The organism is Cronobacter sp. JZ38 (assembly GCF_008932145.1).
Lineage (GTDB): Bacteria > Pseudomonadota > Gammaproteobacteria > Enterobacterales > Enterobacteriaceae > Cronobacter > Cronobacter muytjensii.
Genome location: NZ_CP017664.1, coordinates 57,672 through 115,342 on the forward strand (window position 1 = coordinate 57,672; position 57,671 = coordinate 115,342).

Below are 57,671 nucleotides of genomic sequence, written 5' to 3' on the forward strand. Positions count from 1 at the left end.
CCACCGACGGTCACCTGACTCATAAAGCGATTATTTTGCAACTCATCGGTATGCTGGAAACCACAGACGATGTGGTCATGGCTGATGTCATGCGCAAAACGCTGGAAATCGTCGTCGACCATACGCTCGACGATATCTGACGCCTGATTATTCCTTCAAAAGCCAGCCCGTCTCTCACCGGCTGGCTTTTTTATTGGTGTCGCGCCCTCCTCCCTCTTCTGCCATTCCTGAAGCAAGAAACCGCCAGGCCAGAGCGCAAACCATGATAGTCGCACAGCTTTCTGATATTCACGCCGCACCGGATAACGACCCTCTGTCGCGTTTTGACAACGCGCTGGCATGGCGCGCCCCGCTTGCCCCCGATGTGCTGGTGCCAAGCGGCGATCTGACCGATGACAACTGGCGTAGCCGCCCGCCCTTATGATCCATCGCTATGATAACGGCGCGCTGGCGAGCCATTTTATCAGCGTCTCGCCGGTTACAGCGGCGTAATGGCCTGCACCTCATGCTGGAACACGTACGGGTCGGAGAGCAGTTCAAACTGTTCATCGTCCGGATACGTCACCGCGACCTGATAATCCTCCCCGGCGAACGCTTTGATAGCGTTCAGATCGTCCCACCAGGTCGCAAGAAAGAAATGCGCCCAGTCGCCCTGCGTTTCATGGCGCACAAACGCGCCCCGGTTGCCCGGCGTGCGCTGCGCATGCTCAACGCCGGTTTTCTGCAAATGGAGCGCAAAGCCGTCGGCGTGTTCGCGCGGCACGCAGCCGTGCCAGGTTCTGACAATCATTTCTCTCTCCTGTGGTAAGTGGTTAACGTCACGCCGTTTCTGGCGCAGGCCAGCCGAGATAGCCAAAAACGGCGCGTTCAATGCGGCGCTTCAGCGCGCAGCCGTCGCGCTCATCCCGCCGGACAGCCATGGCGATCATCCCCTGCGCCAGCGCGATAACATCCCATGCGGTCGCCTCATCCCGCTGGATGACCGCCATCACACCGCGGTGAATCGCCGCCAGCGTCTCCTGCTGATGGCGCGCAAACGCCGGCGCCGCCTCTTCGCCATCCAGCGCGGCAGCAAGCGCAGGCCGCGCAAAGTCGTACTCCACGGCGGCGTGGATCATGCCCGTAAGCCGTTCCGCCGCCGTCTGGCGCGTGGCTGCCGCGCTGAATGCCGCGATAAGCTGCGCGTGTTCACGCGCCACCAGCGCCGCCGTTAAGGCGCGCCGGTTCGGGAAATACTGATACAGCGAACCAATGCTGACGCCCGCGATTTCCGCCACGGCATTCGTGGTGCAGGCCGTCGGGCCTGTGCGCTCGAAAATGCGAGCCGTCGCCTCGATAATCGCGTCTACCAGCGCCCGTGAGCGTGCCTGACGCGGTATTTTGCGCGGCGCAAGCGCCGGACCGTAAAGGTGCATAAAACGCGAGTCCCTGAATAAAACATGTCCCGATATCATAACGACCTCGCCGTAACCCCACATCTACAAGCATTAATAGTTTTCAGGGAGACCATAATGAACCGTGCCGCCACAGAATCTGTGACCCTTTTTATGCTGGTGAAAGCCAACCGCAGCTGGCTCAGCGCCAGCGCCGATGAGCGTCAGCGCAACATCGCCACGTTTCTTTCGCCATTACTGGCGCAGTACCGCGGCGCGCTGACGCTGCGCTATTTCGACACTGAATTTTACTCAGCGCGCATTTCCGATATCTGGATCTGGGAGGCGGCCAGCCACGCAGTCTGGCAGGCGTTTAGCGAAGCCCTGCGCGATACCCCGTTCTGGAACGACTTCTTCGAGATCAAAGAAATCCTTCAGGGCGTCGAGGCGCAGCATCTTTAGCGCGGCCTGTCACTTCAGCCGTTGCGTTTGCAGCGGCGCTCTTTAAAAGGGCGGCGAGTGCGGGCGCGCCGCGCGAAGGGTTTTCCACACGATCACGGCGCAAAGCAGCGTCAGTATGGCCAGCAGATCGCACAGCTGCAGATACGCATGATTCAGGCTCCGGTGCAGTTGCGCCTGCGACACCTCCGGCAGCAGCGCCTGCGCCTGCTGAAGATTGCCGGAGCCAAGCCAGGTGGCGGCGCTCGCGATCGTTCCGGGCGAATAACCCGGGAGAGTCACGGCCAGCGTATGCTGACAGGCTGTCGCGAGAAACGCCATTACACAGACCAGCGCCACGCCTTCGCCTGCCACGCGCACGGTGTTAAACAGTCCGGCCGCCATGCCCGCTTTCTGCACCGGCACGCCGAAGCGTGAGCCTGACCAGTGAAGGCGAGAAGCTGCTGGCGCGCTGCCGCCCGGCGCTTGAACAGTTGCGTGAGGCGGAAGCTGAACTGACCTCCTCCACGCAACGTCCCTCCGGCAAGCTGCGGGTGTCGCTGCCCACCATCGGTTATCACCTGCTGATGCCCTTTTTCCCGGCATTCGCGGCGCAATATCCCGATATCGACACAGAGCTGGATTTCAGCGACAGGCTGGTGAATCTGGTAGAGGAAGGGTTTGATGTGGCGATCCGCAGCGGCGAAATGGCGGATTCGCGCCTGACCGCCAGAACGCTTGGCCATTTCCGTTTCGTACTCTGCGCAAGCCCCGCCTACCTTGCCATCCATGGCGAACCCCGCTCGCCCGACGCGCTGAAACAGCACCGCTGTATCCTGTTTCGCTTTCCGTCCACCGGGCTCATCCAGCCGTGGGAGCTGGCCGGGTTTCAGCTCACAGGCGCGCATCAGGCCCGCGCGGCGCTGACGGTCAATAATATCGAAGCCATGATCCGCGCGGCCGCCGCAGGACTTGGGATCTGCTATGTGCCAGATTTTATCGTCACCACGATGCTCGCTCGCGGCGAGTTAGGCGAAGTGATGCCGGGGTACTGCGAGCGCACAGGCACGTTCTCCGCGCTCTGGCCCACCAGCTGCTATCTTTCTCCCCGCATCCGGTGTTTTGTCGATTTCCTGAAAACGCACTGGGACATGGCGCAGGCGCCAGCGTCGCCGCGCTGCCCGTGAAACGCCCTCCTGCGTGGCGTATCACTTTCAGCAACGCCCGCCTGTCATCTATGATAAAAACGCGACGGATAAACCGCGCTTTATAATGATGATGTTACTGATGCTGAAAGGATGCTGCTGCCATGCCTGTAAATTTCGACCTGAACGATCTCTATGCGTTTCGCGCGTTAATGGAATACGGCAGCTTTCGGCTCGCGGCGGAGTCTATCTGCCTGTCGCAGTCCGCCCTCAGCCGCCGTATTGAAAAACTGGAAACAGCGCTCGGCGCAAAGCTGTTTGACCGCACCACGCGCCGCGTAGCCCTGACGCTTTATGGGCAGAGCTTCGCCGAGCGTTCAGAGCAGTTGCTCGCGAATGTGGAGGCGGTGCTGGCGGATATTAATCAGGCGAGTAAAGCGCGCACCGGGCTGGTAACGGTCGCGACGGTGCCGTCGGCGGCCTATTACTTTATGCCGGAAATCATACGCAGCTTTCAGGCGCGCTACCCTCGTGTGCGAATCAAACTTATCGACAGTAGTCTTGGCAACGTTATCGAGGCCGTCGCCAGCGGGCAGGCCGATTTCGGGATCTGTTTTGACAGAAACCTGCCGCCGCATCTGGAGTTCGTACCGCTGGTGGAGGATGTCTACGTGGCCGCGTGCCGCCGCGATCACCCGCTCGCCCGCAAAGGGCAGCTCACGTGGCGGGAATATTTTCAGCAGGACTATATCGGTCTCGACAAAGTCTCCGGCAACCGCACGCTGCTTGACCAGGCGCTGGGGCACATTACGCCTGCGCGGCCCAGCATTTGTGAAACCCGACACGTCACCACGATGCTCGGGATGGTGGAAGCCGGGATCGGCATTGCCGCCGTTCCCGCGATGTCGATGCCTGCGTCCGGGCATTCGGTGCTGACGCCGCTGCGCCTGACCGATCCGGTGGTCAGACGCAGCGTAGGGCTGATTCGCCGCAGCGGCCGCATTCAGTCTTATGTCGCAGCGGAGCTTGAGAAGCTCGTTACTGAGCGGTATCAGCTGACGTAACCGGCGGTTTTACCTCTGCCGATCGCATCCCCGTGGCGTGAATGGTTTTCTGCGCGTCGGGCGATGACAGAAACGCGAGCAGTGCTTTTCCCTCTTCCGGATGCGCCGCGCGGGTGGTTACCGCCCCGGCAAAACGCGTGATGTACTGCACGTCATCGGGCAGCTCGCCGACAAAGGTCACGCCGGGCACCGGCAACAGCTCGCTGACCTGCTGGAACCCCACGGCATATTTCCCCTTCGCCACTTCAGACGCCACCGGGATGCGCTCCACCATCTGCGCTTTCGTCCCGACCTGCTTTTCAATACCGAGCTTTCTGAAGAGCTCATGACTGACGTAGCGGCCGCTGGCGCTGTCGGAATACGCGACAGATTTCGCCGCAAGCAGCATCTGGCGCAGATCGTCGTCCGTTTTAATCACCGGCACCGGCGCGCCCTTCGGCACCACAATGCCTGTCGGCGAATCCGCAAGCTCCGTGCGCGTGCCCGGCGCGATGCGGCCCGCGCGTTCAAGATGACCCAGCGCATCCCCCACCATGATCACGACATCAGCAGGTTCGCCGCGCGCCAGCCGGTTCGGGATAGCCTGTGGCGTTTTGCCCATTGAAGGGCCGGGGATCACGATAAGATGATTACCGCTTTGCTTTTCGTAAACGGGGCGCAACTGTTCAAGCGCGGCTTTAAATCCGCCGGAAATCATCACGGTCAGATCCTGCGCCAGCGCTCCGGCGCTTGCCGAACCACCCACCAGCGCCGCCATCAGCCAGAATGAGATTTTACGCATGTTGTCGTTCCTCCTTTAACGAGCGGGTTGCAGCGTCATCGTACTGCGGCGATACAGGTAGAGTGTCGCCAGCAACGCGCAAAGCGCCGCGAAACTCATCCAGTAGCCGGGCGAGGCTTTATCGCCGGTGTACTCAATCAGGGCCGTGGAAATCACCGGCGTAAAGCCGCCAAACACCGCGGTTGCGAGGCTGTAAGCCAGCGAGAAGCCTGCCACGCGCACTTCCGCCGGCATGATTTCGGTCAGCGCCGGGATCATCGCGCCGTTGTACAGACCGTACATAAAGGAGAGCCACAGCAGCACAGTCAGCATCATCGAAAAGCTCGGCGAGCCTGCCAGCAGCAGCAGAGCCGGATACGCCGTGGCCAGCGCCAGCAGCGTCATGGCGACAAGCACCGGCTTACGCCCGAAGCGGTCTGACAGCGCGCCGCCCACCGGCAGCCAGATAAAGTTAGAGATAGCCACCAGCAGCGTGACCAGCAGGCTGTCGGAGGCGCTGAGCAGCAGCACTTTTTTGCCGAAGGTGGGCGCATAGACGGTAATGAGATAAAACGCGGTTGTGGTCATCGCCACCATCAGCATGCCTGCAATTACCACCGGCCAGTGCTTCAGCAGCATCGTGAACACCTGGCGCATGTCGAGATGATGACGGCGCGCGCTGAACTCCTGCGTCTCCTCAAGCTTGCGGCGCAGAAGAAAAATAAAGGGCACGATAAGGCAGCCAAACAGGAACGGAATACGCCAGCCCCAGTCGCTAATCGCGCTCTGATCCAGCGTCGCGTTCAGGGCAAACCCCATGGCTGCGGCGACCATAATCGCGACCTGCTGGCTGCCGGACTGCCAGCTGGTATAAAAGCCTTTGCGCCCGGGCGTTGCGATTTCCGCCAGGTACACCGATACGCCGCCAAGCTCCGCGCCTGCCGAGAATCCCTGTAGCAGACGCCCAATCAGCACCAGCAGCGGCGCCCACAGCCCGATGGCCTCATAGGACGGGATCAGCACAATCAGAAACGTGCCCGTCGCCATAATAGAGAGCGTCACAATCAGCCCTTTACGGCGGCCAACCTTATCGATATACGCGCCCAGCACGATGGCGCCGATGGGGCGCATCAGAAAGCCCGCGCCGAACACTGCGAAGGTCATCATCAGCGAGGCAAACTCGCTGCTTGCCGGGAAAAAAGTATGGGCAATATACGTGGCATAAAATCCGAACAGGAAGAAATCAAACTGTTCGAGAAAATTGCCCGACGTGACGCGCAGTATCGCGCCGAGCCGGGAGCGGGTCGTTACAGGTGGGGTAGCGGAATGCATTGATGTCTCCAGTTGTCGTTGACGCTTTTGGTTGCGCCTCTATCTGAAGACTGGAACAGAAATAAGGGGTTAATAAGCGCAATAAACGCATGAACCGATGCATATGACGCATTAATCATGCCTCACACTTCCATAGCGCTTTTGTATACAAAGATTTAACAAAAATTACGCAAATCAACGCAGGCGTCGCGGGCAAAAATCGGGATTTCTGTTTTGTGACAAAGGCCTGAGTGTGAGTTAACCGATTTACATCGATTTCACATCTGTCAGACCTGCTTATGGATAGCAAAGCGCATTGTTACGCCAGCAAATTCCCGCGAATGAAATCGTCAATGTCGTCCTGCGCCTGGCGGAACGCCTCGTCGGACGGCAGCGTGTAGAGATGGTCGCTGTAGCCGAACAGCATCGCGTCCAGCTGGCGGGCGACCCGCGCGGCATTAACAGGGCGAAACACCCCCTCGTTTTCCCCCGCCACGATAATCGCCACCAGCGCTTCGTGCCAGCGTGTCAGAATGGATCCCGTCAGTTGTGCATAAACCGGGTTGTGCGCCGCCAGTTGCCACAGCGACCCGTAAAGCCGCGCGGTCGGGTCGGGCGTCGGTGAAATCACGCCGTCGATAAACGCCTGCAATCTGTCACTTGCCGGTAACGACGCGGTACGCGAGACAAACTCATGAAGTTCATTATCCAGAAACGTGGAAATCGACTCCACGCACAGCGCCTGCCAGTTTTTGAAATAGTGATAAATATGGCTGCGTGAAATCGCTAAATGCTCAGTTAAATCACGCGTTTTGACGTTTTCGATGCCTTTTTCAATAAACAGCGCGATCGCCGCGTTGACGATTTTCTCTTTCACGAAAAGCTCACCCTGCGTTTTCTTCGGTTGACTTTGAGCAGTTGCTCAAATAGCATCCCACCCCACTTGAGCAATTGCTCTAACACAGATTAACAGAAACCATGAAAACGCACAGCGAAAATCTTCCGGTGTCCGTCCCGGCCGCCAGCGCCGCCGGCACGCTGAAAACCCTCGCCAGACGCCATCGCCATAAGCTCTTTTTTACCTTTACGCTGGTGATAGCGGAGAACGTCACTTACCTGCTTTACCCGGTGCTGGCGGGCGTTTCCATTAACGCCATGATGGCAGGCGAGCTATTTAACGCGATGCTCTACGGGCTGATGGTGTTGTTTATCTGGACGCTGGGCGCGACGCGCCGCAGCGTTGACACGCGCACCTTCGCGCGCATTTACGCGGGCCTCGCCGTCTCGGTGGTGCTGGCGCAGCGCAAAAAACAGCTGGCCGCGTCGACCGTCGCCGCGCGCGTGGCGCTCTCACGGGAATTTGTCGATTTCTTCGAGCTGCACCTGCCGACGCTGATTACCTCGGTGGCGTCGATGGCAGGCGCTGCCGTCATGCTGCTGCTGATTGAGTTCTGGACGGGTATCGCCTGTCTCGCCATTCTGGGCGTGCTGGCCTGTTTTGTAACGCGGTTTACCCGCCGCAACGAGGCGCTGTATGGCAGGCTTAACAATCGTCTCGAAAAAGAGATAGACGTCGTGACCCACGCCGCGTCGCACACGCTGCAACGGCATTATCAGGTGCTGGCGCGGCTTCGCATCACGCTCTCGGATCGCGAGGCGATGGGTTATCTCACTATCGGCGTGCTGGCGGCGCTGCTGTTTAGCTTTACCATCGTGATGATGACGCGCTCGCCGGATCTCAACGCCGGGCATATTTACTCGGTGATGACCTACATGTGGATGTTTGTCACAAGCCTTGATGACGGCCCGCAGCTGCTGGAAAAGTATTCGCAACTGAAGGATATCGGCAGGCGTGTGGCAACAGAAGCGGAAAAATAACGCGGCGGCATCAACGCCTGAAATGAGACTGCTGAAGTTTGCCCGGCGTTTCGCCAAAGCGTTCGCGAAACGCCTGAATATAGGCGCTGACATTACTGAACCCGCTTTCCAGCGCCGCCTCACTTACCGGCACCCCCGCGAGAATGAGCGACAGGGAGGCAATGACTTTCGCCTGCTGACGCCACAGGCTGAAACGAAGCCCCGTCTGCTCGCGAAAAAGCCGGCTAAGCGTTCGGACGCTGAGACCGTACTTCACGGCAAGCTGCGTCTGATTGAGTCCGTTACCGGGATGCAATAACAGCGCATCGGCTATCTGCCTGGCGCGTCGGTCCTGCGGCATGGTCAGATGCAGGGGACACGGCGCCGCTGCCATTATCTCATCGCATAACACCGCCAGTAACCGGGCCTGGCGCACCTCGCTGACGTCGTGGAACAGCCGTTCAATCAGCGTCAGCATGAAGGTATCAGCACTGAAACCCCCTTCTTCGGGCGGTAGTGGCGGGTGATCGCCCGTGCTGAGGTAGATAGCACCGCCGTGCATCTGGCCTGGAAAATGGGCCTTATGACGAACGCCTGCCGGGATCCAGCCAATCACGCCTGGCGTAACCGCCCAGCGGGCACGTTCGGTTTCAATCATCATGACGCCCGCAATTGCCCGGTAAACCTGCCCACCGTCGTGTGTGTGCCAGCGCGTTTCATGCCGGGGTGGATGGGTAAAGTGTTCAGACGTAAGGAGCATGGCCGGTTAACCGTATTTTTTGACGTAATGCGGATAATAGCCTTTACGCACCCGGCTGTATCCTGCCTTCTCACTAAGAGGAGAACCTAATGGAAACAGCCAAAAAAAGGGTCACCGACGCCCTGGAGCAGGTGGTTTGCCATCCCGCGCATGACGAACGCGCCATTGCCCGTTTTTTCGCACCGGACTATCAACAGGTTGTGGACGGCGTGTCGCTGGATTATACGCAATTTGTCGAACACATGGCCGCGCTTAAAGCCATCACACGGCGCATTAACCTGCGCATCCTGGCGGCCATTGTTGAAGGCGAGCAGGTGTTTACGCATCATCTCGTTGAGGTGGAAAAACGTCACGGGGCTGACGCTCAGGTGGAGGTGTTTGCGCACTTTACGCTGGCGGCAGGAAACATCGTCCGTTGTGAAGAGCTCACGCGCCTGATTAACGGCGATGAGAGCGATAAAGCGCTCGGGCAAATACGCCGCACAGCGTCCCGTTAACAAGAGGGTGAAACGCCGCCCCGACGGGCGGCGTGGTTAACGGTGGCGCTCGCGCAGAAAAATCGTCATGACATCTTTAAATGCGCTGCCGCCGCACTCCGCGACGAGCCAGCCCACCGCGCCCCGATGATAGGTGCCGTGAAAAAGCATATGGGTGAACATATCAATGGCTTTCATTTCGCCGGGCCCGCCGTCGGTAAACTGAAAGCGGATCGTCTTTGCAAAATCTGCCTCAGACATCGCGCCGACCAGGGCAATATACCCGTCGGTGCTCTCGCGCAGGTTCGTCTCAAGCGCTTCCACCGTGGGGGTTTGCGGCGTGTTCAGCGCCGTGTAGCCGTGCGCCTGCCCTGTAAGATTGGCCTGGAAAATCCGGTCCACCACATAAATATGGTTCATCAGCCGCTGCATCAGGCGGCGCTTCTCCGGGTGCGCGGTTTCATCAACTGCCCTTACCGACGCCAGCGTGCCGGCATCTGCCCAGCGTTTATATTCGAGTAGCGTAACCAGCGTATCCCTGTCCATTTTCTTTTTCCGTTGAGGATGAGCGTAAGCCGCTAAATTAGCATATTGCTGGTCTTGCCGTGGCTGCCAATATTCAGGGTTAAGAAACACCTGCATCTGCGCCACGAGCTCTTTTCGGTATACTCTCTGACCGCAGACACCGGAAAGGATGACGATATGATTACCAGAGCCGAAACGCAGCACATTCTTGCGTTAACCAATTTATGGGAACGCGCCGTGCGCAAAACCCACACGTTTCTCAGCGAGGAAGAAATACAGCGCCTGCGGGCAAGCGTTCACGATACCTGGCTTGCTGCGTTGCCGGTATGGGTGTGGCAGGATGAGTCTGGCGTCTGCAAAGGGTTTATCGGCGTGCTGGATAAGAAAATCGAAATGCTGTTTGTCGATCCGGATGCCTCCGGCTGCGGCATCGGGAAGGCGCTGCTGACGTTCGCCTGCGAGCAGCACGGCGCCTGCCTCGTGGATGTTAATGAGCAAAACCCGGCCGCCGTCGCGTTCTACGAACATATGGGATTTACCCGTGAAGGCCGCTCGCCACGGGACGGGGACGGCAAGCCTTATCCGCTGCTGCATATGCGGCGATGAACAAAGCCCGCCAACAAGGAGCCAGGATGCGCACACGCCCCGCCGCGCGGTTGTTGATAATCAGCCCCGATAACCGGCTGTTGCTGTTTCGTTTTACCCACCGCGATGACGCGCTCGCCGGCCGTTCCTACTGGGCGACGCCGGGCGGGGGTGTTGAAGAGGGCGAGTCGTTCGCCGACGCGGCGCTGCGGGAATTACAGGAAGAGACGGGCATCATTCGCGCCTCCCCCGGCCCGCAAGTGGCGCAGCGTACCTTTACGATGCGCCTGCCGGACGGCGAAGACGTTATCGCCGACGAGCGTTTTTTTATCATTCACACCGCCTGCGAAGAGACCGACTTCTCACGCTGGAGCGACAATGAAAAACGCGTCATTCACGACAACCGCTGGTGGACGCGCGATGCGCTCGCCGAAGCCCGCGAGACGATTTACCCGCTGGCGCTGTTGCTTGAGCTGATGCCGGCGCACTGAACGTCCTTAACCTACTAATTCTCATGGGTTTACAACCCGGCGCAGGCTGCCAGACTTGCCTGATACCAGAGGGAAAATGCCATGAGCCTGCCGCTACACCTTGAAGATACGCTTTTTACCGCGATGAAACATTCCGACGTGACGGCGCTGACGGCGCTGATTGCCGATGACCTGCTGTTTATCAATCACGCCGGTCAGCGCGTCACCAAATCCCAGGATATCGGGCTGCATATGAGCGGCGCTATCACTCTTGAGGCGATAGAACGCGAATCTTTTCGGGCGCAGGAAAACGAGCACTGCATTATTGTTGACACCTGCGTGGCGATTACGGGCACCTATGCCGGTGAACCGCTGAATGGGCGGTTTCACCATTTTCGCACCTGGGTTAACCGCAACGGCCAGTGGCAGGTGCTCGGGTTAAAAACCACGCTTCTCTGATGCGCGCGCCCGGCGCGGCTGAAGCAGCAGGCTGAACGCCGCGGGCAGCACGGTGAGCGTCACCAGTGTCGCCACCATCAGCCCGCCGATAATGGCGTACGCCATTGGCCCCCAGAACACCTGATGCGAAATCGGGATCATACCGAGAATAGCCGCGCAGGCCGTTAACATGATGGGCCGCGCCCGGTGCGCTGCGGCGGTCATGATCGCGGCGTCCGCAGTCATGCCCTGTTGCAGGTTGCCGTCCACCTCAGCTATCAGGATCACGGCGTTGCGAATGATCATTCCGGCGAGCGCGATAATGCCGAGCAGCGCGACAAACCCCAGCGGCGTACCGGTCGGCAACATCGCCAGCACGATGCCCGGCAGGCCGAACGGCGCCATCAACAGCGCCAGCAGCATCCGTGAAAAACGCCGCAACTGGATAATCAACAACACCAGCATGACGATAAGCGTCACCGGCAGCACGTTGTAGACCGAACTGTTGCCTTTATCCGACTCCGCCGCCGCGCCATCTTCTTTGATCTCATAACCGGCAGGCAGCCGCGCGCGAAACGCCTCTATGGCGGGGCGCAGCCCGGCGGACACCACCTCAGCGCGCAGGCCCGGCGCCGTATCGGTCTGCACCGTGATAAACGGCAGACGCTGACGACGCCAGATAACCGGATCGTCCAGCCCCCACACGGGTGTTGCCACTTCGCTGAGCGGCACTTTGCCGCCGCTGGCGGTGGGCACCATCAGCACAGAAAATGTAGCGATATCAAGCCGCTCGGCATCGTTGCCGCGCAACACCACATCCACCAGCCGGTCGTTGTCGCGCACCGCCGTCACGGTGGTGCCGGACCAGACCGTGTTCAGCAACTGCGCCAGGCTCTGCGATGAGACGCCCGCGGCCCGCGCCGCCGTCTGGTTGACCTGGAAGGTTATCACCCGCTCCGGTTCGCCCGCCGTCAGGTTCACCTCTCGGGTGAGCGGCGATTTGCCGAGCGTGTCGGCTAACGCCTGCGCCGTGCGCTGCACCTGCGCATAATCCGGCCCGCTGACGCGGTATTTCAGCGGCCAGCCGACGGGCGGGCCGAGCTCCAGCGGCGACACGCGGGTGGTGATATCGGCAAAGCGCGCCGCCAGCAGCGCGTTGAGCTGGTCGCGCAGGCGATCGCGCGCCGCCAGGTCTTTCGCCGCGATAACCAGCTGCGCCGTGTTTTCATCGTCGTCGAGAATATCCATCGGCAGATAAAAGCGTACCGCGCCGGTGCCGACATACGTTGAATAGCGATCAATGTTGCGGTTGCCGCGAAGCGCCTGCTCAAGACGCTCCGCCTGTTGTCGCGTCTCCTCCTGCGAGGCGCTGGCGGGCAGCGTGAGCGTCACCAGCAGCTCCGGGCGATCGGACGCCGGGAAAAACTCGCCCTGCATAAAGGTGGTGCCCCAGAGTGATAACGCCAGCGCGAGCAGCGCCGCGCCGCATGTCGCGAGCCGGTGACCGAGCGCGAGGCGCAGCAGCCGCTGATAAAACCGGCCCAGCCTCCCCGGCCCCTGATGCGCCTTTTTTATCTGCGCAGGCAAAAGCCAGGTGCCGGTGAGCGGCGAAAACAGCACAGCCACTACCCAGGAGCAGAGCAGGGCTATCATCACCACGGCAAAGAGCGAGTAGCAATACTCCCCGGCGCTGGAGGCCGCGAAGCCGACCGGAATAAACCCGGCAATCATCACCAGCGTGCCGGTGAGCATCGGAAACGCCGTGGTTTTAAAGGCCCATGTGGCCGCGCTTTTGCGCGAATCGCCGGCCTCCAGCCGCGCCACCATGGTCTCAACGGTGATCATGGCGTCATCCACCAGCAAGCCGAGCGCGATAATGAGCGCGCCGAGCGAAATGCGTTGCAGGCCGATGCCCGCGAGCATCATGCCTGCAAAGGTCATCGCCAGCACCAGCGGGATGGCGGCGGCCACCACCAGCCCGGCGCGCATGCCGAGCGATACAAACGAGACGGCCAGCACAATCAGCACCGCTTCGACCAGCACCCGGACAAACCCGCTCACCGCCTCACTCACCACTGCGGACTGATCGGCGACTTTCACCACCTCAATGCCGTGCGGCAACTGCGTTGCTATCTGCGCCATCCGCGCGTTCAGCGCCTCGCCAAAGGCCTGCATATTGCCGGTGGGCGCCATCGAGATAGCAAGCCCGATAGCAGGCTCGCCGTTCACGCGAAACTGCGGCACGGGCGGCTCGGCGGGCTGACGGCTGACCGTCGCGATATCCGTCAGCGGGATATAGCGGTTGTTGATATGCAGCGTGACGGCGCGAAGGCTCTCTTCGCCAGTCAGCGCGCCGCTCACGCGAAGCGCCACGTTATCCTGGCCTGCGCGCAGCGTGCCGGACGGCTCTACGGCGTTCTGGGCCTGTAACGCCTCGCTAATCTGCGTGATATCAAGCCCCATACCGGCGAGCTGCCGCGGGGAAAACGCGATGACTATCTGCTCCTGCGGCTCGCCCAGCAGCGTGATTTTGCCGACATCATTCACGGACATTAACGTGCGGCGAATGGCCTCCACGCGGTCGCGCAGTTCGCGGGGCGAAAAGCCCTCGGCGGTAAAGCCGTAAATCGTGCCCCAGGTGTCATCAAACTCATCATTCACGGCAGGCCCCTGCGCGCCCTGCGGCAGCGACGGGGCGATATCCTGCATTTTGGTGCGCAGCTTGTACCAGATGGCGGGCACCTCCTGCGGCGGGGTGTCGTCGCGCAGGTTAACGTTAATTACCGAGCGCCCGGCGCGGGTTTCGCTTTCGATATCATCCAGCCACGGCAGCTCCTGGAGTTTTTTCTCCAGCACATCCGTTACCAGATTTGTGGTATCCGCCACCGTCGCCCCCGGCCATTCGGTCGAGACGACCGCCGTTTTGATGGTGAACGCCGGATCTTCATTGCGCGGCAGCTGTTCATAGCAGAGCACGCCGGTCGCCATAATCAGCAACATGAAAAAGCTCACCAGTTGCTGATGCGCCAGCGCCCAGGCGGAGAGATTGAATTTTTGCCTCAGTGATGGCGAGCTCATGGCGTCGTCTCCCCGGGGATCACCTTCTCGCCGGGGCGCAGCTTGCTCACGCCCGCCGTGATAACCCGGTCACCGGGGCTGACGCCGCCTGCGAGAATAACGGCGGTGGCGGTATACGCGGCGATGGTGACGGGGCGCGGCTGCGCCTGCTGATGGGCATCGATGACAAACACCGCAGCGCGGCCATTCTGGCGGGTGAGCGCGGAGGCCGGCACCACAACGCCTCTGGCCCGCGTCTGGGGCAGCGAGACCGTGACGCTCGCGCCCAGGGCCATCGCGGCGGGCGGCGATTGCAGCATGAGACGCACCCGCCATGTGCGGGTCTGCGGATCGGCCTGCGGGCTGATGTCGCGCAGCCGCGCCGTGGCGGTGGTGGCGGGCGATGTCAGCAGCGCGACCGGAAACGCCGTCGGCGTCTGGTCGGCGAAAAGTTGCGGATCGCTGACATCAAACACCACATCGCGCGCGTCGCTGGTGGCGAGCGTAAAGACGCTCTGCCCGGCGCTGACCACCTGCCCGGCCGAGGCGCTGACGCCGGTTACCACGCCATCGGCGGGCGCGATAAGCTGCGTCCATGAGAGATTCTCCTGCGCGTTACGCAGCGCGGCCTCGCTGCTTTTGAGGCGCGCGACGGCGCTCTGCCAGTCGGCGCGGGCGCTGTCGAGCTGGCTGCGGGCAATCGCGCCGGACGGCATCAGCGCCTGCATACGCTTAAGATTGAGCGCCGCCACCCGCTCCGCCGCCTGCGCGCTCAGGCGATCGGCCTGCGCGCTGGCGGCCTGATTTTCCCCGGTCGCGCGCTCAAGCGTGGCGAGCAGCTGGCCTGCGTGTACGACCGCGCCAATATCCACCAGACGGCTGACCATCCGCCCGTCAGTGCGGAAGCTCAGCGTCGTTTCATCGTGGGCGCGAATTTCACCCGTGCGCACGCTGGCGGGGGCGGCGGCGTCAGGCGCTACCACGAGATAGCGCACCGGGCGCGGCGGCGCGGGCGGGTCGTGGCGATCATCGCCGCAGCCCGTTAAGAGCGGCAGCGTCACGGCGAGCGCCGCGACCGGCCATAGCGAAAGCAAAGAAAAATGACGCGCCGCACCGAAAAGATGATGCAGGCAGTGACGAAAATAATCGGTGAATTCTTCTGACATGACGCCGCTCCTGAGTGAAGGCGGCGCCATTTCAGCGTGACTGCGTCGAGATTTGTTCGGTTTTTCGTCAAGAAACCATCAAGGATGACAACTTTCTGCCGTGTCGCTGCGCTCTGGCAGCATCACACGCATCAGCAGCCCGCCCGCTGGCGGCAGCGAGGCCTGAATATCGCCGCCGTGCGCCACGCAGATGGCCCGCGCGATGGATAACCCCAGCCCGCTGCCGCCGGAATGACGGGCGCGCGAGGTTTCCGCGCGGGTAAAGCGCTCGAACATCAGCGGCAGAAAACTGGCGTCCACGCCCGGCCCGTCATCCAGAAAGTCTACCCGGTAGCCCGTCTGCGTGCGGTGCAGGCGAATATCAAGACGCCCGCCGGGCTTGCCGTAGCGCAGCGTGTTTTCCATCAGCACCGTGAAGACCTGCCCGAGACGCAGCGCGTCTGCGAACAGCGGCGCAGGCGGCGAGGCATGAATAACCACGCGGATCCCTGCCGCGTCGGCCTGCGGTTTTAGCCAGGCGGCGCGCTCGCGTAACAGATCGTCAAGGTAAATCGCTTCCCTGTCGACTGTCAGCTGGCCTGCATCCGCCAGCGACAGCAGATGCAGTTCATCCGTCAGGCGATTTAACAGCTGAAGCTGGCGCATGACCATCTCCAGCTGCTGCGCGTCAGGCGTAAAGACGCCGTCCAGCATGCCCTGCAGGCGGCCCATCGCGGCGGTGAGCGGCGATCTTAGCTCGTGCGCCATCGCCACGTGCGAGGCGCGCAGCTCCTTATCGTAACGGGCGAGCTGACGAGTCATGGCGTTGAAATCGCTCGCAAAATGCACCATCTCGGCAGGCGCGTCCTTGACCAGCTCCGCCTGACGCCCGAACTCGCCCTGCGTCACGTCTTCGGCTACATCCCGCAGGCGGCTGAACTGGACGGACAGCGGCCGGGCATATTTCAGGCCCATAAAAATGATAAAGGGGATCATCACCAGCACCAGAACGCCGAGCAAAATCCAGTCGCTGGAGGCGATAGACGGCGTGGAGTAATCCAGCCCCCACCAGGTATCGACAATGTAATGAAAACGCGCCGGATCAAGCTGCGGGTTGTCCGCCAGCCGGAGAAATTCGTCGCGCAGCGCAGGCGGCATCCGGTGCATTATCCAGTAATTCTGCACCGCGAAACGCAGCCACATGCAGACCGCGATGACAATCACCGTCCCGATAGCCAGCGCGATAATGCGCCCGCACAGCCAGCGCCAGAGGGACTGATACGCGTGATTTTTCATGGCTGACGGAACCGGTAGCCAATGCCGCGCACGTTGATAAGCACCCCGCGCACGCCCGCGTGCTCCAGCTTTCTGCGCAGATTGTAGATATGCGTGTCCACCACGCGCTCCAGCGCCTCGCTCTCCGGCAGGCAGTGCTCCAGCAGATATTGTCGGGCGAAGGGCCTGGTGGGGTGGCGCATCAGCACGGTCAGCAGGGAAAATTCGGTGGGCGTGAGGTCAAGATGCGTGATGTCGCCGCCGTTATCAAGCGTGGCGGTAATGGCCACCGTATCCACCGTCAGCGCCTCCCAGCGCAGCACGTCTTCCGGCGTCGGCGTTTTACCGCTGCGGCGCAGCACCGCCTGAACGCGCGCCACCACTTCGCCGGGGTGATAAGGTTTTACAACATAATCATCGGCGCCGTAACGCAGCGCGCCGATCCGGTCCGGCGTGTCGCCCATCGCCGTGACCATAATCACCGGCACGTCGCTCGCGCGGCGCAGCGCCGCCAGCACTTCCGTGCCGTTCATGACGGGCAGCATTACGTCCAGCAGCACCAGATCCGGCTTCCAGCGCTGCGCTTTTTCAAGCCCCGACTGACCGTCCGCCGCAATCGCCACGTCGTAATTTTCGCGCCGCAAATAGGCCTCCAGCACGCTGGCGGCATCGGCGTCGTCCTCAATAATCAGTACCCTTTTGGTTACCATCTGTTCACCTTGACAGTTTCTTAACAGTTTCCTGACCGTTCATTGATATGAGTGGCTCAGAATGCGCATCGAACGCGGTCGCCACCCGTTCAGAAGCCCATTCCCCGTCCAAAAGGAGCCACGATGATAATACGAAACAGGACGCTGTACATGCTCATCACGTTATCGGGCGTCGCCACGGCCGCGGCGGCGCAGGAGAGCGCTCCCGACAGCCTGACCATCGGCGCTGGCGCACAATACGCGCCGCGCTACAGCGGGGATAACCGCCATACGCTGACTGTTGTGCCCGTCGTGCAGGCCCGCCACGGCGCGTTCTTTTTCGATACCGAGAAGGGGCTGGGATATGACCTGCAAAGCGACAGTGGTGTCTATGTTGAGCAGTCGCTCGGCGTGAGCCCCGGGCGTGCGGACAAAGACAGCGACTGGCGCGACGGGGCCGATTCGCTCAAAGGCATGGGCAGCATTAAAACCGCGCTTAACACGGGGCTCGCGCTCGGCTGGGCCGTCACGCCGTGGCTGGTGGCAGAAGGCAAAGCGACGCTGCCGTTAACCGACAGCCAGGGCGTGCAGTATCAGACGTCCCTCACCCTGCTGCCCTTCCAGGACGCCGCCGACACCGTCGCGTTTCAGACAGCCGCCCTCTTCGGCGACAGCCGCTACATGAATACGTTTTACGGCGTCAGCCCGCGTCAGAGCGCGCGCTCCGGCTACGGGCGCTACGCCGCCCACGGCGGGTTTTACGGCGTCAGTAACAGCCTTATCTGGAGCCATCAGTTTGGCGAGCACTGGAGCACCACCCTGAGCGCCGGTTACACCTGGCTTGGCGATAACGCGGCGGACAGCCCGATTGTACGCCAGCGTAACCAGACTTCTGCCGCCGTGGCGGTGACATACACCTTCTGATGACGCAGCCCGCTCCCGCATGAAAAAACGCGAACTCAGGTTCTGGGGCGTGGCCGCGCTGGCCATCCTGGCGGCGTATATAACGGTCTATTACGTCTATGTGCGCACTTAAGGTTCTCTTAACCCGACGGGACGACAATAGCGCCTTCATTTCGCAGGCAATAATGCTTTCGGGTTTATTTACTGGCGGTTCAGCGCAATTTATTACAGGTACGGCATGATGCAGGTTAAAGATTTCGTCGGTCGTCTGACAGGCTGGCAAAAATGTGACGCAGAAAAATATCAGGCGATGTATCAAAAATTTGGCGGTTCGGTCTGCTGTCATCCGGACGTGCTGGCATTTTTAAGCCGTGAGCAAAATCTGACGCTCGATTATTTCGCGCTGAAAGAGGGCGGCGACGATGCAGGCGCCTGTTTCGCCGTCAGCGGTAAAAGCAGTCTCCAGCACAGAAATTTTCCGGTGGTGTTTGATGATGTGTGGTTCCCGGTGCGTTCGCAGGGGCGCATGTATCTGCCGGTGACGAGCAAACGCCTCTCGCCCTCGCACAACGGCGCGTTTATCAATACGCTGTTCTCCGGTCGCCTTAAGCATAAGGTGGCGTATGTTAAAGAAAAAATTTCTAACACGTCGGAGAAAAAACGCCGTAAAGAGTTTGAGAAATTTTGCGCAATGGGCGGCGTGGTGCGGGAAGCGAGCAGCTTTTCATCACAGGAACTCGCCACCTTTTACACCGAACTCTTTACCCTGCGCTGGCAGGGCAAAATTTACTGTTTCGCCCATGACGATCTGGTCCGCACCTTTGACGCGCTGCGGCCTCTCATTTTCGGCAGCGTGCTGTTTATCGATAATCGCCCGTGCGCGTTCGATATTATTTTCATGAGCCGCAACGCGTCGTGGATCTATTTCGACGACATTAACGGCGGTTACGATCCGCAGTACACGACGCTGAATCTCGGCAGTATCCTGCTGTGGCTCAATACCAGCAACGCCCGCGCGCTCTGCGCGGCGGAAAATAAAAAAATGCGCTTTTCGCTGGGTATTTATAAAGAGCACTGGAGCTATAAAAAACAGTGGTGCGATATTATCCCGCTGGGCAGAACCTTTTTCTGACGCGCGGCGACGGGAAGACGGGCAGACGCCCGTTTCCCCGTCGGCTCACGCATTACTGCGCAAGGTCGAGAAAGCAGACGCGCAGGCGGTGGCCGTCCGGGTCCACCACCGCGAAGGTGTAACCGAAATCCAGTTCCACCGGGCTCTGAATGGCTGTCGCCTGACGCGCCATGCACCAGAGCGTGTAAAAATGATCGACCTCTTCCCGCGCCTGCACTTTAAAGACGATTTCGCCTGCAGGCACCGGCGTGCGCTGATTCACCCCGGGCTCGACGGTATAGCAGGACCATAATCCGAGTTTAAAGCCGTTATCGAGCACGAATAAGGCGAACGTCGGCTGTTGCTCAACCGGCTCTGCGTCGAGCAGCGTGGCGTAAAATTCAGCGCTTTTCACGACGTTCTGAACGTAAAGAATAGACATATCAGCAGTTAACATGATGCTCTCCTTGTGGGTGAGCGCTGACAGTAACAGCCGGTTGTGCCAGTTTTTGTCAGTAGGTTTTCGCCTGCGCGATGCCTTCGGCGTGTTTCCACGCTTTCAGGAGCCGATAGCGCGACTGCGGGCACGGCTCGTCACTGACCGTCACCTGCGTGATGCGATCGAGACGAAAATGCCGGAACGCCTGGCGCAGCTCGCACCAGCACGCCAGCACCCTCGCCTCCTCGAAAAACCCTAACGCAATAGGCCATACCCGACGCGAGGACACCGCGCCGTTTTTGTCGGCATAGACCAGGTCGAGCTTGCGGCGTTTATGGATGGCCTTGCGAATATCCGCCAGAAACCGCAGGCGGCTGTCATTGCCAGGCGGGGCCACCATCAGCGAGGGGTAGGTAATCTGCTGCGCGAGGGTGTCCGGCAGGATGGCGCGAATTTTTGCCACCGCGTTGCGGGCCGCCGCTTCAAGCTGCGGGTCGGTATGACGCATCACCCAGTGCAGGCCCAGCATCAGGGCATCCACTTCGTGCGCGTCAAACATCAGCGGCGGCAGGTGATAATCCGACTGCAAAACATAGCCAATCCCTGCGCTGCCTTCTATCTCCACGCCCTGCGTTTTGAGCGTGTCGATATCGCGATAAATACTGCGCACGCTGACGCCAAGCCGTTCGGCAAGTGTAGCCGCCGTCACCGGGTAACGGTACGCGCGCAAAAGCTGAAGCAGTGCTAAAAGCCGTTGTGTCCGGGTCATACGAGCCTCAGAAAGGGGAAGCTACCCGTTTAACGACGCGGCGGCGCGCCGTTTTTCGGTCATCAGCGCCAGCAGGGCGACAAGGAGCGGCACCAGCGAGCACCACAGCACAGCGTTCCAGCCCACCAGGCTCAGCAACGCACCGGAGGAGAACGAGCCTGCCATCATTACGCCAAACACCACAAAATCATTGAACGACTGCACCTGGGTTTTCTCTTCCGGGCGGTGATAGTCGATAATTTGCGCCGACGCGCCGGTAAACCCGAAGTTCCAGCCGATGCCCAGCAGAATGAGCGATAGCCAGTAGTGGCTGACCGCCGTGCCGGCAAGCCCCGCCGCCACCGAAAGCGCAGTAATTGCAAGCCCGACGGCGGCGATACGGTTCGCGCCGAAGCGGCTAATCAGCCTGCCGGTAAAGAAGCCGGGCGCGTACATCGCAATCACATGCCACTGAATGCCGAGGTTCGCGTCCTGCTGCGACAGGCCGTGCATGTGCATCGACAGCGGTGCGGCGGTCATCAGAAAATTCATCACCATATATGCCACCGCGCCGCTGAAAACGGTGCGGCCAAAGCCTGGCTGGCGCACTATCTCGCGAAGCGGCCGCCCGCGCACCTGATGTTCAGGCGCGACCGGCGCGGGCGCTTTCACGCCCCAGAGCACCAGCGCGGAGACCGCCGCCACCAGCGCCTGGGCGAGATACGTGGCGGCAAACGTATAGGGCGGCCAGAGATCCATCGTGCCGGTCACCAGCATCGGGCCGACAATGCCCGCCGCGACGCCGCCGCCCATCACCAGTGACAGCGCACGCGCCCGTCGTTCGCGGGCCACGCCGTCCGTCGCCGCAAAGCGAAAAGAGATAGCGACAGCGGCATACGCGCCGCTCATAAAACCGGCGAAACAGAACAGCCAGAAAGAACCGATGACCACCGCCAGCGCCGCCGTCAGCCCGGTTAACACGCCGGTGCTGGTGCCCGCGAGAAACGCCGCGCGTCGGCCATACCGGCGCGCCAGCGCGCCAAAGGGCAAAATCAGTGCCGCCATCCCGACGACGAAAATCGTCAGCGGCAGCGTGGCGAGCGCGCGGTCGGGTGCCATCGCGTCGCCGACTATCGCGCCGGTGGCGTAAAACACCACCGAGTTGGCACCCGCCAGCGCCTGGGCGGTCGCCAGGCGGATGATATTGTTGTTCTGTTGCCCGACGGGCAGCGTTACTTCCGTACTCATTACCACTCCTGTACTCGTGGTCGTCCCACTTGATGCATGAATTCAGGAACGACCAGCCGCGGGCGCCTCCCTGTATCGGCCCGATATATCGGGCCGACGCTGTTAACCATAAACTATTTTTCATGGTTCTTCAGGGGCTTAAGCATGACGCAGCGGATAACACTGTATAAGAACCAACCCGCAGAGCATTCAACCAGCAAATCACCGTCTGCCGTCATGAGTGGCGATGCGCCCTGCTGGTTACCACCGCCATCCCTACCCGAACGGTGAGTCGCCGGCCCGGCGTTTCTGCGTTATAACGGAAGCGGCGCAACGTTAAGGACAGGCTTATGTTTTTGCAGACGGCGCGTCTGCTGCTGCGGCCCGTGACGGCGGCGGATGTGGACGACTTATTTCTGATTTACGGCGACCCGGCGACGAACGCCTTCAACCCGGCAGGCCCCTACCCGCATCGTCTGCACGCTGAGAGCGTGATGGGCCGATGGCTGGCGCACTGGCAGGCCAATGGCTTTGGCAACTGGCGCATCGCGTTAAAAACCGCGCCCGATGAGACGATTGGCTTTGGCGGGCTCAGCCTCAGCCGCTATGCGGACGTGGAAATCAACAACCTCGGCTACCGTTTTGCGACCGCGGCGTGGGGACAGGGGCTCGCGACGGAGTTCGCCCTGCGCGCCGTGCGCTGCGGGTTTGAGATCCTGGAGCTTGGGGAGATTTCAGCGGTGGTGCGCGGCAACCACCTGGCGTCGCGCAAGGTGCTGACCAACGCCGGGCTGCGCTATGTGCGCGACATTCATGATGTGCCGGACGCGCCGCCGAGCCTGCTGTATACGCTGACGCGCGACGACTGGCGCGGCGGTTGAGGGTTACCCGGCGGCGTGCGGCGGGGTTTCCGTGCCGTTCAGCACGTTATCGAGATGCATCTCTTGCCCGTGGCGACGCAGGTACGCGGTGACCTCGCGCGCCCAGCCTTCGCCGTTGCCGAGAATGGCGCGGCTGTGGGTTTCGGCATAGAGATAGCGCCGGTCCCAGAGGTTAATCAGTGTCTGGTTAATGCCGTCGATATTGCAGCCGGGATTTTTCTCCTGCTGCAATGCCAGCGCGCGGTTGACGCGCTCGCGCTGTTCTTCATTCGACGGGAACTGGCGTTCCGCGAATTCGCTCAGCACCAGGAAGGTGGGTGGAATGCCCTCTTCCATTGCCGTGTGCAGACGATAATGGCCGTCCAGCACCACATAGGATGACAGCCCGGCGATATACCAGACCAGCACCGGCGGCAGCGCGCCCTCGCGGCATTTTTTACGCCACCATTTGAGCCGCCCGGCATCCGGATCGACCGGATAACGCCCCATCAGCAGATGTCCGCCCCACCACCAGTCCACCAGCCGGACCACGTCAGGGTCGGTCAGCGAGCGAAAATCCTCGCCATACAGCGCCCAGTCCAGCCCCCAGTCGCCCGCGCTGGCGGGCGTTTTAAAGCGCCACTGGTCGATGTCAGGCGTCGCACTGAGAGCACGGGGCGCATGGGGCTGCACGGGCAGCATCGGGCGCAGCAGCCAGTTACGCGGGGCCAGCAGCGGCGTGGGCGCGTCCATCAACTGGCGTGCGAAATAGCGGCACCATTCGCCCGTCCATGCGGCCTCGCCTTTGCGTTTAATGGCTTCGATATCTTCGGAGCGCACCGGCGGCAGCAGATTTTGCTGATCGGGATGTTCGCGGTTGGTCACCAGCCAGACGCCGGAGTAATCCTTCAGGACCGCCCCCCAGAAGAGCGTCTCGCCGCGCAGCTGGAGCGCCATACGTCCGTGATGGCCGCTCAGCATCTCCAGCGCCAGACCGGCAGGCGTTTCGCCCTTTACCGTCAGCGCCAGCCCAACCCAGGCGTCGTTGCGATCGTGTAAATCTTTCCACCAGTAGTGTGTCATGCAAGCTCCCTGCGTGTGTAATAACAGACAGTGTACGACACGGGAACGTGAGGGCAAAACCGGCGTGCGCAAGTGAAAACGACACACCCGCGGCGTGCGCTGAGGGCAGAAAAGTGGTCAGAAGACCGGCGCGCGTTTTTTCAGCGCGGCGCGATGCGGGAATGCCCACAGGCACAGCAGGCTCAGGCCAATCAGCGTGGCTGACGCGCCGTAACGGCTGAGTTCAAGACCGCCATTCGCCACCGGTTTATCGAGGAAATCGCCCACTACCGCGCCAGGCGGACGGGTGAGGATAAACGCGGCGCAGAACCATACAGTGCGTGAGACCGTCGTAAAGCGGCTTGCCAGCCAGATAATCGCCAGCGCGCCGACGAACAAGAGGATGCCGCCGTCGTAACCGAAGCCTTCACTGTCTGCCGTCCAGTCGCCGAGCGCCGTGCCGAGCGTCTGGAAGAACATTATTGTCACCCACTAGAAGCTTTCGGTACGCACGTTATTCACCGAATCCACCGCGATGGTGCCACATGTCACCCGCCAGACCAGAAGCGAAAGTACGAGCAGACTGCTCAACAGCACCGTGCCGGTGAGATAGCCAATGCCTGACGAGCGGTCGGCGAAATCCGCAAGCGTGGTGCCAACCGTGGTGGTGGCAACCACCGTGAACCAGTAGATCCACTTATTAAAGCTGTGATGGTGAATTTGCACGATCACCGCCACGAGGAAGATCGCCGCGAAGATAAGCGTGCCGGTGAGATAACAGAGATCCATCGACATCGTGACCGCGTCGCCGCCGGTTTCACCGGGCGTCGTGGCGGCGATTTCATCAGTCAGAACGCGGCGGTGACGGCAGGAATTTTGCTGAGCGCAGAGGTATTGTTTTGCATAAAGTGTGCTCCGGTACGGCCCGACAGGGGCAGGATCCAGAGTGAAGTTATAGGATTAATCTTAAGGAAGACTTAAGGACGGGAAGGTTTTTTACGTTTGTGACAGGTGTCGCAAATGGGTCGCGATGCCCCACTGAATGACGTCGCAGCGGTCTGCCGTAAGCGTTAACCGCGCGTAGCTGGCGTTCGGCTGCGCATAGCGCGGGAAGTTATCGATATTGCCGTCTTTGAGGAGCGCCAGCGCGCCCTGAAGGATATGCCCGTGCGTCACAACACAGCAGGTGGAGTGTTGGGTTACGGCAAGTTTATTGTGAATAAAAGACAGCAGACGCTGCGCGGCGGCTGCGAGCGATTCCCCGCCAGGCGGTGTGAATGCGGCATCGGTTGAGAACAGCGCCTCTGCGCGGGCAGGCTCATCACGCTGCAACTGCACCCTCGACAGGCCTTCGTAATCGCCGAACGACTGTTCCTGTACCAGCGGCTCAACAGAGATCGGGCAGCCAAAATGGCTCGCGATGGCGTCACCCATATGACGTGCGCGGCCCGCAGGCGAGGTGTACACCCTGTCAACCGAGGGGAAATCGTGCGCCAGGGCTGCAAGGAGCGCAGTGGTTTCCTGCAAGCCACGCGCCGTCAGCGCGCTGTCCTGATGCCCCTGAATGAGTCCGCCGCGGTTTCACGCCGTTTCAGCATGGCGAATAAGGATAAGGTGCATGGGTTGGAGATTTAATCAAAACATCATATCGAAATATTTTAGCAAACCTTATCAAAATAACTCAATATCTGTATAACCATAACCGTGTAGAATAAAAAAATATTTAATCTGATTTTATTTTTTTAAGAAATTAATCTCCCCATATGGATACATGGGTTGCAAAAGAAAGTCGTTGTTGTAAATATATATTTTAGGGCATAAAGCTAAGACATCATCAGCATTTGCAGCGATAAGAGATAGGGTTGTTTCAAAAATAGGGACATCTACGTCATCCGCAAAAACAAAAACTTTATCATCCTTTACGACGCCACTTTTCAAAAGCTTCTGGAAGTCATTATAAATCGTATAGCTTTTGATACCCCAATCAATATATCCATTGGTGGCCCCATGCTCATATAAGATTTTAATTGCCATTTTCTCATCATTACCAGTAACGATGGTAAAGTTAGGCTTCAATACTTCCGCACACTCTTCGAATAAGGTCATGTCAATTACCTGTTCAGTTGATTAACTATATTTACGAACGTTTCTTCATTACCTTCAAATGGTATAACTATTTTTTCTGCCTTTCCAATGCCTTTACCTTTAGTATAGTTCCATATGTTAATATGCACCCCTTTTTGTGGGTCGTAATCAACTCGCCAGCCTATTTTTTTGTCATTAGATTGCCGGCCAATAACTTTACTATATCCCTCGCTAATTTCCATTCTCCCGATAACTGGTAAAGAATCCGCCCCCAATCCTCCAACGATATCAATAGCTTTATTACGTGCTCTCTCCCAATTTTTTTCCGGAGGAAGAATTTTTTCAATTTTACCAGTCTCATTGATTCCAGACTGTTTGTTGCCACCATTAGTTCCTTTGGATAAATTTACAGGCGATATTGAACTCTCGCCAAATGAAAAATATCCGCTGTCACCTGTTCCAGCTAAAGCTAATACATCATTATTACCTTTAGTACCACTGGCAATGAGCTGTTTAAACTTGTCGTATACAGACAAGACTCGTTTTATCGACGAGGCAATAGCAGGAGCAACAGAAGAAGCTTTTCCACCTTCCGGATTTTTAAATCCATAGAGTATGCCAATGATGTCTGCTGCCTGATTGATACGAATAGCTTTGGCAAATTTATCCTTCGCTTCCTGGTAACTTATGTTATGGGTTTTTGCATAATCCTCAATTGTGTAATCCCAGCTTCCAGCAGTGGTCTCTGCTATTAACTGGCTAACCTTTGCATATTCATCTTTGTTAAGATCTTTATAAGTCGTGCTGCCGAGATAACCGTCATAACTCTGCTGAAGACCTAACAGGAGTACGTTGGCTTCCTGACAGGAAGTTGAGGCTATCCCTTGTGAACAGGCATCTTTTACATATTGATCTACGACCTCACTTAAACGTTGCAGCTGATCACGCCGTTTCTCTAAGGATTCAATTTCTTCAAGCGAGCGAGGATGAAGAGCAAGTCCGGTTTCAGATAAAGCAAGTTGGATGTTGCTTTTTTCCTGGGCATCATTTCCATTTAATGCATTATTCTCAACCGCATTCTTACCGGCCTGCGCTGCGGCCTGAACACCCGCGGTATTATCGCTGACGGCTGCGCCGGCGAGCCCTGCGGCAACGGACGAGAGCGCACTGACCAGCTGTCTTTCGTCTTCCCCCAGCTGTTCCGGTTTTTTACCGTACAGATCGAGCGCCAGTTTCGCCGTCAGTTCACCGGCGGAGGCCCCGGCGGCGCCTGCCAGCGCATCTTTACCCTGCGCTTTTGCAATTACCGCGCCCGCCAGCGCGTGGGCCAGAATGCGCTGGGCGCTGTCTTCGTCGGTGTGTTTTTTCACAAACGTCGCGATGAAAGGCGCAGCGGCGCCAGCTACGGCTCCGGAGAAATCACCGTTGGCCAGACCTGCTATCGCCGCAGAGGCCGACTGCGCAATTTGCTGGTATTTTCCGCCGGTGCCGTAATCCCGGAAAGCGTCCTGATACGCCTGGGTTTGCTTAAGCTCTTCCGCGCTTAAATTCGCATTGCCGGGCACGGCACGGGCCGCTTTCAGCGCGCTGATGTTGCCTTCCGTCATCACCATGCTGGTCATCTGCCCGGCAATGTCACCGGTCATCTGCGCGATTTGCAGGCGTTTTTGTTCTTTCTCTTTGTTAAAGATCGGGCTGATGGCGTCGTTGGCATTCGCCACGTCGCGGCTCAGCGAGGCCATATCCTGTTGCTGGCCGGTTTTATCCCGGATAACAATAGTCCCTTCCGACACCGCAGACTGCGTGGTGCCGCTGGCGTGACCGCTGTTGCCGAGCCCTGACAGCATCGCCCCGCTGACGGCGGAAAGCGCGCTGCTTGCCAGCCCTATTAAAGAGCCTGACCCGGTCCCGGCACCAATCGTTCCGCCCTTATGGCTGACCTTGTAATCCGCCTTATTGCCAATATCCGTAAAGCCCAGCGTGCCGGTCTCCAGCCGGTTTTTATCCGCCGCGGCGGTTGAGCCAATCACCGCACCGGTAAGCTGCGTGTGGTTGCCAACGGAGACGTCAAAGCCCCCTTACCGGCGAAAATCCCGCTCTGCTCTGCCACGCTGTCGAAGGTACTGCGCATTTTATCCTGGGTTACGCCAAGATATCCGGAGCCGGTCATAGAGCCGAAGGTAAAGCTGCCGCCCGCATTAACGTTAGTTTGTTTGCTGTTGTAGCGGTTGCTGTCCTGCTGGCTGGCGATGGTGAGATTGTGGCCCACGTCGGCGATGACCTTCTCGCCATTAACCTGTGCGCCGTTAAGCGTGGTATCGCGCCCGCTGGCGAGCATTGCCGTACCGCCGCTGTCTACTGTCGTCTCGCTCCAGGTGGTGCCGTTGTCTTTCTCTTTGCCTTTCGACGCGTTGGCGTTGGCAAAAATACTGATGCCCGCGCTGCCCTGATTTAGTCCGAAGCTTAAGCCGATACCGCCGCCGCTGCTGCTGTTTTTACCGGTGGTTTTCTCGGTATTAGCCGCGCCGGTCAACAGTAAATTATTCGCCGCGCTGAGCGTCGCGTCTCCGCCTGCTTTGAGCTTACTGCCTCCAATCAGAATGTCGCCGCTGTTAGCGCTGTCGCCTTTACCCGTCGCCACTACGGCGAGGTTATTGGTGGCGCTCAGGGTCGAACCGTTTGCCAGCGATGTCTCCTGCTGTTGTTTTGAGCTGGATTTCTGCGTCGTGAGCGACACGCTGACCGCGATACCCCCACTTTTGTCATTGGATGCCTCAGCAAGCCGCGATGCCTGATTAGCCTGCACGCCAGAAAGCACGGCTTTTGTCGCCTGCAACCCGGCAAGACGGCTGTCGCTCTGCTCTTTCGCGGCCATCGCCGTGGTGACGGCGCTGTTAACGGCATCGCCCACCGCGCCCGAGAGCGCCACGGTCAGCCCGCTGGATTTCTGTTCGAAGGTCTCTGTGCGGGTGCGTTTATCATGCCCTGGCTCGATAATGACGCTGTCGCCGGTAAGCGTGAGGTTTTTCCCGGCCACCAGATCGGCGCCGCTGACGCGCGCCTGTTCACCGGCGGTGATGCTGACGTCGCCGCCGGTCGAGCCGACGGTGCTGACGCTCTGGCTCTGGGTCGTGCCCTTCTCTTTCAGCTCATGGCGCGTTTTGCTGCTGCCGATGGTAAAGCCGATCCCGCCGGATCCCATCAGGCCGCTCTTTTTCTTCTCCTTAAGTTGCCAGTTCGCGTCGGTATTGGTGGCCGCCACGATATCCACGTTTTTACCGGCGCTCAGCGCGACGTTACCGTCGCCTGCCACCGCCGACCCTTTGACGAGCACATCTTCACCCGCCTTCAGCGTGACGTTATCGCCACTCAGCAGCGTGCCCGCCTCACGGGTGGCGCTCTGCTCAGACACCGTATGCGTGGTGGTTTTCTTCAGGAAGCCTTTTTTAACGGTGGTTTTTTCTTTGTAGCGGTAGTCGCTCTCGGTGGCGGTCGCGAGGTTGATATCGCGCCCCGCCGTCACGCCGATATCGCCCTTCGCCGTAGCCTGCGCCGCGTCGGCGTTCATATCACGCCCGGCGACAATGACCGTGTTACCGCCGCTCGCCAGTTCCGTGCCCTGCTGACGCACAGACTCGTTAATGGTGGTTTTCTTCTTCGAGCGGTAGCTGTCGCCTGCCGTGGTGGCTTCCGCCTCCAGGTTCACATCGCGGCCCGCCTGAATACCGATATTATTTTCCGCTGCAAGAGCCGCTGCGTGGGCGTTGATGTCCCGGCCTGCGCTCAGCGTCAGGTTGTCGCCCGCGGAAACGGTCGTGCGATCGAGCCCGGTACTGTGCGTTTCGCGCTTGCCGCTGCGGTTGTTGTTGCTGGTTTGCAGCGCGTCGAGGCTGAGATCGCCGCCTGCCGCGAGCGCCGCGCTGCCGCCTGCTTTGATATCACTTGCCGCCACGCGGAGGTTATCACCGGCTTTGATGCCGAGATTGCCGCCTGCGCTGATGCTGCTGCCCTGGTACGTGACCGAAGAGCGGCTAATGTTGGTGTTATTCCGGAAGCCCGACTGCCCGTAAGCGTCGTTTACCTGGTTGGCATTCACCGCGATATCGCCCCAGGCGTTCATCAGCAGATCGCCGCCGGAGGCGAGATTCGCGCCGGTGAGCGTGATGTTTTTACCCGCCTGTAAGGCCAGGCTGTCCTGCGCGCTAATCGTCGCCCTGCTGCCGAGCGTGGTGTCTTTCAGCATGACGCTGCTGTGCTTGTTGCGCGCGTCGATGCTGGTTTGCTCTGCCAGCGTGATGTTGTTGATGCTGCCGTCGGTGCTCTCCAGCGCCACGGTTTTCCCGCTGATGGCCGAGCTGATGTTATTAATATCGCCAATGGCGCTCAGGCTCAGGCCGCCGCCTGCTTTCATCAGGCCGTCATTGAGGTTGCTGATGCTGTTCTGGCTGTCGAGTTTTAAATCCTGTCTGGCCAGCAGCGTACTGCCGCTGCTAGTGATGTCGCCGCCTTTCAGGCTGACGTTATTCCCCGCGATCACGCTGCCGTTGTTAACCGTGACGTCTTTCGGCGAGAGATAGAGTTTGGGGATCATCACCGTCTCGCCATTCACCGTGGCGGACTCCCACCAGAGAATGCTTTTATCGAGCGAGGCGATTTGCTCATGCGTCAGCGCAACGCCAAACTGCAGGCCGAGGGATTTTTGCTGTGCCGCCGCGCTGTCCATCAGGTACTGCATCTGCTGGAGATCGGAGCCGACACCGTTGAGATAGCGGTTGCCGGTCTGGTTCAGCAGCGTATTGCTGACGTAACGGGTGTCGAACGCGGCGTCGCCGAGGAAGCGGTAGTCATACTCCGGGTTGAGGTTGAGCCGCCCGAGCATATAGGACGAGCCGAGGAACTGTTTTTCATTGGTGAAGCTCGCGCGCGTTTCACGCGGCGCGGCGCCAGGCTGAACGCCCAGCAGTTTGTTGAGATCGCCGAACAGCGCCGGATCGAGCTCGCCAAGGCCGTCCAGTTTCGGGTTGACGTTGATAAGGTACGGGCTTTTCGGGTTATCGGAGACCACGAAAAAGCCGTTATTGCCCGAAGGCAGCGGATAGGCGCTGGTATCAACGGGTTTGCTTGGCGTGTTCGCCAGCGCGCCGCCTGCGATGTTGCCCGCGCTCGCCGCCGTGACGCCCGCATTCGCCAGGCCGCCCACGCTGCCGAGGTTCGCCTTGCCCGCTTTGCTGGTGGAAATATTCGCAAGCGAAGTGCCGCCCGCACTGTTTTCCAGCGCGCCGCCGCCGTTAATCTGTTGCAGCGCGCCCTGGAGCTGATCTTTCCACTCCGGCGAGTTGACGGCGACGGCCGCACCGCCTGCCAGCGCCTGTTTTTGCACGCTACCGCCGATACTTTGATGGCTCAGAGTATTCAGGGACGGCGCGGTAATGGTGTTGCTGACTTTTCCTGCGTTCGCGGTGGTGCTGGTGTTACTGATATTATCGGCAAAATTCGCGGTGACGTTACCACCGGCTTGAATAACGGCGCGGTAGAGTTCGCCGTTTTCAGTTTCGGTTGTCTTGCCAGTAAGCTTAAATTTAACGTCTCGATTGTGTTCTGTGAATTTAGTATTTTTATTGGAAAGCCCACCAACAGGAATTGGGTTTACCTGTAATGAATTATTGCCATCACTCTCGTATTGATAAACAAAGTATTCTGATGTTGTACCCGCTTGCACGCTATGATTATTTAAATGGTTACCCTGTAATCTGATATCTTTTGAAGCCAGTAAATTACTTGCCTGATTTTCAAAGGATCCTGCTGAAATAATTACATTTCCACCGGAAGATATTACAGAAGCACTACCAGCATTAACAACATCTACCTTTTTTTGGTTTATAAGAAACCTTTGTGTTGTATACTCAGCAAAAGGCACGTATGAATAATGTGTTGTATTCCATGAGTCACACCCCCCATCTTTTCCTCCACAACTTGGTCCTTCCTCATAAGTTGTATAAACAGTATATCCATATGTCCCTGATGGTAATTCCGTATAATCCACGGTTAATGTGCCATTTCCAAGCCCATTTATACTTGAACCATTAATTACTGACTCTTTTAGACTCAACCCATCCCTTTGATTCAGCAAATGCCCGGTCTTAATCGTAATATCGCCGTTCTGCGTCTCGATATTACCAGAGGTATTGACCACTTCCGCATTCGCATTGCCCGCTGCGTCTTTCTGCATCCACAGACTATTGCCCGCAAGAATATCGCCGCGCTGGTTGGTGATGCTGTTGGCATAGAGCGCGAGATTATTCGCCGCGTAGAGCAGCGCGGTATTGATGATGCTGCCCGGCGCGGTGAGCGTCAGGCTGCCGCGGGTGCCGGTAAAGCCGTCCACGGTGATATTGCCGTGGCTCGCGATATTCACATCGCCGCCGCCCTGTAACGTGCCTGCGCCGTTCAGCGCCACGCTGCTGCCGCTGAGCGTGCTCGCGCCGCTGCCGGTCGTGATCTGTCCGTTGTTGGTAAGCGCCCCGCCTGCGCTGACGTTCACCGCCTGGCCCTGTAACACGCCGCGGTTGTCGATAGCGCCATTGCTGGTGACGGTGAGGGTTTTCCCTGCCGCCAGCGCGTGGGTATTGGTAAACGCGTTAGTGAGCTTAAGCGTCAGGTTACCGAGCGCCACCAGCTGGCCCGCCGCGTCCAGCCCCGCGCTGCCAATCCACAAATCGCCGCCGGAGAAGAGCTTGCCCGCCGCCTGCTGGTTCACCTGATTTGCATTGACCGTCAGCTGGTTATTACCGAGCAGCGTGCCGTTGTTATTGAGTGTGCCGTAGTTGACCGTCAGCGCCCCGCCCTGCGCGGTGCCCTGGTTGGTCAGCGTGGTGCCGGTGAGCGTACCCTGATCCGCAAGCCAGGTGCCGCTGTTGGTGGCATTCGCGGCATTCAGGATGAGCGTCGTTGCCTGCAGCCAGCCCGCGCCGGTGAACTGCGGCGTGGTGAGCGTCAGCTGGCCGCCGGAAAGCAGTTTACCGTCGTTACGCGCGGAGGTGGTGGCGTCCACGCGAGTGTTGCCGCCGCCCTGTATCAGGCCGTTGTTTACCAGCACCGGCGTGGTCACGGCGAGCCCCTGGCGGCTGATAACCTGCCCGCCCGCGTTATTGGTGAACGCGCCGCGCGCAATGAGCGTCGCGCCGTTATCGCCCTGCAACCGGCCGCTGTTGGTGAGCCCGCCGGTGGTGATGCCAAGCGTGCCGCCCTGCATCGCGCCCTGGTTGTTTACCGCGCCTGCGTTCAGCGTCAGCGCGCCGCCGGTTAACAGTTTGCCGTTACTGGCCTGGGTGACGTCATTACCGATGGTCGCCGTCAGACCGTTGACGCCGGTGATGGCCCCGTCGTTACGCAGGCTGTTGCCGGTGAGCGTCAGATTTTTCGCCGTCCATTCGCCCTGGTTGGTCATGGCGAGCGCGTCCAGCGCCGCCGCGCCGAGCGCCGTGATTTTACTGCCCGACAGGCTGTTGAGATCGCCGGAAAGCGTGATGTTCAGGCCGTCGGCGCTCTGGATAGCGCCGCTGTGATCGAGGCGCTGCGCGTTCAGCAGAATATGTTGTCCCTGCCAGCGTCCGGCGTTGGTGACCGCGCCGGAATCGATACGCAGCGTACCGCCAGTAAGGAGCGCACCGTTCGCGCCATTGATAAGCTCACGCGCCGGTGCGGCCAGCAACATCCGCGCCATCCGCGGCTGTGGCCGGGCGGTGAGCGTCAGCGCCTGCGCGCCGGTTATGCTGCCCTGGTTGTTGATCTGGTTCTGGTACGCGGTCAGGGTGTCGCCCTGCAGCGCGCCACGGTTGGTGAGCCGCTGTCCGTCGAGCGTCAGCGCCCCCTGGCTCAGCAGGTCGCCATTGTTGGCAAGCTCACCCGCCGTGACGGTCGCCGCCCCCTGGCTTAACAGCGAGCCGTTATTGGTCAGCGTACCTTGCGTCTGCGCGCCCAGCCCGCCGAGGCTGATTAACGCGCCGCCGTGCGTCCAGGTGTCGGCATCCACCGTGACCTGCTGGCCCTGCAGCGTGCCGCCGGTGGTGAGCGTACCGGCATCGAGCGTCAGCGTCCCGCCGCTGAGCGTGCGGGCGTTCGCGCCGGTGGTAATGGTGTCGCCCGTGGCGTTCAGCGCCGTTGTGCCCTGCCACAGCCCGTTGTTGGTGAGCGTATCGGCCCGCAGCGTGAGGTTATCCGCCACCAGACGACCGCTACCGGTGAGGCTGCCCGCCGTGAGCGTCGCGTCGCCACGGCTGACTATCTGCCCGTCGCTGGTGAGGCGAGCGCCGTGAAGCGTCAGCGCGCCGCCTGAAAGCCAGATGCCGCTGGCGTCGTTCGTGAGCGTCTGCGCCGTGGCACCGGCGCTGTGCGCGCCCTGGATCAACCCGCCGTTGCGGATGGACGCCGCGCCAAGACTGACGTCTTCACCCGCCAGCGAGCCGCTGTTGGTGAGCGTGCCCGCCATCATCTGCGCGCGCCCATCGGCAATCAGCCGTCCGCTGTTGTCCAGCGCGCCGTTGAGGGTGAGATCCAGCGCGCCGGCCTGGATATCGCCGCCGTTCGTCAGGCTGTCCGCCCGGAGCGTCAGCCCGTCGTTCACCGATAGTTCCCCCTGGTTCTCCAGACGATCGAGGTCCAGCGTCAGGCCGCCGCCGGTAGTGAGTTGGCCACCGGTGCCGTTATACAGGTTGCGCGTGGTAAAGGTGAGGCTGTCGTTGCCCGCCAGCGTGCCGCGGTTGGTAACAGCCGGTGCCTGTATAGTCAGCGCGCGGGCCGCCAGCGCGCCGTCGTTAATAAGCGTCGCGGCGCTCAGGCGGGCCTGGTTCTGGCTCAGCAGTTTGCCCTGGTTATCCAGCTGCTGGCCGAGGGCTGCGGTCAGGCTGTCGGTCGCCTGCAGCGTGCCGCCGTTACGCAGGGTATCGCCGGTCACCGTGACGGCGCGCGCCTGCATCTGGCCCTGGTTGGCGAGCGTGGTGCCGTTGAGCGCAAGCGTATTGCCGCCGGTGAGCTGGCCGCCTGCAGCGTTAGTGAGCGAGTCGCCGTGCCAGGTCAGCGCGTCGCTGCCCTGGAGAAGACCGCTGTTTTGCAGGTCGCCGTGCAGCGCCAGCACTTTCGCCATCAGCGCGCCGCCGTTGTCGGCGAGCCCCGCGTTCACCGTCATCGCCTGCTGGCTTAACACGTTGCCCTGGTTGGTCAGCGTACCGGCGATGTTTGCCGTCACCCCGTTCTGCCCGAGCGCGTTACCGTCGTTGCGCCAGTCGCGCGCGGTGAGTGCGAGCGTGTCGCCCTGCAACAGCCCGGCGTTGGTGAGCGTGTCGCTCACGAGCGTCAGCGCGCCGCCCGTGAGCACCACCCCGCCCTGCTGGTTATCGAACTGTTTTCCGTGCGCCCGGATTTCGCCGGTGCCCTGCAACGTGCCGCGGTTGGTGAGCGCATCGCTGTCCAGTTCAAGCGTGGCGGCCGCCAGCGTGCCGGTGTTGATGAACGCCGGCGTGGTGAGGCGCAGCGCGTCGGTCGCGACCAGTTTGCCGCGGTTATCAGCGTGTTTTGCCAGTGTCAGCAGCAGCGTCGTGGCGCTGAGCTCACCGCCGGTGGTCAGCGTGCTGCCCTCAAGCGCCAGTGTACCGCCGGTGCGCAGCGCGCCCTGGTTGTCGGTGTCACCCGCTGTCACGTTCAGTGCGCGGTTGCCCTGCATCAGCCCCTGGTTTTGCAGTTGATCTGCGGCGATCGTCACCTGCTCTGCCGCCAGCGTGCCGCCGTTGTTGAGCGTGGCGGCACTGAGCGTCATGGCGTTGTCCGCCAGCAGGCGGCCGGTATTGTGCAACGACGCGATATCGCCGGTGAGATTCACCCCGTTGATCTCGCCACTGTTTACCAGCGACTGGCCGCGCAGTGAAAGGCCCCCATCGGTCGAGATCAGGCCCTGGTTGGTGAGCGTCGGTATAGCAAGATGCAGATCGCGGACGCTGTACAACGTGCCGCCAGAAAGGTTATCGAAACTCTCGTAAGCCAACTCCAGCGCGCGCTGGCTCTGCAACAGCCCGCCGTTCGTCAGTTGCGCGCCGCGAAGCGTCAGGTCGCCATCGGTGGTGATTTGCCCCTGGTTCGTGAGCTCAGGCAGACTGAGGGTCAGGCTGGCCGCACTGTACAGCGTGCCGCCGTTGAAGTTGTCGAGACGATCGGCGAAGAGACTGAGTGCGCGATCGCCCTGCAACAGCCCGCTGTTGGTTATCTGTTTGCCGCGCAGCGTCAGCGTGTCGCCCAGCAGAGTACCGCTGTTAGCAAGGCGTTCTTGGGCCGTCACGCGGGTGGCGGCGGCGCCAGATTTGCCGCCGTGGCTCAGGCGCTGCGCCGTCACGTCCAGCGCGCCTTTCGCCGCCTGGGTGCCGTTCAGCGTGGCGTCGCGGGCGGTAATCGTGAGATCGCGCCCGCTTTGCAGCTGCGCGCCCTGCTGCGTGGTGACGGCGTCACCGGTCAGCGTCAGGTTGCCTGCGGCCATCGTCTGGCCGTTCAGATCGGCCTCCTGCGTGGCTTCCAGCCGGATGTCGCCCTGACTGGTGGTAAGCGCTCCCTTACCGGACGAGGTGCGCTCAGTGCGGGCCTGAATGCCCTTTGTGCCGGAAAGCGTGCCGTTTTGCACGAGCGTGCCGGCGTTTACCGTCAGCGTGCCGTCGGTGAGGATTTTTGCGCTGGCGCGGTTATTCAGGCTGTCGCGGGCCGTAAATTTAGCCTCACCACGGGCGCTGATGGTGCCCTGTTGATCGAGCGTCGACGTGTTCAGCGCAAGCTCCGCGCCGCTTTGCAGCGTGCCGCTGTTGGTCACCGCGTCGCTTTCAACGTTCACGCCTTTGCCCTGCAGCGTACCGCTGTTAGTAAGGCGCGTCGTGCGGGTTTCCAGACGGCCCTTTGCCGCTATCTGTCCGCTGTTGCTAAGCCTCTCGCCGCTGAGCTGCGCACTGCCGCCTGCGCTTACCTGCGCCTGGTTGTCGAGTGCGCCGCCGTTGAGCGTGACGTCGTTTCTGGCATCAACGCGGGTGGTGTTATCCAGCGTGACGGCGTTGCCCTTCAGCGTCTGGCTCTGACCGCTGGTGAGCGTGCTGGCGGCTGAGGAGAGCGTGCCATCGGCGGCAAGCGTCATGGCGCCGTCGCTCGCAAGCGACGCATCACGGAGCGCCACATCGCCGCGGCTGCTGACCGCGAGCGCGCCGCCGGTTTTATGCTCGCCGCTGAGCGTGACGTTGTCGCCTTTCGCCGTCAGCGTACCGCTCGCGAGGCTGTTTTTAACGGCGAGCCTGCCGCTGGCGTCAAGCGTGATGTCGCCCTGGCGGGCGTTGAGATTGCCGAGGTTGACCCCGACGCCTTTGTCACCGGAGACGAGCCGGATACGGTTAGCGTACATGCCGCCGAGCGCGCCGGTATCGACCGCCACCACGGGAGCCGCGCCTTCACCGGCGATCGCCGTGCGGCTGCCGCTGGCGTCCACGCGGTTCGCACCCACCGTGACGTTCAGATCGCGCGCGTGGATAGCCGCATTCACTTCTGTCGCGCGGGAGATTATCGACAGCGCGTCGCTCTGGCTGGCGTCAAGCCCTTTACCTTCAACGGTAATGGTGCCGCGGGTGACATCGAGGGTGGCAAGGTTGCCTGCCGCGTCGAACGTCGGTTTGCCGGTAGTGAGCGTCACGTTCGGCGTATTGATAAAACCGCAGCCGTTACAGGTGATGCCATACGGGTTCGCCACCATCACGTTGGCGGCTTTGCCCGCCACTTCGGTGTAGCCGTTGAGCTGTGAACGGCTGCCGCCCGTCACTTCGTTGATAATGCCGCGCGCTTCCTGGCCCGCTCTGAGGTTCGGGTTGTTCTGGATAAGCCCGCCGAGCTGCGTCTGGTTCAGCTGGCTCGTGGCGTTGTTGAGGATCACGCCCTCCTGGCCGACGTTATAGTCCTTAAACTGGTTATGAGAGATCCCCGCCGCGTTGGGTCTGGCGATATTAACCACCGGCACGCCGTTCGCCGCTTTATCCATCCCCGTGGGGCCTGTCGGCGTCATGGCAGCCGCAAAGGCGGGTGCCACCGGCTGCCAGACCAGCAGGGAGATGATGAGGTAGCTCAGCAGACGAGCGGAAAAACGCACGGGCGGTTGACGGGTATCCATGACCTGAAGCCTCTTAAAGCGTGAATGCGATGCGATAGTTAACGGTGAAGTGGTCCGGCCCCAGCCAGTCCGGGTACTGTAACGGCGTGCCGACGGTAAGCTGGCTTGCAAACCAGCGCCCTGCGCTGCCAAGCCCGGCAGCAGCCCCCCACAGCGTGCCGCAGGCGTAACGGTCGCGTTTATCCTTCGCGAGCCAGCCGCCATCAAGCGCGGCGGTGGCGCTGACCTGGCCCAGCACCGGCAGCGTTACCAGCGTGTAGTTGAGTTCATTACGCCAGTAGCCACCGTTGTCGCCGGAGAGATACTGCTCTTTAAAGCCGCGCACGGAGCTTTCGCCGCCGAGCGTCAGGCGTTCAGCGCCGTAGAGACGATCGGGCGACCACTGCCCGTAGGCGCTGGACAGCCACCACAGATCCTGACCCAGCGGCCGCTGCCAGCTGAGGCTGAGGCTCCATTTACGAAACTGCGCTCTGGGTTCATCGCCGGTTTTGCCTTCATCGGTTTCGCTGTCAAACCACGGCATGCCACGGCTGAATGCCGGGTTGAAGGTCGCGACGCCGCCGCCGATTTTCTGGGTGTGATTGACGCCGAGCGTCAGGCTGGAGAGCTTGCGGCTGCTGCTGGCGAGCGGAGCATCATTAAGCCAGTTGCGGCTTTCACGCCGGGTCACGCCCGCCGTAAGCGCGGTTTTGATATCCCCGTTGCGAAATACGACGCGGGAAAGGTTTAACCGGTGCGTTTCGCTGTCACCGGTGGAGATCCAGGTAAAGCCCTGATTGTCGATGGTTGAGCGATAGTCGCTCCAGCTGTAGCTGTAATCGAGAAGGCTGTAGCCCCACGGGATACTGACGCCTGCCTGCAGGCTGCGGGCATCGTACGCGGTGGCGAAATCGCTGCTGCGCCCGCCGCTGACGAACCACTGTTCGGCAAGGCCAAGCACATTGTTTGCGGTGAGCGAGCCGTTGAGCTGCCCGGTGCCGGTGCTCTTCTGGCCGCTGTTATCGAAACTGACGGTGGCGCGCAGCGGGAATTCGGGCGTGGCGGTCAGGTTGACCACCGACCAGCCCGGCTCGCTGTCCGGCAGAATGTCTATCTGTACCGGCGTGGCGCGCAGGCGGTTGATCTGCTCCATGCCCTGCTCGATATCGCGCAGGTTGAGAATGTTGCCTTCAAGCCCCGGAAAGGCCATCTTCAGCATGCGCGGGGTTTCGCCTTCAAGACGGATCTGGCGCAGTCGTCCTTCCAGCACCACGATACGCAACTCGCCCTGTGTGAGATCCTGCTCGGTCAGAAAGGCGCGGCTGGTGATGTAACCGCGGCTCAGATACCAGTCCGAAACGCTGTTGACCAGCTGCGTGATGCGCGGCATATCCAGACACCGATCCCGCCACGGGCGCGATAATTCGGCCTGCGCACGGGCGTTTAACAGCGTCGCGCCGGAATAATGAATGGTGTGAATGGAAAAACACGGGCCGGATGCTGGCGTGGTCACTACCGGCGCGTCAGCGCGGGGCAGCGGCGTGCTGCGCTGCAGTTCATCGCGCTGCTGCTGGCCCTGTAATAACAGCTGCTCCTGCTGCTGGCGGACAGCATCGCGATCGGCGGGTGATAGGGGTGCCGCAAAAGCAGAAGGGAAAATCAGCGCCAGAATAAATCCATAATATATGCGAGCAGTCATCCGGTTGACCTGAAATAGTAATGAGACAGCAAAATAAGCGGCGCTATTTCGCACGTCGTTTTAAGGTTTTTCCTATAGTAATAGTTAATTACATTTTTCCACAAAGATATATTCTTCGTTCGGTTCCGGGGAATTTCATTAAGGGAAAAATAACGTCAAGACATGAGGTAAACCGCAAATTATCGCCGGAATAAAATAAGGCTGATTGGCGTTAATAAACGGATAAATAGCGAAATGGACTTTTAATGCGCTCTGAACGTTGCGTTGTTTCGCTGCTTTTCACTACTCGACTGCAACCGTCTCTGACAGGCATGCGGAGAACTCTGCAAAAGTGAACTCTGGTGATGCGACTACGCCAGCAGGAGCCTGCGCCTCGCCAGGATGTTTCTCCATTAAGTCGCTGTAATATAGGGATTAAGCATCAGGATTTCACGGTGAAATCGCCAGATCCTGTCGGGTGCACCGTAAGATCGGCGTAGCGGATGTGAAAGATCTATCCACTGTAGTGAGTCAGCACCCGGAGATAACCACTGTAGCGAGTAACATCCACTATGGTGAGCAGAATCCACTGTAGAGAGTGATTAGGTAAAACCCCATACCTGAATACTCACTACAGTGGATGATTCAGATCTGCCCCTTGCGGATTTTCTCAAGCAATGCCAGCTCTTCTTTGGTCAGCATCACCATCTCGCCCTGCTCCTCCACCGCGGCGGCATTATCTGCCGGCAACTCTTCACCCGCAGGCAGCGCGCCAGGCAAACTTTGCGGGCGCAGTTTTGGCCTTCTGTAGTGGATATGGAAGTACACTACACGCCCGCGCTTGATTTCGGTGTAGTCGAGGTAGCCAATCTCTTTCAACTGTTCCATCGCCTTACGCACCGTTGAGTTTTGCGTAATGGTGCGGGAGGTCAGATTCAGTCGTGCTCGCAGACGTGCCAGCGAGACCGGTGCCGGGTTGGGCGGCAGGCTTTCGATAAAGGTATAGAGCGCCTGCGCTGATTCCTTACGCGACAGTTCGTTAATGGCGCGCAGTTGCAGCAGTACTTTTTTGTCGAACTGATAGAGCTCGAAAATTTTCGGGTCGGCCTGTAACGTCACCTCATCCTTTTTGGCGCTGTATTTGGCGGACTGCACCAGGTGCGTCACGTAATACTCCCCTTCTTTGTTACTGAACGAGATGGTGTTAGTGGCGATACGGGTGAGCGAGGCGTCGAGGCGCTTGCGAAGCTTTGCAGACGAACGCGCGGAAGGAATACCGCACAGCTTCACGAACTCCACAAACGGCAGCGTGACGCTGTCTCCGAGAACATTGTATTTGGCGAAGGCATGAATGATCCCGACCCAGGTCTTGAAATCATTGTCCATATCCAGACGCGCGCCGGTGATTTTAATATTCTCGTAGCCTTCAGATTTTACCAGCGAGAGCTGTTTAAGCTCCTCCGTGACATCCATTGAGGACATCTGGCCCTTACGGCCACGGGCCGTGGATTTCAGCGTCGGAACGAACAGACCAAGGCGCATCAGCGCGACCGGCTGCACCGTATTATTACGGTTCGGTACCAGCGTCACGACCTCCCCGGTTTTACGGTCCAGCTCACTGAAGGCGTCATTGATATTAATGCTCTCGTCATCAGCCACGTGCGGGTCTCCTGTCCTGAATGTCCGGTGCTTACTCACCATAGTGGATATTACCTTCGCCAGTGAGAGTATCACTCACCATAGTGGATATGCCACAGGGTTATAGGCCCCGATTGCTCTCCATAGTGGATGTTTACTCACTACAGTGGTTATTTACTCTCTCCAGTGGATGTTATTAACGATCTGTAGCTGCCATTGAAGGATGGCTCACTACAGTGGATAGCCCGAGAGCGTACGTTCAGTGCAATTCTGATAGAGTGTGAGGCGTTTAAGCGCCGAAATCGCTGGCAGCCGCTGTGAATAACGATGTGAATGCGCAAGGATAAAAAAATGCATACCGAAGGAAACACGTTTAAATACAGCGTCTTATCTATGGCGGCCACAGAGGTATAACTGACGGTGGTTACTCGCTACAGTGGATGTACATCACTCTCTTCAGCCGTTATCAGGCTCACTACAGTGGATATACGGCTCGCTTCAGTGGATGATCTGCTCTCCATAGTGGTTAAAAAGTCCGGCAACCATTTGATACTGATGAGAAAATCAGGAATGGGATCTTTAAGGATCTCATAGGGGATCTTTCTGGGATCGACTGCTTTGATCTGCCCTGTGGATAAACACCCGAAACCGAGCATCTCCCGCTCCATTGCGCCTGGGCTCTTTTGCGGTGAGCGCTGCGATCTTTTCCATTAACCCTTTGTGACGTCAATGAGTTGCCCTGGCGCACAGAAGACCAACATTTATGTTTACCGGCTGGCTTTTATGCTGTATTTTCGTTTAAATCAATAAATCCTGCATACAGTGAGTTTTATGATGGATAGTGAGCAGCAGTTGACGAAAGTTGCCGAACGTTCAGAAAGAATGCTTCTGGGCCTGACAGAGCAGATCCAGCATCAGAAAGATGAGCTTCAGGAAAATACCTTTTATCAGGTCTATGCCAAAGCCGCGCTGGCTAAACTTCCGCGCCTGACGCGCGCCAGCGTCGATTACGCCGTCAGCGAAATGGAAGCGAACGGTTACGTGTTTGATAAACGCGCGGCCGGCTCTTCCACCAAGTATGCGATGTCCGTTCAGAACATTATCGACCTCTACCATCATCGCGGCGTGCCCAAATACCGGGACCGTCATGATGAAGCGTTCACTATTTTTGTCGGCAATCTGAAAGGCGGGGTGTCCAAAACGGTCTCCACGGTCTCGCTGGCGCATGCACTACGCGTACACCCTCACCTGCTGTTTGAAGATTTACGTATTCTGGTTATCGATCTCGATCCCCAGTCGTCGGCGACCATGTTCCTTAACCATACCCGCGCGGTAGGCACAGTTGATACCACCAGCGCGCAGGCCATGCTGCAGAACGTCTCGCGCGAAGAGCTGCTGGAAGAATTTATTGTGCCCTCCATCGTGCCGGGCGTGGATGTGATGCCGGCATCTATTGAAGATGCTTTTATCGCCTCACGCTGGGAAGAGCTGTGCGCCGAACATCTGCCGGGCGCCAGCATTTATGCCGTGCTGCGTCAGAACATCATCGACAAGATAGCCAAAGATTACGATTTCATTTTCGTTGACAGCGGCCCGCATCTCGACGCTTTTCTGATGAACGCCATTGCGGCCTCAGATGTCCTGTTTACGCCGGTGCCGCCTGCGCAGGTGGATTTCCACTCCACGCTGAAATACCTCACCCGTTTGCCTGAGCTTATCGCCCTCATTGAAGCGTCCGGCTGCCGCGTGCGGTTGCAGAAAAACATCGGCTTTATGTCGAAGCTGCTTAACAAAGCGGACCATAAGCTCTGTCACAGCCTCGCCAAGGAGATTTTTGGCGGCGATATGCTGGATGTTGCCCTGCCTCGCCTGGACGGCTTTGAACGCTGCGGAGAGTCCTTTGATACGGTGATCTCCGCTAACCCTGCCACCTATATCGGTAGCAGCGAAGCGTTAAAAAATGCCCGCGCCGCTGCGGAAGACTTCGCCAAAGCGGTTTTCGATCGCATTGAATTTATTCGTATGAGCTGAGAATACTATGAGCACAAAAAGAGTCACCATTGGCCGTACACTCACCCATTCCCCTTTTAAGGAAAGCACGGACGCCGGAACCTTCTCCTCGGTGTTTGTTCTCAATTCCGGTCGCAAAGCCACCTTCCGTCTTGAAACGGTCGCCCCTGGCGACGTTGGCGATAAAACGTTTGTGCGCCAGGAAACCAACGGGCGCGACCAGTCGGCGCTGACGCCGGAGTCGCTGCGCGATATCACCCGCACGCTGAAATTCCAGCAATTCTTCCCGGCGATTGGCGTGAAAGCGGGCGACCGGATTGAAATTCTGGACGGCTCCCGTCGTCGCGCGGCAGCGCTTATCTGCCATACCGGGCTGACCGTGCTGGTAACGGAAGCCGCACTAAGCGCGGAAGAAGCGCGAAAGCTTGCCAAAGACATCCAGACCGCGAAAGAGCACAACATCCGTGAGATTGGGCTGCGTCTGATGGCGCTTAAAAACGCCGGGCTGAATCAGAAAGAGATAGCCGAACAGGAAGGGTTGTCGCAGGCAAAAGTGACCCGCGCGTTACAGGCCGCGTCAGTCTCTGCCGAGTTGCTGGCTTTCTTTCCGGTGCAGTCTGAACTCACGTTCAGTGATTACAAAACGCTGAGCGCTGTTGAAGAGACGCTGCTTAAAAATGAGATAGCGTTAAAAACGCTGACGGATGCTGTCAGCGGTGAAGTGGATAGCGTACTGGCCGAGCCGGATCTGGCGGAAGACGAAGTAAAAAACCGCATCATGCGGATTATTGCGCGTGAAGGCGAACTGCTTACGTCACCGGGCCCGAAAGACAAAGCCGTGATTGCGACGCTCTGGCGTTTCCCGGATAAAGACCGTTTTGCGCGCAAGCGCACTAAAGGTCGTCTGTTCAGCTATGAATTTAACCGGCTGTCGCGTGAGGTTCAGGATGAACTCGATCGCGCGATTGAAAACGTGCTGAAGAAACATCTCTCCTGAGCGGGCCGCCTGCTCGCCGTAGTGATTTCACCGTTAACTCTCTGAAAGGGCATTTTTTTCATCAGGGATTTCACGGTGAAATCGCCAGCCATTCTCCCGACTGGTCTGTTCTTCTCCTCTGATATTTACTCTCCATAGTGGTTGTTTGTCCTTTTTTCCTCTGAGCTTCTCGATGAGATTTCACGGCGTTCGCCAGGCCTTACTTTTACTTAATTTACTGATTTGATTTGTTTTTTAATGGCGATTTCACGCTGAAATCGCCACGTTTACGCTTATCGACCGTGCCAGTCCCTCAGCCAAAACGCTAACCCGCCGGGATTGTTTTAATGCAACTGCGGCACTCCTGGCGTTTCGCTGGTGCTGGTATTAAACGTGCCACACGCGTTGCGCTCTTTTCAGTGGTTAATTCGGCAAAGCGTTTTTTACCGCCAATCTCCCTTCGTTGCAGCGAACGATACTGGGTCGCGCGTCTGTCCGGCGCGGCGTTTCAGATGTTTTTTGTATGGTTGGATGGGAACTGGCGGTGAGTAAAAGAGACGCTGAGAGGGCAATACGGCTGGAAAAATGATATCCACTACGGTGAGCTGTAAAGCATTACAGTGGTTCTGCGAGAGACCTTCCGGGAAAGAACAAAAAAAGGCCGCTCCCGGCGGCCTTTTTCGCATGTTGCGGCTGTCAGAACAGCACGGAGTAGTTTACCCCAAACGTACGGCCGCGACCTTTATAGGTATAGAGATCTGGCGAGCCATAGGCCGGGCTGTAGAGCCCCGGCGCACGCTGTCCCCATACGGTGGTGTAGTCTTCATCCAGCAGGTTTTCGATGCTGAAGCCAATCTTACCGACCGGCAGGGTATAGCTGCCAAGGAAGTCCATGGTGTTATAGCCGTCGATTCTCTTACCTTCTTCATCAGAGATATCGAACGTCTGGGTGCTTTGCAGGCGCAGCGTCCAGTTATCCGGCGCCCAGCTCACCCACGCGCTGGCTTTCGAGGGGCTGGCGTCATCCACGGAGAGCTTTTTCCAGCCGCCATCTACACGCGTCTGCGATTTGATCGCGTTAAAGTTCGCGCCGGTACTCCAGTCGCTGTCACTGAAGAAATAATCCACCTGGCCTTCCACGCCATAAACCCGTCTCTTGTCATCTTTGAGGTAGATGGTCATATCGTCGTTGATATCGGTCGTTTTATCCGACAGCGAGTAGTATGCCGCGACCTGCGTACGCAGATTATCACCGGTGTAACGCCAGCCCAGCTCATAAGAGTTAACTTTAATGCCTTCAATTTTTGAGTCATTAATGTTGACGCTTTTCAGCAGGCGATAATGACCGTTCTCAAGTCGATAGGTGCCAGTGCCGTAGTATTTCGCGACATCCGGCAGATCGTAGCCTTGCGAGTAGTTAAACCATACCTGCTGGCGTTCACTCAGGCGACCCAGAATGCCCGCGTTAAAGAGGAAGTTTTTGTAATCGGTAGAGCCGCCCGGAATCGCATCGGCAGAGGTCGCTTTACCGGTCGCAATCCCCTGCTGCTGGCTGTAACCGACAAAATCGTCCACCTTGTTTTTGGTGTACTGATAACGCACGCCGCCGCTTAAGGTGATGGCGTCATTCAGATCATAACTGGTCTGCAGGAACGGAGCGAAGTTGGTGACGCTGTAACTGGCATAACGGCCAACGTTATAGGCATTATCCAGCTTCATACCGCCGCTGGCGGCCGCTTTATCTCTGTCAAAAAACTGCTGGTTAGCATCGAAGGTTTCATGCTCGGCATCAACGCCATACGTAAGAGTGAGGGCATCCAGTGGTTTGCTGTTTACCGTCAGCTTGCCGCCCCAGAAATCGGTTTTCTGCTGCGAGGCGCCAATCGCGGTGACGTTTGTACGGGCGGCGTTAAGCGTCGGGAAGGGGTAAAACGTCAGGTTTTCATCGCGATAATAGATCTGCGCGACCAGTTCCTGACCCCACGCATCGGTATTCGTATACTGCAGATTAATCAGATGACGCTCTGTACCGGGCAGACGATCGGAATCCAGGTTGCCTTTGTTATAGGCGGTGCTGCCGCCCGTCACGGCGGAGAAATCCTCACCCAGGAACAGGCCATGTTTGCCGTCGGCCTGGCTCTTATAGTACTGGGTAGTGAGCTGCAACTGCTGGTGGTTATCAATATTCAGCGTGCCGGTACCCATTACATCCAGGCGGTCGGAATACTGCAGGCCGGTCTGGGTGTTATCGATAATGACTTCTTTGCCATTGCCGTCATACCAGCCGCCGTAGCGCTGGTACGCAACAGAGAGGCGGCCCGACGCGTTATCGTTGCCGCCGCTCACGGCTGCCGCCACGTTTTCGTCATGATCGTTATGGCTGTTAAAGCCGGTTTTGGTCCCCGTCTGGAACTCAACCTGCGTCTCCGGCTGGCCTTTTTTAGTCACGATGTTAATCAGGCCGCCGGTGCTGCCGCCGCCGTACAGGGACGTCGCGCCGGAGATCACTTCGATGCGCTCAATGTTAAAAGGATCGATGGAGTCCAGCTGGCGGCTGTCGATACGTGAAGAATTCAGACGCACGCCGTCCACCATCACCATCATGGAGCGGCCTCGCATGTTCATGCCGTAATTAGTACGCCCCTGGCTGCTGACGTCCATGCCGGGGATCAGCTGCGCCAGCACTTCTTTTAACTCTTTACCGCCCTGAACCTGCTGCTCAATATCAGCCTGTTCAATGACCCACGTGGTCTGTGCCATATCCGCAGCGCTGTGTCCGGTACGGCTGGCGGCGACCACCAGCGTCTCTTCTTTCTGCGGCGCCCCCCAGGCGGAGGCGGAAAGCATGGCAAGCAAACAAGGATTCAAAACCCAAAGATAAGGACGCTTCATTGTTATGGTGTTCCTGAGAGTGTGTTAGTAGTCAGTGCTTTTTACAGGTTGAGAAACCTGGCGCGCTTCCCGCTCTGGCCGGGAGCGCCAGTGGATCACGCCAGGCGTGGTGCTCAGTTCAAACGGCTCGTCAGGGTGCGCCACATTCAGAATGCGCGCCGCCCGCCAGGCCATCAGGCTGAGCTGGGGTTCCGCAATGCCGAGGCTGTGCATCCCGGCATTAACGGCAAAAAGATGATTCGTGGCGGGGCCGTTCCACGCCAGCGTGAAATCGGTGTTGACCCGGAAGCCTTCCCGCGCATCCAGTTCCAGACGGTGCGCCAGCGGGGCAAGAAACGCCGGCTGGGCAGGGCGGTAGCCGGTGGCGAAAATCACCACGTCGGCGTCCAGCGACTCTTCGCCGCCGTCGAGGTGATGGCGCAGCGTCAGTCGCTGGCCCTGCCCCTGCTGGGCGACACGCGTGACTGACCGTGACGGCAGCAGATGCGCCCAGGGTTTTTCGCGCAGCACCTCAAAGCGGTGATACATCGCGCGATAGATAGCCAGCAGCGATTCAGACGTCACGCCGTCAGAGGTCATCTTCTGTTCGGCGAGCAGCGCGCAGCGCGTCTTTTCATCAAGCTGCGCGAAGCTTTCCAGATATTCCGGCGTGAAATACTCGTTCGCAAACGCGGCCTCATCGAGCGCATTGTAATTGTTGCGGCGTGACACCCAGTTCAGCGCCGCAGGCTGGCCCCATTCGCCGCGGAAAATATTCAGGAACAGATCGGCGCCGCTCTGGCCGCCGCCTACCACGGTCACGCGCTTACCGGCAAGCGACGGCGTGCGCAGCATCATTTCGCTCGCGTGGAAGCACTGGTCGCTCTGGGTGTGCACGCAGTCGGGCAGGTTGATCTGCTTGCCGATCCCCATGCAGACGTGGCGCGCCAGGAAGCGATCGCGCTGCGTCACCACTTCAAACAACCCGGCCGCCTCATTAAAGCTCACCTGTTGCACCTGCTGGCTGAAGGCGAGATTGCTCAGGCTCTCTGCGGCCCAGCACAGATAATCGGCGAACTCTTCGCGCGAGACGGTACGCTGCTCGGTCGTCAGGAAGCGGTAGAACTTTTTGCGCTGCACCAGGTAGTTCAGAAAACTGTAGCGGTTGGTCGGCTCCACGGCGCTGACCAGATCTTTCAGGAAACTGGTCTGCATATGACAGTCCGGCACCATCATGCCCGGATGCCAGGAGAAGTGCGGTTTGCGTTCAAGGAACAGCGAGCTGAAGCCGTCAAGCCCTTCGGCAAGCGCGGCGATGCTGAGATTAAACGGGCCGATGCCAATGCCGATGAAATCGTACGTTTTCATGATGCGGTCTCCCTGGTGACCAGATACAGCGGGTTATCAAGATCGGTGAGGTAGTTGGGCAACATGCGGCTGCCGCCGTCATGCTCTGAGAAAGTGAGTTTGACCGGGTTCAGCACCACGCGGATGATTTGCGGTTTAAACAGATCAAACTGCGCGAAGCGTGCCGCCATTTCCGGGTGGGCGGCCATATAATTTTGCAGCACGTCAGCCAGCAGCTGGTAGAAGCGGGTTTCACTGACGCCGCACTGCTCGGTCAGGCGCGAGACGAAACGCAGCACGGTCACGAAGTGCCCGGTCTGTAAATCGTGAATAATGTAGTCGGCGCTAAGTCGCGCGGTAACGGCTTTCACCGGCTCCGGCAGGCTCTCCATCTCCGGGAACTTGTCATCGACCAGACGCATATCGCCCTGGAAATCCTTCAGCAGGATGCGCTGCGGCACATGGCCTTTCATCACCAGCGTCACGTTCTGGCCGTGGGCAATCAGCGCCACGCCATAGCGGCACAGCAAGTGATAAAACGGGATCACGACAGCGCGGAAGAGCTGTGTCAGCCAGGCCTCGGCGCTCAGACCGGAACGCGCAATCCAGGCGTCAATCAGCGGGCGCCCTGCGTTGTCGGTTTCCATCAGCGCCGCCATCAGCACCGCCTGTTCGCCCTCCTGCAACCAGCAGGACGGGTTCTCGCGCCAGATAACGCCAAACATCTCCTGATAGCGATACGGCGCGGTTTTCAGCGCGGCGTAACCGGTGTGCGAGACATAACCCGCGGCAGGCTCGCCAAGGATCTGCGCGCCGGTAGCCAGCAGCGTTTTATCGTGGGCGAACTGCCGTTGCAGCCAGCGTGAGGCGAGCGGCCCGGCGGCGATATATTTGCCCGGAATGCCGCGGTAACAGGAGGTGTTATAAATGGTCAGCGGCAGCTTGATATCAAACGGCGCGCGGCGGCTGACGTTCGTGAGCGTGCGCAGCGACTGCTGGGCGATGTACTCGTCGCCAAACTCGCCGAGGTCGATAATTTCGCCGCGCGCCAGCTGCGGCAGGAAATGCAGGGCAATCTTCTGCTGCCACTGCCACGGGTGCAGCGGCACTGGTAGCCAGCGATCATCAAGATGCAGCGCCTGCCAGTAGCGGTTAAAGCGCATGCGCTCGGCATCGTCCATCGCGCTTGCCAGCAGGTTATTAATGTCGCAGTCGGCGTCGCTGCTCCAGACCATCAGGTCACGGCGTACCGCGACCCAGTGCAGGCGAAAACGACCACGGTATTCCGGCGCGTAAGCTTTCAGCGCATCCAGCCCCCAGCCGCGCCGGCCTTTATTGAAGATGAATTTTGGGTGGCCCGACATCAGACACTGGAGCTCGTCCGGATCCATATCGATAAGCGCGTCGGCGCTTAAATCCGCACGCGCTTCCAGCAATTGCAGGTCGCCGCGCAGCGTGGCGTAAAGATCTTCCAGATGTTCCGCCGTCTGCGCGTCGCTCATCTTCAGCACCACGGCCAGCTGGCGCAGGGCGCTTTCGGCTTCCACCTGGCTTGCGCTGTCGTTTTCAAGCGTCGCCGGGTCGATATGCAGCCAGCCCCAGATACCGCGCTTTGCGTCAAACGTCCAGGTTTCATCGCCGAGCGCGATGGCCCAGCGGTTCGTTTCTGTCTCCTGCGCCGTCAGCGTGCGTTCATACTCCAGCTCGGCGAGGATTTTCGCCACCATCTCGCGGTTCACCCGCTCCCAGCGTTGCAGCATCATAAGCCCACCTCGCTGAAGAAACGGCTGCGCTGGCTCATCACCAGACGCGAGCGCTTGTGCGGGAAATCGAACTCTTTAACGGTATCGAAACCGGCGACCGGCAGGTGGCGGAACAGGCGCTGGTTATCGAAGCGCGGCTCCGCGACGAGGCGCTGCGTGCGCGGCTCATCGAGCCACAGATAGTGGCTCAGGCCGCGCAGCCAGCTGCGGATAAAGGGCGCGCCACGCCATTGCTCCTCGCCCACCAGCATATGCAGGCCGCGATCGAACGGCTGCCAGCGGTAGTGACGACCAATGCGATCTTCCGCCGCCCAGTAGATCTCAAAATAGCCGAACGGCTCGTCATCGAAGCAGCCGATGAGCGGATAGCAGTAAGTGGAGTCGAGCTGCTTACGCAAATAATTCTCCTGCTCCGCCTGCGGGCCGGCCATCTCCCAGAAGGCGTTGACGCGCGGCGCGTTCATCCAGCGGGTAAACCGTTCCGCATCCAGCGCCACATCGGCGACCCGGAAACTGAGCGTGCGTTTAATTTGCGGATCGTAGCGACGATACACCTCTCCTTGCGGCCGCGGCGGGCGCGCCGGGAATGCGAGCTGGCGCGCGTCGTCAAACTGCATGCCGGGGCGGGCGGGCGCTCGCTCGCCGCGCAGCCACAGCGGCAGCTGCCAGAACGCGTCGCGGGCCAGATAGTCACACTGCACCGCGTCAAACAGCGCCTGCGCCTGCGGCTCGTCGCGCCACTGCGCCCACGGCAGCGTGACGCCGGTAAGTGTGGGGGCGGCAACAAACAGCTGATCGAGCGCGGCGGCGAGCCAGCCTTCCGGCAGCGTACCCGGATGATTCAGTACGGCGCTGCCATCCAGCCCGAGTGCCAGCGGCAACGCCATCTCCAGCCGCGAACAGCGAAAACCGTAACCGTCATGAACAATGCTGGCTTCAGGCATCATGCGTGCTCCCTGCGAACGGATTAGCGAAGTTGAAGTAGATGACCGCCGGATCGGCGATGGTGTTTTCATTGTGGTCGTGCAGATAACAGAAGAAATTACCTTTACAATTCCAGTGGCGGCTCTCCAGCACGTAATCGAGGCAGCGGGTGTCGCGGGCCGAGGTGCGCAGGCGGGCTAGCGCGTCACGCACAAGCGTCATCAGGTTTTCTTCGCTGTCGAACCCGGCGGCGCCCAGCGCGGCGGTGACCGCAAGCGTGGAGTTCACCAGCAGGTAATACGGGAAGTAGCGCAGCAGTTGCGCTTCGCTGAAGCGGTTTTCCGCCTCTGGCTCACCAGCTTCCGCCAGCCACAGCATCGCGCCATCCGTAAAGCCGCTGCCCTGGCAGTCGCGGTAGATAAGGCCCACCGGCAGATCCTGCTGCATCTCGACGAGGATATTTTGCTGATGCGCGAGCAACACCAGGCCGTAGTCGGCTTCGGCGCTGAACAGCGGCAGCAGCACGCGGTCGCAGTACGCCTGCACCCAGCAGCGCGCCGCCTGCTCCGGCGGCAGGTTGAGGCGGTGGCTCAGACGACGCACCGCCGAGGCCAGCAGGCTGTCGCCGCCGTCCGGCGCGGCCTGCGTCAGGCTCACCAGCACATTGGTCTGGGTTTGTGGCGTGTCGAACAGCAGATTGACGCGCAGCGCCATCAGGCTCTCTTCCTGGATCTGTCCCTGCGCGTCGCGCAACCCCGCCCAGCCATCCTCCTGCATGACGCGCATCGTCGGGTAACGGGCCTGCAGGGCTTGCCAGCGGCTGGTCTGCGCCAGGCGCGCCAGACGCATGCCGCGTTTGACTTCTTTCACCGACAGCGTGCGCACCGAGTTGGTCAGGCGCACGCTGAGCGAAAATTTGATCATGTCGTTATTGGTTTCGCTGTAGAGCGAACGCGACGAGCTGGTCGGCAGCCAGCGCGCGCCCGCCTCGCCGAGATCGGTCAGGTCGCCGCGCTCCACCAGTTGCTGACACCACGGCTGTTCCAGCAGATACGCCGCCTGCCACGGGTGCATCGGCACCAGCCAGCGCGTATCGGTAAAGTGCTCAAGCAGCGCCGGCGCGCTCTGTGCGGCGAAGCGCAGCAGACGTGTACGCAGATCCAGCGCCAGGCTCTCGCCCGCCACATGCGTTTTATTCACCGCGAACCAGCGCAGCGGAAAACGGGGCGCGAAATCCGGCAGGTAACGGCGGGCTTCGGTTTCATCAAACGGCTCGTGGGATTTCGGCGCCGGATGAAAGGCGTGGCCCACCAGCAGCGCCTGTTCGGCCTCTGCGAAATTCAACGGCTGCGCGCGCAGTGTGTTCCAGTCATGACGTAATTCAATAGCCTGCCAGGTATGACGATGGCTTTCCTGTACGCGCCGCGCGAAACGCTCCAGCACCTCGTCAGCCAGTTCGCCTCTCACAGAGGGCTTCGCCAGAATCAGATCCACCAGACGCGCAAAATCAATCGCTTCGCAGCGATCGTTGTCGCTTGCCACCAGTTGCGCCGGAAACAGGTACTGATGGTGTTGCGTCGGGGAAAAATAGCGCAGCGGGATGCGGATCGCCTGCGTGTCAGAAAGGGGATAATGGATCTGCGCCGGTTCCTGAGGCGATGTGCCGGGGAGCAGTTGCCAGTCCCGGGTTTCACGCAGCAGGGCGTTGAGAAAACACTGAGCCGCGACGTCGGTTGCGGCGGGGCGGGGCAGGGAAACCATAACAAACATATCCTTTGTTGATAATGATTATCGTTATGATAGGGATTCTATTTACACTGGCAACTATTTTTGCAATATTTGTTTTCATTAATTTCATAATTCCCTCACATTTATTGACAATATATTTACCCGCTTATGGATGCTTCTTCTCACGCTGTACACGCCCGTCGCACAGGCTCTTCGCTCTGGCCGCTGGCGCTGTGCGCGGGTCTGCTCGGGATCGGGCAGAATGGTTTACTGGTAGTGCTGCCGCAACTGGTGCAGATGACGGGGCTGTCGCTCTCCGTCTGGGCCGGGCTGCTGATGTTTGGATCAATGCTGTTTCTGCCAGGCTCGCCCTGGTGGGGACGACAGACGGAAATTCGCGGCTGTAAATTTGTGGTGGTCGCCGCGCTCGGCGGCTATCTGGCGAGTTTTGCCGTAATGGCGCTGGTCGTCTGGGCCATGGCGCGCGGGCTGGTCGGCGCGTCCTTTGGGCTTGCCGGTCTGGTGTTCTCCCGCGCACTGTATGGCCTGACGGTTTCCGGCATGGTGCCTGCCGCCCAGACCTGGGCGATGCAGCGGGCAGGCATGGAAAACCGGCTCGCGGCGCTCGCCTCGGTCAGTTCGGGGCTGAGCTGCGGACGTTTAATCGGTCCGCCGCTCGCCGCCGCCGCGCTCAGTCTTCACCCGCAGATGCCACTCTGGCTGATGGCGCTGGCGCCGTTTATTGCGCTGCTGCTGGTCGCGCGCCAGCATAACGATCCGCCGCTCGCGCCGGTGGCGCACCAGTCGGCGCGGCTGCGCCCCGATATGTTTCCTTTTCTTGCGCTCGCGCTGCTGCTGGCGGCCGCTGTCAGCCTGATGCAGCTTGGCCTCTCGCCGCATCTGCGCCCGCTGTTTCAGGGCGATATCAGCAAAGTAAGCCACCACGTGGCGCTGTTATTAAGCCTTGCCGCGGCCAGCACGCTGCTGGCGCAGTTTCTGGTCGTGCGTCCGCAGCGGCTTTCGCCGCGCGCCCTGCTGCTGAGCGCGGCGGGGCTGATGGCCGTCGGTCTGCTGCTGATGATCCTGCCGGGGCTGCTGACCTTTTACGCCGGGATCGCCGTCACCGCTTTCGGCGCGGCGATGGCGACGCCGGGCTATCAGGTGCTGCTTAACGACAGGCTCACCACCGGCAAAGGCGCGGGCGTCATCGCCACCAGCCACACGCTCGGCTACGGGGCCAGCGCGCTGCTGGTGCCTGTAATATCGCTCTGGTTTGGCGAACAGAGACTTATCGCCGCCGCCTTTCTCATTGCTGCGCTGTTTTTACTGTTCAGCGTCATCGTATGGCGCCGCGCGGCGCCGCAGGAGTCCACCGAATGACCGCCAGTTACCGTATTTTTAATGTGACGCTGCGCCGTCGCGTCGCTGTCACGCCGTCGCTGTTGCGCTGTGTGTTCACCGGCCCGGACGTGGCGCACATGAAACATGAGGCGCCCGATCAGCGCATCAAGCTGCTTTTTGCCAGGTCTGAGGGCGAAACCGCGTCATTGCCGGTGAGCGACAACTGGTATCAGGATTATCTGGCGCTGCCGCGCGAGCAACGGCCTTTCATGCGCACTTATACGCTGCGCGAGCTGCGCCGGACGGCGTGCGAAATGGACGTGGAATTTGTGTTGCACGGCGACACCGGGCCGGCGTCACGCTGGGCGACGCACGCAAAACCCGGCGATGCGCTGCAAATCGTCGCGCCGGACGGTAATTTCCTCGGCGACAGCGGCGGCTATGAGTGGGCTGCCGGCGACGCGCTGCGCGAGGCGCTTTTAGTGGCCGATGAAACGGCGTTGCCCGCCGCGCTCGGTATTCTCGAACAGCTCGCCCGTCAGCCAGCGCCGCCCCGGGTACAGGCGTTTCTCGAAGTGCCGCTGGCGCAGGACGTACAGCCCCTGCGCTATCCTTTCGCCGATATCCACTGGCTGGCGCGGGACGCGCATGCCGCGCATGGCGAGCGGCTGCTGGCAGCGGTCAGAGCGGCCGCCGCGCTTCCGGCGTGCGCGCTTGCCACCGACCAGGAGGCGCAGGAGGAGAGCGACGACGACGCGCTTATCTGGCAGCGCGCCGACGGGGCAGGGGCCTTTCGCGCCTGGGTGGCGGCGGAATCCGGCGCGGTAAAACGGCTGCGTCATTACCTGACGCGCGAGCGCCAGCTCGATCCGGCCCGCGCCAGCTTTATGGCGTACTGGGCGCGCGGCAAAAGCCATGTCTGATGCCGCCTGTCCTGTCTCGTGATACAACGTTAAGGCTGTATTCCCTTTTTAACATCCTTAACGCTGTATTTGCCTGTTACAGCCTGAAGGGTGTAAAATAGCCAATACAGCTTATCGTTTGTTTCTGAAGGTGCGGATCAAAGCATGAACACGGTATATCCACTGAAGACGCTCAGCCAGTTGCGCCCGCTGCTGGTGGGCTTTCGTAAAAATCAGGGGCTGACCCAGAAAGAGGTGTCTGAACGGCTCGGCGTGACGCAGCAGACCTACGCCCGCCTGGAGGCTAACCCGGCCACAGCCAGCATTGAGCGTCTGTTCCGGGTGTTTAACGTGCTCGGTATTGAAATCGCGCTCAGCGAAACGCAGGCCACATCAGAGCGTGAGACCACCGCGCGCGACGACTCGCCCGCCCGTCGCGAGGCGTGGTGACGATGCGCCGCACGCCGCGCCTGGCGCTCTGGATGAACGGCATCCCGGTCGGTTACTGGGATAAACATAACGGCGAGGACCGGCTGCACTACCTTCCGGACTGGATCCATGACGCGCAGGGCAGGCCGCTCTCGCTGTCGTTGCCGTTCACGCCCGGCAATCAGCCGTACCGCGGCGCGCGGGTACGCGATTACTTCGATAACCTGTTGCCGGACAGCGAAGGCATCCGGCGGCGTCTGGCGACGCGCTACCGGGCGCAAAGCCTGGAACCGTTCGATCTGCTGGCGGAGCTCGGACGCGACTGCGTCGGGGCAATCCAGCTGCTGCGCGACGGTGAAGCGCCGGAAGGGCTGTATACCATTCGCGCGCGACCGCTCTCTACAGTGGATATCGCCGCGATGCTGCGCCACACCGCTGCGTCTTTTCCCGGTCAACACGGTAGCGACGAGGAACTGCGGCTCTCCATCGCCGGCGCGCAGGAGAAAACCGCGCTGCTGTGGCACGACGGGCAATGGTGCCTGCCTGAGGGCAATACGCCCACCACGCATATTTTCAAGCTCCCCCTGGGGCTGGTGGGCAACATGCAGGCGGATATGCGCACCTCCATTGAAAACGAATGGCTCTGCTCGGTGCTGCTGGACGCGTACGGCATTCCGGTCGCGCGCACGCAGATGGCGCAGTTCGAAGAGCAAAAAGCGCTGATCGTTGAGCGTTTCGACAGGCGGCTGTCGGGTGATAAAAAGTGGTGGCTGCGCCTCCCGCAGGAGGACATGTGCCAGGCGATCGGCGTCTCGCCGCTGCGTAAATATCAGACCGATGGCGGGCCGGGCATCGGCGATATCATGACTGTCCTGAGCCGCTCTGAACATGCGCAGGCCGACCGCGCCCACTTTTTTCGCGCCCAGATTATCTTCTGGATCCTCGCGGCCACTGATGGTCACGCCAAAAACTTCAGCATCGCCCATCTGCCCGGCAACCGCTATCACCTGACGCCGCTCTACGACGTGCTCTCCGCCTGGCCGGTCATCGGCCCCGGCAATCACCAGATTGCCTGGCAGAAGTGCAAACTTGCGATGGCGGTGCGCGGCAGCAGCAACTATTACCACCTGAGCCAGATCCGCCGCCGTCACTGGCTGCGCCAGGGCGAGCTTGTCGGGCTGTCGCCTGCCCAGGTGACAGAGATGATTGACGAGCTTATCGCCGCGACGCCGGCCGCGATCGCCCGTGTGGAGGATGCGCTCCCGACAGGCTTTCCGTCTGCGCTGGCCGGCCAGATCTTCGACGGCATGCGCCAGCAGTGCGCGCGCCTCGTGAGCGCCTGACGCCTCATCCGATGCCGTGTCGCACGCGGCATCGCCTTTTGCATTCCTGACGCGCTCCGTCGCGCTTCCCGGCACTTCTCCGGGAATGGTCTATGATTGTTCACGTATGCCGCCAGGGCCGGGACATTCAGAACATCGTGACATCTCCCCGGCAGGAACTCGCTTTCACACAAGCGTCCTGCGCACTACCGGCCCGCTGCGGCACCCGGATCATGCTTACACGTTAACGTTCCTGAGGCGCGCCGCGGGAGCGGAAATTGCGCGATCGCGCCACTGCTCACTTCTGGATTAAACGAGGTAACAGAATGGAGTCAAGATTCCTGAAAAGTTGGGGTAGCGAATATGTGGCGGACGGCGCCGTTCGCTTTCGTCTCTGGGCGACGGGCCAACAGTGCGTTACGCTCCGGCTCGCCGGCCAGGACAGTGCAATGACGCCGGCGGGCGATGGCTGGTTTGAACGGGTCGTGCCGGGCGTCGCGCCTGGCACCGAATACTGCTTCGTGCTGGCAGACGGTATGACGGTGCCGGACCCGGCGTCGCGCGCCCAGAAGGCGGACGTCAACGGCCCGTCGCTGGTTGTCGACCCGCAGGCGTATCAGTGGAAAAACACTGACTGGCAGGGCCGTCCGTGGGAAGAGACGGTCGTGTATGAGATGCATATCGGCACTTTTACGCCGGAAGGCACCTTTCGCGCAGCCATTGAAAAGCTGCCCTATCTGGCGCAGCTTGGCGTCACCATGCTGGAAGTGCTGCCGGTGTCG

At 59.8% G+C, this 57,671-nt stretch carries 45 protein-coding genes and 3 pseudogenes (2 of these 48 cut by a window edge); 20 read left to right on the forward strand and 28 right to left on the reverse strand.

Features of this window, described 5'->3' with window-relative positions; all coding sequences use genetic code 11:
* Both BJP61_RS21195 and BJP61_RS21200 read left to right on the forward strand, forming a co-directional pair.
* Positions 1-140, forward strand: the 3' portion of a protein-coding gene (locus BJP61_RS21195; RefSeq protein WP_083605376.1) for a biofilm development regulator YmgB/AriR family protein. Its footprint begins 139 nt before the window's first position; only the last 140 of its 279 coding nucleotides appear in the window; the start codon falls outside the window, past its left edge; it ends in the stop codon at positions 138-140.
* 122 nt (positions 141-262) lie between these two features.
* A pseudogene (locus tag BJP61_RS21200) lies at positions 263-406 on the forward strand (metallophosphoesterase); the annotation flags it as partial.
* Positions 407-478: 72 nt separating this feature from the next.
* Here the strand turns inward: BJP61_RS21200 and BJP61_RS21205 are convergent.
* Positions 479-790 carry a hypothetical protein gene (locus BJP61_RS21205; protein ID WP_075192596.1) on the reverse strand — a complete coding sequence of 104 codons (312 nt, stop codon included), beginning with the start codon at positions 788-790 and terminating at the stop codon, positions 479-481.
* Between the two features lie 28 nt (positions 791-818).
* On the reverse strand, positions 819-1,415 hold the full coding sequence (locus tag BJP61_RS21210) for a TetR/AcrR family transcriptional regulator (protein WP_161580648.1): 597 nt from the start codon (positions 1,413-1,415) through the stop codon (positions 819-821).
* A 96-nt stretch (positions 1,416-1,511) separates the two neighbouring features.
* On the opposite strand from BJP61_RS21210, the gene BJP61_RS21215 reads away from it, so the two are divergent.
* Positions 1,512-1,835 (forward strand): darcynin family protein, encoded by a 324-nt coding sequence (locus BJP61_RS21215; protein ID WP_161580647.1) that lies wholly within the window; start codon positions 1,512-1,514, stop codon positions 1,833-1,835.
* A 42-nt stretch (positions 1,836-1,877) separates the two neighbouring features.
* Here the strand turns inward: BJP61_RS21215 and BJP61_RS21220 are convergent, their stop codons facing one another.
* Complete coding sequence (locus BJP61_RS21220; RefSeq protein ID WP_255485554.1) at positions 1,878-2,216, reverse strand: hypothetical protein; 339 nt, start codon at positions 2,214-2,216, stop codon at positions 1,878-1,880.
* Between the two features lie 17 nt (positions 2,217-2,233).
* Here BJP61_RS21220 and BJP61_RS21225 point away from each other — a divergent pair.
* Together BJP61_RS21225 and BJP61_RS21230 are read left to right on the forward strand one after the other, a co-directional pair.
* A pseudogene (locus tag BJP61_RS21225) lies at positions 2,234-2,998 on the forward strand (LysR substrate-binding domain-containing protein); the annotation flags it as partial.
* Between the two features lie 122 nt (positions 2,999-3,120).
* Positions 3,121-4,020: a LysR family transcriptional regulator gene (locus BJP61_RS21230; RefSeq protein ID WP_161579473.1), complete on the forward strand. Its 900-nt coding sequence runs from the start codon at positions 3,121-3,123 to the stop codon at positions 4,018-4,020.
* Here BJP61_RS21230 and BJP61_RS21235 read toward each other — a convergent pair.
* The 3 genes from BJP61_RS21235 to BJP61_RS21245 all read right to left on the reverse strand — a co-directional run bounded on the left by BJP61_RS21235 (position 3,995) and on the right by BJP61_RS21245 (position 6,968).
* Entirely contained in the window at positions 3,995-4,801 is an 807-nt protein-coding gene (locus tag BJP61_RS21235) for a substrate-binding domain-containing protein (protein ID WP_075192600.1), read from the reverse strand. The two genes, BJP61_RS21230 and BJP61_RS21235, sit on opposite strands and share 26 nt — an antisense overlap.
* 15 nt (positions 4,802-4,816) lie before the next feature.
* A complete protein-coding gene (locus BJP61_RS21240; RefSeq protein WP_075192601.1) occupies positions 4,817-6,112 on the reverse strand; it encodes an MFS transporter in 1,296 nt (431 codons plus the stop codon).
* Positions 6,113-6,410: 298 nt separating this feature from the next.
* Positions 6,411-6,968, reverse strand: a complete 558-nt coding sequence (locus tag BJP61_RS21245; protein WP_075192602.1) for a TetR/AcrR family transcriptional regulator — start codon at positions 6,966-6,968, stop codon at positions 6,411-6,413.
* Between the two features lie 101 nt (positions 6,969-7,069).
* On the opposite strand from BJP61_RS21245, the gene BJP61_RS21250 reads away from it, so the two are divergent.
* Positions 7,070-7,969 carry an ABC transporter six-transmembrane domain-containing protein gene (locus BJP61_RS21250; RefSeq protein ID WP_171999658.1) on the forward strand — a complete coding sequence of 300 codons (900 nt, stop codon included), beginning with the start codon at positions 7,070-7,072 and terminating at the stop codon, positions 7,967-7,969.
* A gap of 10 nt (positions 7,970-7,979) precedes the next feature.
* On the opposite strand, the gene BJP61_RS21255 is transcribed toward BJP61_RS21250, so the two are convergent.
* Positions 7,980-8,708 carry an AraC family transcriptional regulator gene (locus BJP61_RS21255; RefSeq protein ID WP_171999660.1) on the reverse strand — a complete coding sequence of 243 codons (729 nt, stop codon included), beginning with the start codon at positions 8,706-8,708 and terminating at the stop codon, positions 7,980-7,982.
* Positions 8,709-8,797: 89 nt separating this feature from the next.
* Between BJP61_RS21255 and BJP61_RS21260 the strand changes: the two genes are divergently transcribed.
* Entirely contained in the window at positions 8,798-9,205 is a 408-nt protein-coding gene (locus tag BJP61_RS21260; protein ID WP_171999662.1) for a nuclear transport factor 2 family protein, read from the forward strand.
* A 36-nt stretch (positions 9,206-9,241) separates the two neighbouring features.
* Here the strand turns inward: BJP61_RS21260 and BJP61_RS21265 are convergent, their stop codons facing one another.
* The gene (locus BJP61_RS21265) at positions 9,242-9,730 is read right to left on the reverse strand and encodes a DinB family protein (protein WP_171999749.1); all 489 of its coding nucleotides are present in this window, start codon (positions 9,728-9,730) and stop codon (positions 9,242-9,244) included.
* A gap of 156 nt (positions 9,731-9,886) precedes the next feature.
* Here BJP61_RS21265 and BJP61_RS21270 point away from each other — a divergent pair, with 156 nt between their 5' ends.
* The 3 genes from BJP61_RS21270 (at position 9,887) to BJP61_RS21280 (ending at position 11,223) form a co-directional block, all read left to right on the forward strand.
* The gene (locus BJP61_RS21270) at positions 9,887-10,315 is read left to right on the forward strand and encodes a GNAT family N-acetyltransferase (RefSeq protein ID WP_171999664.1); all 429 of its coding nucleotides are present in this window, start codon (positions 9,887-9,889) and stop codon (positions 10,313-10,315) included.
* A 26-nt stretch (positions 10,316-10,341) separates the two neighbouring features.
* The gene (locus BJP61_RS21275; RefSeq protein ID WP_171999666.1) at positions 10,342-10,785 is read left to right on the forward strand and encodes an NUDIX domain-containing protein; all 444 of its coding nucleotides are present in this window, start codon (positions 10,342-10,344) and stop codon (positions 10,783-10,785) included.
* Between the two features lie 81 nt (positions 10,786-10,866).
* Positions 10,867-11,223, forward strand: coding sequence for a nuclear transport factor 2 family protein (locus BJP61_RS21280; protein WP_075192609.1), 357 nt, complete (start codon positions 10,867-10,869; stop codon positions 11,221-11,223).
* Here the strand turns inward: BJP61_RS21280 and BJP61_RS21285 are convergent.
* The 4 genes from BJP61_RS21285 to BJP61_RS21300 all read right to left on the reverse strand — a co-directional run bounded on the left by BJP61_RS21285 (position 11,203) and on the right by BJP61_RS21300 (position 17,389).
* Positions 11,203-14,280: an efflux RND transporter permease subunit gene (locus BJP61_RS21285; RefSeq protein ID WP_171999668.1), complete on the reverse strand. Its 3,078-nt coding sequence runs from the start codon at positions 14,278-14,280 to the stop codon at positions 11,203-11,205. The two genes, BJP61_RS21280 and BJP61_RS21285, sit on opposite strands and share 21 nt — an antisense overlap.
* A complete protein-coding gene (locus BJP61_RS21290; RefSeq protein WP_171999670.1) occupies positions 14,277-15,425 on the reverse strand; it encodes an efflux RND transporter periplasmic adaptor subunit in 1,149 nt (382 codons plus the stop codon). The genes BJP61_RS21285 and BJP61_RS21290 overlap by 4 nt, the downstream gene beginning before the upstream one ends.
* Before the next feature lie 78 nt (positions 15,426-15,503).
* Positions 15,504-16,700, reverse strand: a complete 1,197-nt coding sequence (locus BJP61_RS21295; RefSeq protein WP_171999672.1) for an ATP-binding protein — start codon at positions 16,698-16,700, stop codon at positions 15,504-15,506.
* Complete coding sequence (locus tag BJP61_RS21300) at positions 16,697-17,389, reverse strand: response regulator transcription factor (protein WP_075192613.1); 693 nt, start codon at positions 17,387-17,389, stop codon at positions 16,697-16,699. The genes BJP61_RS21295 and BJP61_RS21300 overlap by 4 nt, the downstream gene beginning before the upstream one ends.
* Before the next feature lie 123 nt (positions 17,390-17,512).
* Here BJP61_RS21300 and BJP61_RS21305 point away from each other — a divergent pair, with 123 nt between their 5' ends.
* Positions 17,513-18,292 (forward strand): MipA/OmpV family protein, encoded by a 780-nt coding sequence (locus BJP61_RS21305; RefSeq protein WP_171999674.1) that lies wholly within the window; start codon positions 17,513-17,515, stop codon positions 18,290-18,292.
* A gap of 220 nt (positions 18,293-18,512) precedes the next feature.
* Positions 18,513-19,403 (forward strand): transcriptional regulator, encoded by an 891-nt coding sequence (locus BJP61_RS21310; protein ID WP_171999751.1) that lies wholly within the window; start codon positions 18,513-18,515, stop codon positions 19,401-19,403.
* 52 nt (positions 19,404-19,455) lie between these two features.
* Here BJP61_RS21310 and BJP61_RS21315 read toward each other — a convergent pair whose 3' ends face one another.
* From BJP61_RS21315 to BJP61_RS21325, 3 genes are read right to left on the reverse strand one after another with little or no spacing between them, the layout of a single operon-like run.
* Positions 19,456-19,839: a VOC family protein gene (locus BJP61_RS21315; protein WP_171999676.1), complete on the reverse strand. Its 384-nt coding sequence runs from the start codon at positions 19,837-19,839 to the stop codon at positions 19,456-19,458.
* A gap of 55 nt (positions 19,840-19,894) precedes the next feature.
* Positions 19,895-20,590, reverse strand: a complete 696-nt coding sequence (locus tag BJP61_RS21320) for a YafY family protein (protein WP_171999678.1) — start codon at positions 20,588-20,590, stop codon at positions 19,895-19,897.
* Between the two features lie 21 nt (positions 20,591-20,611).
* Complete coding sequence (locus BJP61_RS21325) at positions 20,612-21,817, reverse strand: MFS transporter (RefSeq protein ID WP_171999680.1); 1,206 nt, start codon at positions 21,815-21,817, stop codon at positions 20,612-20,614.
* 329 nt (positions 21,818-22,146) lie between these two features.
* On the opposite strand from BJP61_RS21325, the gene BJP61_RS21330 reads away from it, so the two are divergent.
* Entirely contained in the window at positions 22,147-22,677 is a 531-nt protein-coding gene (locus tag BJP61_RS21330) for a GNAT family N-acetyltransferase (RefSeq protein ID WP_075192618.1), read from the forward strand.
* 3 nt (positions 22,678-22,680) lie between these two features.
* Here the strand turns inward: BJP61_RS21330 and BJP61_RS21335 are convergent, their stop codons facing one another.
* The 8 genes and pseudogenes from BJP61_RS21335 to BJP61_RS21380 form a co-directional block, all read right to left on the reverse strand.
* On the reverse strand, positions 22,681-23,739 hold the full coding sequence (locus BJP61_RS21335; protein ID WP_171999682.1) for a hypothetical protein: 1,059 nt from the start codon (positions 23,737-23,739) through the stop codon (positions 22,681-22,683).
* A gap of 117 nt (positions 23,740-23,856) precedes the next feature.
* Positions 23,857-24,566, reverse strand: a pseudogene (locus tag BJP61_RS21340) (hypothetical protein).
* 148 nt (positions 24,567-24,714) lie between these two features.
* Positions 24,715-25,284: a histidine phosphatase family protein gene (locus BJP61_RS21345; protein ID WP_255485559.1), complete on the reverse strand. Its 570-nt coding sequence runs from the start codon at positions 25,282-25,284 to the stop codon at positions 24,715-24,717.
* 168 nt (positions 25,285-25,452) lie between these two features.
* The gene (locus BJP61_RS21350) at positions 25,453-25,824 is read right to left on the reverse strand and encodes a hypothetical protein (protein ID WP_171999684.1); all 372 of its coding nucleotides are present in this window, start codon (positions 25,822-25,824) and stop codon (positions 25,453-25,455) included.
* Positions 25,825-25,829: 5 nt separating this feature from the next.
* Complete coding sequence (locus tag BJP61_RS21805; RefSeq protein WP_275940624.1) at positions 25,830-27,833, reverse strand: VENN motif pre-toxin domain-containing protein; 2,004 nt, start codon at positions 27,831-27,833, stop codon at positions 25,830-25,832.
* The gene (locus BJP61_RS21570; RefSeq protein WP_181954718.1) at positions 27,830-37,981 is read right to left on the reverse strand and encodes a hemagglutinin repeat-containing protein; all 10,152 of its coding nucleotides are present in this window, start codon (positions 37,979-37,981) and stop codon (positions 27,830-27,832) included. Before BJP61_RS21570 ends, BJP61_RS21805 begins: the two co-directional genes overlap by 4 nt.
* 13 nt (positions 37,982-37,994) lie before the next feature.
* A complete protein-coding gene (locus tag BJP61_RS21375) occupies positions 37,995-39,659 on the reverse strand; it encodes a ShlB/FhaC/HecB family hemolysin secretion/activation protein (protein WP_171999686.1) in 1,665 nt (554 codons plus the stop codon).
* Between the two features lie 624 nt (positions 39,660-40,283).
* Positions 40,284-41,297, reverse strand: a complete 1,014-nt coding sequence (locus tag BJP61_RS21380; RefSeq protein WP_255485545.1) for a RepB family plasmid replication initiator protein — start codon at positions 41,295-41,297, stop codon at positions 40,284-40,286.
* An 813-nt stretch (positions 41,298-42,110) separates the two neighbouring features.
* Between BJP61_RS21380 and BJP61_RS21385 the strand changes: the two genes are divergently transcribed.
* A complete protein-coding gene (locus tag BJP61_RS21385) occupies positions 42,111-43,307 on the forward strand; it encodes an AAA family ATPase (RefSeq protein WP_255485560.1) in 1,197 nt (398 codons plus the stop codon).
* Positions 43,308-43,314: 7 nt separating this feature from the next.
* Positions 43,315-44,283 (forward strand): ParB family protein, encoded by a 969-nt coding sequence (locus BJP61_RS21390; protein WP_075192628.1) that lies wholly within the window; start codon positions 43,315-43,317, stop codon positions 44,281-44,283.
* A 675-nt stretch (positions 44,284-44,958) separates the two neighbouring features.
* Here BJP61_RS21390 and BJP61_RS21395 read toward each other — a convergent pair.
* Genes BJP61_RS21395 through BJP61_RS21415 form a run of 5 tightly spaced genes read right to left on the reverse strand, consistent with a single transcriptional unit; the run spans position 44,959 to position 52,928 of the window.
* On the reverse strand, positions 44,959-47,154 hold the full coding sequence (locus tag BJP61_RS21395) for a TonB-dependent siderophore receptor (RefSeq protein ID WP_171999690.1): 2,196 nt from the start codon (positions 47,152-47,154) through the stop codon (positions 44,959-44,961).
* 24 nt (positions 47,155-47,178) lie between these two features.
* Complete coding sequence (locus BJP61_RS21400; RefSeq protein WP_075192630.1) at positions 47,179-48,501, reverse strand: SidA/IucD/PvdA family monooxygenase; 1,323 nt, start codon at positions 48,499-48,501, stop codon at positions 47,179-47,181.
* Positions 48,498-50,240, reverse strand: coding sequence for an aerobactin synthase IucC (gene iucC / locus BJP61_RS21405; protein ID WP_275940625.1), 1,743 nt, complete (start codon positions 50,238-50,240; stop codon positions 48,498-48,500). The genes BJP61_RS21400 and iucC overlap by 4 nt, the downstream gene beginning before the upstream one ends.
* A complete protein-coding gene (locus BJP61_RS21410; RefSeq protein ID WP_171999753.1) occupies positions 50,240-51,187 on the reverse strand; it encodes a GNAT family N-acetyltransferase in 948 nt (315 codons plus the stop codon). Before BJP61_RS21410 ends, iucC begins: the two co-directional genes overlap by 1 nt.
* The gene (locus BJP61_RS21415; protein ID WP_171999694.1) at positions 51,180-52,928 is read right to left on the reverse strand and encodes an IucA/IucC family protein; all 1,749 of its coding nucleotides are present in this window, start codon (positions 52,926-52,928) and stop codon (positions 51,180-51,182) included. Before BJP61_RS21415 ends, BJP61_RS21410 begins: the two co-directional genes overlap by 8 nt.
* 135 nt (positions 52,929-53,063) lie before the next feature.
* On the opposite strand from BJP61_RS21415, the gene BJP61_RS21420 reads away from it, so the two are divergent.
* The 5 genes from BJP61_RS21420 to treZ form a co-directional block, all read left to right on the forward strand.
* The gene (locus tag BJP61_RS21420) at positions 53,064-54,275 is read left to right on the forward strand and encodes an MFS transporter (protein ID WP_171999696.1); all 1,212 of its coding nucleotides are present in this window, start codon (positions 53,064-53,066) and stop codon (positions 54,273-54,275) included.
* Positions 54,272-55,159 carry a siderophore-interacting protein gene (locus BJP61_RS21425; protein WP_171999698.1) on the forward strand — a complete coding sequence of 296 codons (888 nt, stop codon included), beginning with the start codon at positions 54,272-54,274 and terminating at the stop codon, positions 55,157-55,159. The genes BJP61_RS21420 and BJP61_RS21425 overlap by 4 nt, the downstream gene beginning before the upstream one ends.
* A gap of 144 nt (positions 55,160-55,303) precedes the next feature.
* A complete protein-coding gene (locus tag BJP61_RS21430) occupies positions 55,304-55,588 on the forward strand; it encodes a helix-turn-helix transcriptional regulator (RefSeq protein ID WP_171999700.1) in 285 nt (94 codons plus the stop codon).
* A 2-nt stretch (positions 55,589-55,590) separates the two neighbouring features.
* A complete protein-coding gene (locus BJP61_RS21435) occupies positions 55,591-56,910 on the forward strand; it encodes a type II toxin-antitoxin system HipA family toxin (RefSeq protein WP_171999703.1) in 1,320 nt (439 codons plus the stop codon).
* Between the two features lie 305 nt (positions 56,911-57,215).
* Positions 57,216-57,671, forward strand: partial view of a malto-oligosyltrehalose trehalohydrolase gene (gene treZ / locus BJP61_RS21440; protein ID WP_171999705.1) — the 5' portion only. 1,326 nt of this gene lie beyond the right edge of the window; only the first 456 of its 1,782 coding nucleotides appear in the window; its start codon is at positions 57,216-57,218; its stop codon lies beyond the right edge, outside the window.

What these genes read in the sequence shown, in the direction of transcription:
- BJP61_RS21220 (WP_255485554.1), bottom strand. Translation starts at nt 2,216, where the DNA reads ATGGCGGCCGGACTGTTTAACACCGTGCGCGTGGCAGGCGAAGGCGTG.
- BJP61_RS21430 (WP_171999700.1), top strand. Translation starts at nt 55,304, where the DNA reads ATGAACACGGTATATCCACTGAAGACGCTCAGCCAGTTGCGCCCGCTG.
- BJP61_RS21215 (WP_161580647.1), top strand. Translation starts at nt 1,512, where the DNA reads ATGAACCGTGCCGCCACAGAATCTGTGACCCTTTTTATGCTGGTGAAA.
- BJP61_RS21395 (WP_171999690.1), bottom strand. Translation starts at nt 47,154, where the DNA reads ATGAAGCGTCCTTATCTTTGGGTTTTGAATCCTTGTTTGCTTGCCATG.
- BJP61_RS21285 (WP_171999668.1), bottom strand. Translation starts at nt 14,280, where the DNA reads ATGAGCTCGCCATCACTGAGGCAAAAATTCAATCTCTCCGCCTGGGCG.
- BJP61_RS21390 (WP_075192628.1), top strand. Translation starts at nt 43,315, where the DNA reads ATGAGCACAAAAAGAGTCACCATTGGCCGTACACTCACCCATTCCCCT.
- BJP61_RS21205 (WP_075192596.1), bottom strand. Translation starts at nt 790, where the DNA reads ATGATTGTCAGAACCTGGCACGGCTGCGTGCCGCGCGAACACGCCGAC.
- iucC (WP_275940625.1), bottom strand. Translation starts at nt 50,240, where the DNA reads ATGCTGCAACGCTGGGAGCGGGTGAACCGCGAGATGGTGGCGAAAATC.
- BJP61_RS21320 (WP_171999678.1), bottom strand. Translation starts at nt 20,590, where the DNA reads ATGACCCGGACACAACGGCTTTTAGCACTGCTTCAGCTTTTGCGCGCG.
- BJP61_RS21325 (WP_171999680.1), bottom strand. Translation starts at nt 21,817, where the DNA reads ATGAGTACGGAAGTAACGCTGCCCGTCGGGCAACAGAACAACAATATC.
- BJP61_RS21210 (WP_161580648.1), bottom strand. Translation starts at nt 1,415, where the DNA reads ATGCACCTTTACGGTCCGGCGCTTGCGCCGCGCAAAATACCGCGTCAG.
- BJP61_RS21250 (WP_171999658.1), top strand. Translation starts at nt 7,070, where the DNA reads ATGAAAACGCACAGCGAAAATCTTCCGGTGTCCGTCCCGGCCGCCAGC.
- BJP61_RS21235 (WP_075192600.1), bottom strand. Translation starts at nt 4,801, where the DNA reads ATGCGTAAAATCTCATTCTGGCTGATGGCGGCGCTGGTGGGTGGTTCG.
- BJP61_RS21230 (WP_161579473.1), top strand. Translation starts at nt 3,121, where the DNA reads ATGCCTGTAAATTTCGACCTGAACGATCTCTATGCGTTTCGCGCGTTA.
- BJP61_RS21300 (WP_075192613.1), bottom strand. Translation starts at nt 17,389, where the DNA reads ATGGTAACCAAAAGGGTACTGATTATTGAGGACGACGCCGATGCCGCC.
- BJP61_RS21270 (WP_171999664.1), top strand. Translation starts at nt 9,887, where the DNA reads ATGATTACCAGAGCCGAAACGCAGCACATTCTTGCGTTAACCAATTTA.
- BJP61_RS21415 (WP_171999694.1), bottom strand. Translation starts at nt 52,928, where the DNA reads ATGGTTTCCCTGCCCCGCCCCGCCGCAACCGACGTCGCGGCTCAGTGT.
- BJP61_RS21260 (WP_171999662.1), top strand. Translation starts at nt 8,798, where the DNA reads ATGGAAACAGCCAAAAAAAGGGTCACCGACGCCCTGGAGCAGGTGGTT.
- BJP61_RS21335 (WP_171999682.1), bottom strand. Translation starts at nt 23,739, where the DNA reads ATGACACACTACTGGTGGAAAGATTTACACGATCGCAACGACGCCTGG.
- BJP61_RS21385 (WP_255485560.1), top strand. Translation starts at nt 42,111, where the DNA reads ATGGATAGTGAGCAGCAGTTGACGAAAGTTGCCGAACGTTCAGAAAGA.
- BJP61_RS21305 (WP_171999674.1), top strand. Translation starts at nt 17,513, where the DNA reads ATGATAATACGAAACAGGACGCTGTACATGCTCATCACGTTATCGGGC.
- BJP61_RS21570 (WP_181954718.1), bottom strand. Translation starts at nt 37,981, where the DNA reads ATGGATACCCGTCAACCGCCCGTGCGTTTTTCCGCTCGTCTGCTGAGC.
- BJP61_RS21275 (WP_171999666.1), top strand. Translation starts at nt 10,342, where the DNA reads ATGCGCACACGCCCCGCCGCGCGGTTGTTGATAATCAGCCCCGATAAC.
- BJP61_RS21240 (WP_075192601.1), bottom strand. Translation starts at nt 6,112, where the DNA reads ATGCATTCCGCTACCCCACCTGTAACGACCCGCTCCCGGCTCGGCGCG.
- BJP61_RS21400 (WP_075192630.1), bottom strand. Translation starts at nt 48,501, where the DNA reads ATGAAAACGTACGATTTCATCGGCATTGGCATCGGCCCGTTTAATCTC.
- BJP61_RS21295 (WP_171999672.1), bottom strand. Translation starts at nt 16,700, where the DNA reads ATGAAAAATCACGCGTATCAGTCCCTCTGGCGCTGGCTGTGCGGGCGC.
- BJP61_RS21290 (WP_171999670.1), bottom strand. Translation starts at nt 15,425, where the DNA reads ATGTCAGAAGAATTCACCGATTATTTTCGTCACTGCCTGCATCATCTT.
- BJP61_RS21280 (WP_075192609.1), top strand. Translation starts at nt 10,867, where the DNA reads ATGAGCCTGCCGCTACACCTTGAAGATACGCTTTTTACCGCGATGAAA.
- BJP61_RS21350 (WP_171999684.1), bottom strand. Translation starts at nt 25,824, where the DNA reads ATGACCTTATTCGAAGAGTGTGCGGAAGTATTGAAGCCTAACTTTACC.
- BJP61_RS21425 (WP_171999698.1), top strand. Translation starts at nt 54,272, where the DNA reads ATGACCGCCAGTTACCGTATTTTTAATGTGACGCTGCGCCGTCGCGTC.
- BJP61_RS21420 (WP_171999696.1), top strand. Translation starts at nt 53,064, where the DNA reads ATGGATGCTTCTTCTCACGCTGTACACGCCCGTCGCACAGGCTCTTCG.
- BJP61_RS21310 (WP_171999751.1), top strand. Translation starts at nt 18,513, where the DNA reads ATGCAGGTTAAAGATTTCGTCGGTCGTCTGACAGGCTGGCAAAAATGT.
- BJP61_RS21315 (WP_171999676.1), bottom strand. Translation starts at nt 19,839, where the DNA reads ATGTTAACTGCTGATATGTCTATTCTTTACGTTCAGAACGTCGTGAAA.
- BJP61_RS21410 (WP_171999753.1), bottom strand. Translation starts at nt 51,187, where the DNA reads ATGCCTGAAGCCAGCATTGTTCATGACGGTTACGGTTTTCGCTGTTCG.
- BJP61_RS21330 (WP_075192618.1), top strand. Translation starts at nt 22,147, where the DNA reads ATGTTTTTGCAGACGGCGCGTCTGCTGCTGCGGCCCGTGACGGCGGCG.
- BJP61_RS21435 (WP_171999703.1), top strand. Translation starts at nt 55,591, where the DNA reads ATGCGCCGCACGCCGCGCCTGGCGCTCTGGATGAACGGCATCCCGGTC.
- BJP61_RS21375 (WP_171999686.1), bottom strand. Translation starts at nt 39,659, where the DNA reads ATGACTGCTCGCATATATTATGGATTTATTCTGGCGCTGATTTTCCCT.
- BJP61_RS21255 (WP_171999660.1), bottom strand. Translation starts at nt 8,708, where the DNA reads ATGCTCCTTACGTCTGAACACTTTACCCATCCACCCCGGCATGAAACG.
- BJP61_RS21265 (WP_171999749.1), bottom strand. Translation starts at nt 9,730, where the DNA reads ATGGACAGGGATACGCTGGTTACGCTACTCGAATATAAACGCTGGGCA.